This is a genomic window from Marinobacter manganoxydans MnI7-9, from assembly GCF_000235625.1.
GTDB classification, from domain to species: Bacteria; Pseudomonadota; Gammaproteobacteria; order Pseudomonadales; family Oleiphilaceae; genus Marinobacter; species Marinobacter manganoxydans.
The window spans coordinates 1-57671 of sequence record NZ_AGTR01000002.1 but is presented as its reverse complement, the minus strand read 5'-3'; the positions used below and the strand labels follow the sequence as shown (position 1 = coordinate 57671).

Below are 57671 nucleotides of genomic sequence, written 5' to 3'. Positions count from 1 at the left end.
TGGGCCATGCGCAACGGCAATCGGGAGATGTTTGCGGAAGGAGAAAAGCAGGCCATTCGACCTGCTTTTGCAAAGAAGGATTAATCGCGGACTTCTATGCCCTGGGCCTTCATGAAGGCCTTCGCTTCAGGAATGGTGTGCTGTCCGAAGTGAAAGATTGACGCCGCCAATACCGCATCGGCACCGCCCTGAGTCACGCCATCAGCCAGGTGCTGCAGCTCTCCGACACCGCCTGAGGCAATCACCGGCACAATCACAGCATCGCTGATGGCTTTGGTCAGCCCGAGATCAAATCCGATCTTGGTGCCGTCCCGGTCCATGCTGGTCAGCAGTAACTCACCAGCGCCCATTTCCACCATCTTGCGGGCCCATTCCACGGCATCCAGCCCTGTGGGCTTGCGGCCACCGTGGGTAAAGATTTCCCACCGGGGCTCCTCGCCCTGTTCACTCACCCGCTTGGCATCAATGGCCACCACGATGCACTGGCTGCCAAAGCGGTCCGCCGCTTCCCGGACAAACTCCGGGTTGAACACGGCTGCGGTATTGATCGACACCTTGTCTGCGCCGGCATTCAGGAGCTTGCGTATGTCATCCACGGTACGCACACCACCGCCGACAGTCAGCGGAATGAAGACTTCCGCCGCCATTCGTTCAACGGTCTCGTAGGTGGTGTCACGGCTCTCATGGCTGGCCGTGATGTCGAGGAAGGTGATTTCATCGGCACCCTGCTCATTGTAACGACGGGCCACTTCCACCGGGTCGCCGGCATCGCGGATATCAACGAAATTGACGCCCTTCACCACGCGGCCTTTATCGACATCGAGGCAGGGAATGATGCGTTTCGCCAGAGCCATAAGCCGCCCTTACCCCTTCAGACCGTCGCAGAAAGCCTGCGCTTCAGCGACATCCAGGGTGCCTTCATAGATCGCACGACCCGTGATGGCACCAAGGATGCCCTTGTCCGCCACGGTAGCCAGGCGTTTCAGATCATCCATATTGGTCACGCCACCAGAGGCGATAACCGGAATTCCGCCCTCTTCTGCCAGTGCGGCTGTTGCTTCCACATTAACGCCCTGCATCATGCCGTCTCGGCTGATATCGGTGTACACAATCGCGTCCACGCCGTCGTTGGCAAAGCGCTTGGCAAGATCGGTAGCCATCACTTCCGAGACCTCCGCCCAGCCATCGGTGGCCACGCGGCCGTCTTTGGCGTCCAGGCCGACGATGATGTGACCCGGGAATTTTTTGCACATCTCAGTGACAAATTCCGGCTCCTTCACCGCCTTGGTGCCAATGATGACCCACTGCACACCGGCCTTCAGGTAGGCTTCGATGGTTTCTGCCGACCGGATACCGCCACCGATCTGGATGGGAAGATCCGGGTATTTACGGGCAATGGCCTGGACAATCTCGCCGTTGACCGGCTCACCGGCAAACGCGCCGTTCAGGTCAACCAGGTGCAGCCGGCGGGCGCCGGCTTCCACCCAGCGAGTGGCCATATTGACAGGATCGTCACCAAACACCGTGGAGTCGTCCATCCGGCCCTGACGCAGGCGTACACATTTACCGTCTTTCAGATCGATTGCAGGAATTATCAGCATTTTCCAGTCCAGTTTGTAAAATTCTCGAGCAACTGCAGGCCCGCCCGGGCACTTTTCTCCGGGTGGAATTGCACTGCAAAAATATTGTCTCGCGCGACTGCTGCCGCAAGGTCCACCCCATAGCGGGTGCGGCCTGCCATATCGGCGTTGCCCTCGGCTTCTGCGTAGAAGCTGTGCACGAAGTAGAAACGGTCACCCTCGGGAATGTTATGCCAAAGGGGGTGATCAATGGTCTGCTGCACCTGGTTCCAGCCCATGTGGGGCACTTTCAGGCGCTCGCCGTTTTCCGTGAGGTGGTCACCGAAATAGCGTACTTGCGAAGGAAACAGGCCGATGCAGTCAACGCCGCCGTTCTCTTCACTGCGGGACATCAGGGCCTGCATGCCCACGCAGATGCCAAGAAACGGGCGATCCTGAGAGACCTCACGAACCAGATCCACTACCCCGACACGATGCATTTCGGCCATACAGTCGCGAATGGCACCGACGCCAGGGAGGATGACACGATCGGCTTCACGGATTTTTTCGGCGTTGTCGGTGACCAGCACGGTGGTGTCCGGGGCAACGTGCTCTACTGCTTTTTTGGCAGAGTGAAGATTGCCCATGCCGTAGTCGATAATGGCAACGGTTTTCATGGTTGTTGCGGTGTCCTTGATTGACCGGTCAAACATGACCGGTTAAAGCGAGCCTTCTGGCGACGCGGCGTTTACAGCGAACCCTTGGTAGACGGTGTAATACCGGCCATCCGCTCGTCCATTTCAATCGCCATACGCAGGGCACGGCCGAAGGCCTTGAACACGGTTTCAATCTGATGGTGGGTGTTTTTACCCTTCAGATTGTCGATGTGCAGGGTCACCATGGAATGGTTCACAAAGCCGTGGAAAAACTCCTCGAACAGGTCCACGTCAAAGCCACCCACGGCACCGCGAGTGTACGGCACATCCATCATCAGGCCCGGGCGACCGGACAGATCGATAACGACTCGGGAGAGCGCCTCATCCAGCGGGACATAAGCGTGGCCGTAGCGGCGAATGCCCTTTTTGTCGCCAACCGCCTGTTTGAAGGCCTGGCCAAGGGTTATGCCGATGTCTTCCACGGTGTGGTGGTCATCAATGTGCAGGTCGCCCTTCGAAACGATATTCAGATCCACCAGACCGTGGCGGGCGATCTGGTCCATCATGTGCTCCAGAAACGGCACGCCGGTATCGAAACTGGATTTGCCGGTTCCGTCGAGATCAATCTCAACGGTGATCTGGGTTTCAAGGGTATTTCTCTCTACCCGAGCCTTGCGTTCGGCCATGGGGACTCCGTGACAATTGAGCGGCATAAAGCCGGAAAAATTCGATCCGGCGATTATACCTTTTATGTCGGCTGGAGTCCCACAACCGGTTTAATCGCTACGATAGCGAAGTGCAGGTATATGGCAGAAAGGGCTGCGTCAGAACGCCTTCTTCAGATTGTTCATGTAAGTGTCTACGAGGCTGTTGAACTCGTGCTTGATAACCGGGCTGATGGCCAACTTGAGCAGGCTGGGCAGGGGCACAGTCAACTCTGCGCTGGTCTGGAACTTCACGGCGGTGGCATTATCGCCCTTGGACTTGATGGTCCAGGAACCACTCACGACGCCATTGCCCTCGCCCTTCACCGGCTCCCAGGTAATCTTGCCGGCGTCTTTGTCCGAGTGATATTTGCAAGCGTACACCGACTGGATGGCATGTTTGTCGACGCCCACTTTTTCCATTTCCCAACGGTAGGCGTTATCGCCAAGGTCGGTCAGTTTGTGGACTTTCGGGAAGTGACTGGCTGAACGTGGCACATCCGCCAGCAAATCGAACACTTCATCATAGCTGCCCGGAATCTCAAGTTCGCGGTTCAGCTCAATCGAAACGGTAATAGCCACGGCCAACTCCTTCTTGTGTTTATAGGTATCAATGTAGTCGGAAAATCAGGGTCGTGTATTTTGGCCCAACACTACCGCATTGTCATACTCCCGCGCTGTTAATTTGTTAACCCTGCGTTATCCTTTGGGTCATTAGCGTCGGTATTCACAGCGAATACTGCAAGCTCCTAAAAATAGGAAGGAAGCCTGAATCATGAAAGCCGTCCGTTATGTGCTGATTGCCATCGTTGCACTGATCGTTCTTGCCGTGGCTGCCGTTGCCATCGCCATGGCCGTGATCAACCCCAACGATTACAAACCGCAGATTGAACAGGCCGTTGAGGATGCCACGAACCTGGATCTGGTCCTTGAAGGCGACATCGGCTGGTCTTTTATCCCACTTGGCCTTGAGCTGAATTCCGTAGAGGCCACCCTGGAAGGTGACCGCTTTGTTGCCCTTGAGCAACTGGTGGCCCAGATCGATTTCTGGTCACTGATTGCCATGTCCCCGAGGGTGAATACCTTCGTACTGGACGGGCTGGACGCCCGACTCGAAGTGGACGAACAGGGCAACGGCAACTGGACCCGCATTATGCCCGAGAAGGCGGCGGGAACGGCAACCGAGGAAACGGCCGGAACCCAGGATGAACAGGCACAGGAGAGCGAGGGCGCCGGCGGCGAGCCTCTGAACTTCAACGTTGAAAACGTTCAGATCAGCAATGCCCAGGTGCACTACACCGACAAGAGTACCGGCCAGTCGGTCACGCTGGAGAATTTCACCGTCAACGCCAGCAACATTACTCTGGGCTCCGAGTTCCCGCTGGAAATCGGGTTCCGGGTAGCCACCACCCAGCCCACGTTTGAAGTGGATGGCAATATCAGCGCCCGCCTCGCCGCCAACGAGGCTCTCAACGAGTTGGCCGTATCCGGTCTGAATGCCGTGTTCGACATGACCGGAGAGCCGTTCGGTGGCAAAGAGGTCACGGCTGAACTGGCGGGCTCTGCCAGGGCGAACCTGGAAAACGAGACCGCTAACCTGAGCGGCTTTACCGCCAGCCTGGCCAACCTGAACTTGTCGACCGATCTTGACGTTACCGGATTCGGCGACAAGCCAACCCTGAGCGGCGAGATCTCCATCGCCGAGTTCTCGCTAAAGGATCTTCTGAACAACCTCGGCCAGCCCCCGGTGGAAACCAGCGATCCGGACGTACTTGAAGCCATCGCCTTCTCCACCGGTATTGGCGGTCCGGCCGGCAAGGTGGAGCTCACCGACCTGACCATCAAACTGGATGACACCACCTTCACTGGTTCCGGCAGTTACAACCTTGCCGACACAGGCGTTGTCTTCCAGCTCCAGGGCGACCAGTTGAATGCCGACCGATACCTGCCACCGAAAGCGGAAGGAGAGGCGGAGGAAGCACCCGCATCCCAGGAAACCGCTGCAGCCGGACCCGAAGGCGACCTTCTGCCCCTGGAGACCATTCGCAGCCTGCTGCTGGATATTGATCTGGGACTCGGCCAGCTGATCGTCAGCAACCTGACTATCAACGAAATCAAAGCCAGCACCACCGCGAAAAACGGCCTGCTCAAGGTTGATGAGTTCAGCGGCAAACTGTACGAGGGCAGCTTTGGTGCCAACGTGACCATCGACGCCCGCAGCGACAATCCGAAATGGACCGTTGGCTCAGACGTAACCAATGTACAGACCCTGCCTTTGCTCACCGATCTGGCAGAAGTGGATATGCTCGCCGGCGGGGCAAATCTCAAAGTGAACGCCAACACCTCTGGCAACCGGATCTCGGCACTGCGCAGCAATGCTGACGGACAGATCAGCTTCAACCTCGCAGAGGGCGAGTTCCGCCGAATGAACCTCACACGCATGGCCTGCCAGGGCATCGCTCTGGTCAACCAGGATGAGCTGACGACCACCGATTGGGGCACTACCACGCCGTTCAACGACATGCGCGGCACCCTGGAAATCAACGGCAACAGCCTCAACAACACAGATCTCGTGGCGGCGCTGGCCGGCATGCGCCTCGAGGGCAATGGCACGGTGGATCTGGCCCAGAGCGAACTGGATTATGAGGTTGGGCTAAGAGTCGTTGGTGAAATCCACCGGGACAACGCCTGCCGCGTTACCGAATATGTAGAAAACGCGGTTATTCCCGTGGAGTGCCGTGGCAACTTCGCCGAGGACCCGGCAGGACTTTGCTCCTTTGACGGCTCCCGCTTCCGGGACACCCTGAAGACCATCGCCGAAAATGCCGCCAAGGCGAAAGCCCGTGAGGAAGTGGACAAGGCAAAAGCCAAGGCGGAAGAGAAGGTTAAAGAAAAGGTGCAGGAACAGATCGGCGACAAACTCAAAGGACTGTTCAACTGATGCCGGACAGCTTCGCCAACAAACTGCTCCAATGGTACGACTGCCACGGCCGGCATGACCTGCCGTGGCATCACAACCGGAATGCCTACCGTGTGTGGGTTTCCGAAATCATGCTGCAGCAGACACAGGTAACCACGGTTATCCCCTACTTCGAAGCGTTCATGGAACGCTTCCCGGACGTTCATGCCCTGGCCGAAGCCCCGGTGGATGATGTGCTCAGCCACTGGTCCGGCCTTGGTTACTACGCCAGGGCCCGCAACCTGCAGAAAGCCGCCCAGACGGTGGTGCGCGAGTTCGATGGTGAGTTCCCGCAAACCCAGGAGGAGCTTGAATCCCTGACCGGCATTGGCCGCTCCACAGCCGCCGCCATATTGGCCCAGGCCTTCGGCATTCGCGCCGCCATACTGGATGGCAATGTGAAACGGGTGCTGGCACGCTACCATGCCATCCCCGGCTGGCCCGGCCAGACAGCCGTGCTTAACCAGCTGTGGCAACGGGCCGAAGAGCACACTCCGGAACAGCGGGTGCGCGACTACACCCAGGGCATTATGGATCTCGGCGCCATGGTGTGTACCCGCAGCCGCCCGGCCTGCGAGAGCTGCCCGCTGCAAGAGGGCTGCAGAGCCTACGCCCAGGGTGAAACCTCACTCTACCCCGGCTCCAAACCGAAAAAGGCCAAGCCGGAGAAATCCACCTGGATGGTGATTCTTGAGGATGGCGAGGGGCGCATTCTGCTTGAGCGTCGCCCGCCCAGTGGCATCTGGGGCGGCCTCTGGAGCCTGCCGGAACTAGACCCGGCCTACGGAGCCGATGAGCTTCAGGAAGCCTGCGAACAGAGCCTGGGGCTGGATTGCGCAGAACCAGAGCTTATCAACGGCTTTCGACATACCTTTTCCCATTACCACCTGCACATACAGCCCGCCCGACTAAACGTCACCGGCGGCGCCAACACCGTTGCAGACAAGGATCATCTGAAATGGCTACACCGCCATGAAGCCCTGAACCTCGGCCTGCCTGCTCCAATCCGGTCGCTGCTTACCGAACCGGAGCAAGCAGCTCTGCTTTGATCCAGTGCGCTGGCCCCCTCAGCCGCAACGATCTGTTATCATCACCGCCAGCAACATTTGCCAACAGGAGCCATCATGAGCCGTACTGTTTTCTGCCGCAAATACCAGAAAGAACTGGAAGGCCTGGACTTCCCGCCCATGCCCGGCGCCAAGGGCCAGGACATTTTCGAGAACATCTCGAAGCAGGCCTGGGAAGAATGGCAGGCCCAGCAGACCATGCTGATCAACGAAAAACACCTGAGCCTGATGGACCCCAACACCCGCAAGTACCTGCAGGCGCAGATGGAACATTTTTTCAACAACGAACCGTTCGACAAGGCCGAGGGCTACGTTCCACCGGAACAATAACCCCGGATTGATCAAAGCCTGAGCATGCCTGAAAAGATTCAGAAATTTTTCCGGCCTAGCCTTGACTCAAAACATCGAAACCGGTTTAATAGCGCCCCGTTGCACAGCAGTAGCGCAACATGCCCGGATAGCTCAGTTGGTAGAGCAGGGGATTGAAAATCCCCGTGTCGGTGGTTCGATTCCGCCTCCGGGCACCATTAAGAATTCAGACAGAACCCGCCTTGTGCGGGTTTTGTTGTTTCTGACGCCCTAGAAAGCCGACTCATGCTGGGATTCTTTGGGCATTGCTAGTCCTGGGATCAATGCGCTCTTCCATCAACCGTCGCTCACACATGGCCCTTTTCAGTTCCGAGTAATTGGTGGGGCTCGGATCTTCTTTGTAGCGCTCCTGGGCCAGTCTCGCCAGGTCGCACTTATCAAGCCACTTCTCAATCAACTCTGCAGTCTTCATAGCCACCTCGTTTCGTTGAATTTACCCGGTCAGCATAAAGTCTCTGCCACAGAGCTATCTCGGTTGTTTTTCGCATGAATTGTGGCGAAACATGGAGTGCATTGAGGATCAGAAATGAAAAAGCCCGCTTCATGCGGGCTTTGGAGAGTCTACCAAGTTTTGCCGGTTACTCACTAACCACCGTCACCGGACGATGGGAATGCCTGACGACCTTCTCGCTCACACTGCCAAGAGTGAGGCTTCTCAACGTAGAGTCGCCGCGGCGCCCCAGAAACATATGGGAGCCGGGATGTTCATCGAGGTACTCGACGATTTCCTTGGCCGGATCACCCTTTAGCAGGACTTCTTCCGCCGGCTCAACAATCCCGCTTACCGCCTGCTTCGCGGCATCAAATGCCTTGCGTCCGTATTCGCTGGCTTGTTCGTCAATGTCACTCTGCGGTATGCCACTTACGATCAGTCTCTCGAGCTTGGTACCGGGGAAGACGGCAAGCAGTTTGAGTGGCTGGCTCGTCGCTTTGGCAAACTCTGCTGCCATTTTGGCGGCGTGTGATGAATGCTCCGAACCGTCACACGCGACTACGATGCTTTGATTTCCATTTGCCATGTCATCAACTCCTTTCCTGATCAATGTTTAACCAAACTAACATTGCTGCGGCCATACGAGGGTTGATTGAAATCAATTACAGCGGGATCGGTTTTATGGTCGAAGCGCATTTGTACCTATTGCCGGAACCTGTGGCACCATTAATCCTTGCGCTGCCGAGACGGCAATTGATGACAAGGAGTGATTGAAATGCTGATGGCCATTGGGGCGATCATTGCAGGCCTGATTCTGCTGGTGTGGAGTGCGGACAAATTTGTGGAAGGCTCGGCTACCACAGCCAGCCACTTCGGTACGCCACCACTGCTCATCGGTATGGTTGTGGTGGGTTTCGGCACGTCTGCGCCAGAGATGGCCGTGTCTGCACTGGCGGCCTCGCAGGGTAATCCCGGTCTGGCTCTGGGCAACGCCTATGGCTCAAATATCACCAACATTGCGTTGATTCTGGGCATCACAGCCCTGCTGGCGCCGATCGCCGTTCACTCCCAGGTCATGCGAAAGGAGCTACCCATTCTCATTCTGGTCACCGCCTTTGCCGGCTGGCAACTGTGGGACGGAGATCTGAGCCGGATGGATGCCATCGGTCTGATGCTGGCTTTCGTTGTACTGATTGGCTGGAGCATCTACCAGGGCCTTCGGCAACCAGACGATGCTCTCGCTACAGAGATGACCGAAGAAGTGAACGCAATGCCAGTGCGCAAAGCCATTTTATGGCTGGTGGTCGGACTGCTGCTGTTGATTATCAGCTCCCGCATACTGGTGTGGGGTGCGGTTGATCTGGCGACCACCTTTGGCATCAGCGATCTGGTTATCGGCCTGACCATCGTGGCCGTTGGTACATCACTTCCGGAACTTGCCTCATCCATCATTGCCGCCCGCAAAGGAGAGCATGATCTGGCCCTGGGCAACATTCTGGGTTCCAACCTGTTTAACACCCTTGCCGTCGTGGGGATTGCAGGACTGATTGCCCCCATGCCGGTGGCGCCAGAAGTGCTCACCCGTGACTTCCCGGTAATGGCTGCCCTCACCCTGGTTCTGTTTGCCATGTGCTATGGCTTCCGCGGGCCCGGACGTGTCAACCGGTTTGAAGGGAGCGCCCTGCTACTTGCCTTCGTGGCTTATACCGTGTATCTGTTGGCTTTTTCGGGAGCGTAAATCATGTCACTTGCAGCCTGGCTGACCTTCCTTGTTGCAGCCGTTCTGATCAGTGTGTCCCCGGGTGCAGGGGCGATCAATACCATGAGTAATGGTATGCGTTACGGCGTTCGCCGATCGCTGCCGGCAATCATGGGGCTGCAGCTTGGTTTTGGCATCCAGATTCTGCTGGTGGGTGCCGGCCTCGGCGCCATCATCGCGTCCTCCAACATCGCCCTGTCGGTTATCAAATGGCTGGGTGTTGCCTACCTGATCTGGCTGGGCATTTCTAAATGGCGAGAGCCTGTGATGGAATCCATGGACGATGACCGTCAGCCCGTTAGCGGGTACAAGCGGTTCTGGAATGCCGTGTTCGTGAACCTCACCAACCCCAAGGCCACGGTCTTTCTGGTGGCCCTGTTTCCACAGTTTCTGGTAGCAGGCGCACCCCATGGCCCGCAGTTGCTCACCATGGGCATCACACTGATTCTGGTGGATTGCCTGGTAATGCTCGGCTACGCCCTGCTGGCAAGCCAGCTGTTCCGGTTTATGACCACAGCCCGGCGCCAGCGGCAGATGAACCGCGTATTTGGCGGCCTGTTTGTGACCGCCGCTGTCGCCCTGGCCAGCTTCAAGCGCGCCTGATATCAGCCTGAATCAGCGCAGGATGCACTCGCGGCTCAGCTTTTGGCTGAGCGTCCTGCGCTGCTGCCGGAGACTGTTCCCCCGGTCGTTGCTATAGCCCGCCCGCAGTTTAGACTGGATCCGCTCCAGTTTGCTTCTATAGGTTGCGCAGGTCTTCTCCAGCTCGGCATCGGCCTTTTCTTTTGCCGTTGCTCCGGAGCCCGTCGGGCGACCGGAGGCAAGCAGGCCTTCAACCTCTTTGCGGATTCCTGACACGCGTTTGCCTTGCCCGAGATTCTCGGACATCGGCACCGTGACAGGCGCCTGCACGTCAAGCTGCTTATGGGGAATTTCTCCCGGCGGGTAATCGGAAAAATGCGCTACGCCCCGGCTGTCTATCCAGGTGTATACCTCGGCACTGACTGCTGAAGTGAGAAATAAAGACAAAACAAGACCAGCCATCATCCTTGGCATACGGTTCCACTCCCTGTGGTTCGGTAATTTGGTGGGGCAGTATAGCGAAAAAAGCCCCAAGCTTGGGGGCAGATAGGCTAGGGGCCAGATGAACACCTCATCCGACCCCGATTTCGGTTTTACTGGTCGAGAAGCTCGATCCAGTGCTGCACCGGCACCGGCGACTTGGTTTCCAGGTGCATCTGGCAACCGATATTGGCGGTCACGATGCGGTCCGGATTGTCGACGGTCAAAGCCTTCAGTTTGTTACCAAGCAGCTTCTGGCTCATCTCCGGCTGGGTCACCGAATAGGTGCCCGCAGACCCACAGCAAAGGTGCTTGTCCTTGGTCGCAGCCAGGTTAACACCCGCCCGTGTCAGCACCTGCTCCACCACACCGTTCTGCTTCATTGCGTGCTGCAGGGTGCAGGGACAATGGAATGCCACCTTGCCCGGGTCCTGCCGGACCTTGAGCTTTTCCAGATCCTGTTTCAGCAAAAAGGCGCCGAGATCGGTGCACAGTTCGCTCACCTTCTGGGCCTTGGCGGCATAGACCGGATCGTCCTTCAACAGATGACCGTAATCCTGAACCATCGCCCCGCAACCGGAAGCCGTCATGATGATTGCCTCAGCACCCGCCTCGATAGCGGGCCACCAGGCATCAATGTTCTGGCGCATTCTTTCCAGGCCTTTCTCGTGCTCGGAAAGGTGATAATTCACGGCACCACAGCAGCCAGCCTCCGGGGCTTCCACCATGGTAATGCCGAGCCGATCCAGAACCCGGGCGGCGGCTGCATTGGTATTCGGAGTGGCCGAAGGCTGCACGCAACCGGCCAGTGCCAGCACAATACGGCTGTGACTGGCTGCAGGCCAGGGGCTGGCCTGCTTTCTGGGCGGCACCTTGGTGCGCAGTTTTTCCGGTAATACCGGGCGGAAAACCTGCCCCAGACGAAGCAGAACACCGAACAACTGGCGGTTGGGAATCACCCGCGCCAGGGCCCAGCGCAGCCACTTGTCTTTCGGCTCCCTGGGCATCTCCTTTTCCATCAGACCGCGGCTGATGTCCACCAGACGCCCATACTGGACACCGGACGGACAGGTGGTCTCACAGCTGCGGCAAGTCAGGCAGCGGTCCAGGTGCTCGCGGGTTTTCTCGGTAACTTCCGCCCCTTCCAGGAACATCTTCATCAGGTAGATCCGGCCACGAGGACCATCACGCTCATCGTTCAGTTCCTGATAGGTCGGGCAGGTCGCGGTGCAAAAGCCACAATGCACACAGGCCCTCAGGATCGACTCGGCTTCCTGGCCTTCCTTGGTGTTAGCAAATTGTTGAACCAGATTCGTCTGCATAATTACAACCAGCTGTATAAACGTCCGGGATTGAAGATATTGTCCGGATCAAAGGCATTCTTGATGCGGCGCTGAATGCCCTTCAGGGCCTCCGGCTGGTGATGCATCACCTCACCGGTGCGATCGCCACCACGGAACAGGCTGACCTGGCCACCGGCAGCTCGGGCCGCAGGCTCCAGATCTTTCAGCTCACCGGCGCCACGGAACCAGCGCTGGGAACCGGCCCAGTCGATAAACCAGTTACCTTCCAGTTTCGGTGTGGCAGCTGTCGAACCAACGGAGAAGCGCCATAAAGGCACGTCGTTACCGGCAAAAAATTCGTGACGCATATCCTGCACCTGTCGCCAGAAGTGGTCGCCCTCTTCCATCACTTCGCCGGACCACTTTTCAGCGGTGGCTTCCACACCGGATTTCGCACCGGCCAGGCGCAGGTAAACCTTGCCGTCCACCCAGCAGGCGGCGGTGATGGGCTTGGGCTCGGCCGCCCGGCTGTTCATATAGTGAACCACCTCGTCCATGCCCATTTCCTGAACCAGGGTCAGGGAAGCGGCCGGTTTCGGCATCACTTTCATGCTGATTTCAGTGATTACGCCCAGAGTTCCCAGGGCACCGGCCTGAAGACGTGATACGTCATAGCCGGCCACGTTTTTCATGACCTGACCACCAAAGCGAAGATGTTCGCCCTTGCCATTGAGCAGCCGGATACCCAGCACCTGGTCACGCACCGAGCCGGCCCAGGGGCGTCCCGGACCGGAAAGGTTACAGGCCAGGGTGCCGCCGATGGTGGAGGCGGCACCAAAATGGGGTGGCTCAAAATGCAGGCACTGACCTTCTTCAGCCAGAGTCGCCTCGATTTCGCTCAGCGGCGTACCGGCACGGACGGTCAAAACAAGCTCCACCGGGTGATAGTCAACGATACCGGTATGCTCGCCCACGTTGAGGGTTCCGGCATCGGTGTCGGCTTCCCGGCCCATAAAGGCCTTGGTGCCACCGCCGACAATATTGAGTTTGTGCCCGCTCTCCCGGGCCTGGAGCACCTGCTCCTTCAACTGTTGGGAAATATCAGCCATGGGCGGCTTCCGTATGTTCGTGCGTGTGTTGTTTGTGCTCAAGGGAGCGGTATTCCTGGCAGAACCGAAGGGCCGGTACGCCCTTGCCCGGGTTCAGGATACCGGCGGGATCAAACGCGGCCTTTACGTCGTGGAACTGCTGGAGCTCCTCATCGTTGAACTGCACTGCCATCTGGCGAATCTTTTCAACGCCAACGCCGTGTTCACCGGTAATGCAGCCACCTACCTCCACACACATTTCCAGGATGCGTGAACCGAAGGCCTCCGTGCGCTCGAATTCGCCGGGCACATTCGCATCAAACAGGATCAGCGGGTGCAGGTTGCCATCGCCGGCATGGAACACGTTGGCGACGCGCAGACCAAACTCCTCGGACATCTTCTCCATTTCCGTCAGAACATAGGCGATCTCACGACGGGGAATGGTACCGTCCATGCAGTAGTAGTCCGGTGAAATCCGGCCCACGGCCGGGAACGCAGACTTACGGCCTTTCCACAGCAGGGCTCGCTCTTCCTCGCTCTGAGAGGTCCGAACCGAAGTGGCACCCAGCTTTCGGAAGACTTCTTCGGCCTGGGCAATGTGTTCGTGAACTTCCTCCTCGGTGCCGTCCACTTCACAGAGCAACAACGCCTTGGCGTCCCGCGGGTAGCCGGCCTGGGCGAAGTCATCCGCTGCGATGATGGCGTGGCCATCCATCATTTCAAGGCCACCAGGGATAATGCCGTGGGAGATAATCCCGCCCACGGCGTCACCACCTTTCTGCACGTCATCAAACCCGGCCATGACAACCTGGGCTACTTCGGGTTTCGGCAACAGCTTCACTTTGACTTCCGTCACCACACCCAGCAGCCCCTCGGAGCCGGTCATCAGCGCAAGCAGGTCCATCCCACAGCCGTCCAGACCATCACTGCCCACGGTCACGACATCACCCTCGGCGGTGACCATTTCCACGCTCAGGATGTTGTGAACGGTCAGACCGTACTTGAGGCAATGCACGCCGCCCGAGTTCTCGGCCACGTTACCGCCAATGGTGCAGGCGATCTGCGAGGAAGGATCTGGCCCGTAATACAGACCGTACTGGGCCGCTTCTTCGCTGATGGCGAGGTTTCGCACCCCGGGCTGCAGTCTTGCCGTTCGGGCCAGCGGATCAATCTCCACGATGCGATTGAACTTGGCCAGCGACAGTACCACGCCCTCCTTGTTGGGCATGGCACCGGCACTGAGTCCCGTTCCGGCTCCACGGGCCACCACAGGTACCGCGTTCTCGTTACAGATGCGCATCACCCGCTGCACCTGTTCAACGGTTTCCGGCAGCACCACCAGCAACGGCATTTCGCAATACATCGACATGCCGTCGCATTCGTAGGGCTTCATGGTTTCGTCATCGGTGATGACGTAGTCCGGGTCGATAAACGCCCGGAACTGCTCCGCCAGCTCGGCTTTGCTGACTTTCGGCTTGGTAGTCATAGCACTCTCTGGGTTCGAATTACGTCAGTGTGACAGTCATCAACCGCGTTTTGTTTCAAAGTGGTCAAGACCGGCCTGGGCACAGTCCATATCCTGCTGGGGGGTACCGGAACTGATTCCGATACCACCCACCACTTCGCCGTCGACGATCACCGGCAGACCACCGCCAACAGAGCTGATGCGCCCGCCAACTTCGGTGTGGATACCGAAAGCGAGACTGCCGGGCACGTTCACCTTGTTGTAGTCATGGGTGGCTTTCTTGGCCGCAGCCGCCGTGAAGGCCTTGTCCTGGGCAATGGTCACACTGGTGATCTTGCCGCCGTCCATGCGCTCGAAGGCCACCAGATTGCCGGATTCGTCCACCACAGCGATGCACATGGGCACACCGATTTCACGGGCCTTTTCAGCCGCGCCCTCAATGAGGATGCGCGCCTCGGCAAGGTCCAGTCGTTTGATCGTCAACATAAAGCTTTACTCCTTGATTTGATTAACCGTAAACCAGCCCTGGCAGCCAGGTTACGATGCCGGGGATCAGGACACACATGAACAGTCCGAACGCCTGAATCGCCAGGAACACCAGGGAAGACTTGAAGATGGTACCCATGGAGATTTCCGGAGGACAAACGCCGCGGATGTAAAACAGTGCGTAACCAAACGGCGGACTCAGGAAAGACATCTGCATGTTCACCAGGTACAACACACCGAACCAGAGCACCACGTCGTCACCGGCTACCGGCGGGAAGCCGAACAAGCCAGGGAATTCCAGCGCCTTCACAATCGGAATGAAGATGGGCACTGCCAGCAGCAGGATACCAACCCAGTCAAGGAACATACCCAGAACCACCAGCAAGACCATCAGCAGGAGCAGGATCCCGTACGCCGACATGCCGGTTCCAAGTATGGCGTCGGTGACAAACTGCTGACCACCCTGGAGGATGTAGAAACCGACGAATACCGATGCACCGAACATGATCCACAGAACCATGGCAGACGCCTTGGCCGTGGTCACGGAGGCTTCGCGAAGGCCGGCAATCGAGAACTTCTTGTGCATCATCGCAACGATAATGGCACCGAACGAACCGATACCAGCCGCTTCAACCGGCGTGGCAATACCACCGAAAAGCAGGCCCAGAACCAGACCAACCAGTGCAAGGGGTGCAATCAGGTTGCCCAGAAGCTTGAGCTTTTCTTTCAGACTGATCCGGTCTTCCACCGGAATGGGCGGGCCCAGCTTCGGATTCAGCCAGCTGCGCACCAGAACATAAGTCAGGTACAGACCGGAGAGCATCAGACCGGGCAACAGAGAGCCCAGATAAAGCTCGCCCACAGACTGCTGTGCAACAACGGCATACAGAATGGCCAGAATCGAAGGCGGAATGAGGATACCCAGGGTTCCACCCGCCATGATGGAGCCGATGGCAATCTTGTGGTCGTAATGACGTTTCAACATGGCCGGCAGTGCGATAATGCCCATGGTGACAACGGCGGCACCGATAACACCGACCATCGCAGCCAGAATCGTAGAGGCGACAATGGTTGCAGCAGCAAGGCCGCCACTGATGCCGCCCATCCACTTGTAAACCACGCTGAACATTTCTTCGATCAGGCCCGCGCGTTCAAGCATCGACGCCATGAAGATGAACAGAGGGATCGCAGCAATGTCGGGGTTTGCCATCAACGGGAAGATCCGGCCGGGGACAATGTTCAACATCATGGCGTCACCCACCAGGTAGATGAACATGACACCAAGACCACCGGTCACGAAAGCAAGCGGCAGCCCCATCATCAGGGCGACAGCCAGAGATCCAAACATCAGGTAGGTCAACGGCCCGATTTCGACGCCGGACAAGCTACCCGAGAGCTTGAAGAGGAATTTGTCATCACTCCATGGGTCATAAAAGAGAATGTTGATCAGTTCAACACAGATGACAAACGCCAGACCCACGGTGGCGATGATCATTAACCATGTACCCAGTTTTCCGGCCATGCCGCTGCTGGGCGCTGCAGTTGTTGTACTCATGATGTGCGCTCCTGACCGAGACGGATGAACAGTACGATGTCTTTAAGCAGCTTCGAAAAGCCGGCGAGCAGCAACAGGATTGCGCCCACAAACATCACGCCTTTCACGGGGTAATACTGGATACCCCAGGTCTCGACAGTGGTCTCTTGCATCATCAGGGAGTCCTGGAAGAAGGTCCAGGATGTGGTGGCCAGAACGGCTGCAAATATGAAGAAGAACATGGAGGTGAAAATATCCATGCCCACGCGCCCGCGAACCGGCAGGAAGTTGTAGACGACGTCTACCCGAACGTGCGCTCCGTGCAACAGCGCAAAGGCACCGGCAAGGATGTACTGCATACCGAAGATCAGGAAGCTGGCCTCATGCACCCAGATCGTTGGCATGTTAAAGATGTATCGCATCACCACTTCAAAGAAATAGAAAAGCACGGCGTTGATGGTCCAGAACGCAACGAAAAGACCTGACTTCTCGCACATCCAGTCAACGATTTTCGTAAACCAGTTACCCTCGTACTCAAAGTGAGCAAGAGGATCATCTTCTTCAGACTGCAGCTCGGAAACCGTTTTCTCGGGCTCGGCGTCATCTCCGCCGTGCTTACTGCTCCACTTATCCCAAGCCATCATGAGCAATGGCATTACCGCAAGCCAGCCCCAGTAGAACCAGTGCGGCAAAACAAAGCCAAAGGAACTCAGATCAGACATGTTGTTACCACCCAGATCAAAGAGCGAGGAAGGGAGGGCTAATCCTTAGTCGGCTAACCCTGCCTTCCTCGTGTGTCGTTTTTTATTTGAGCTTTGGAACTCAGAAGCCCTTGATGTCTTCTTCGGTTATGTAGCCAACCGTGTCGTTCATCATGTACTTCAGCTGGATATCCAGGATGGCGCGCGCGTCATCATTCTTGTTGGCCCAGTTGAACCAGATGGGGATCGCAGCTTTACGCCAGGTTTCCAGATCTTCCTGGCTCAGGCGGGTAACCGTGTCGCCATCCGCCTTGAACTTCTCCATCGCCTCGATGTTGCGCGCCTGGATGGCCAGGTAGTGCTTCTGGGAGTAGATCCGAACCTCGTCCTCAACCAGCTGCTGAAGCTCAGGCGAGATAGAGTTCCAGGCACGCAGACTGACGGTCAGATCCATCAGGTCCACCGGCTGGTAGATAGACATCACGCCGGGAGGTCCAAAGATGATGTAGTCAGTAACCTGGGAGAAGCCCAGCTCGTAGTTGACCGCAGGACCTACAAAGTCCGCCGCGTCAATGGTGCCTTTTTCGAGAGCCGGGAAAATATCCGAGCCCGGCAGACTGACCGTGGACACGCCAAACTGCTGGAAAACCTCGGCAACCATGCCTCCGGGTACGCGGATCTTCATACCTTTCAGGTCGTCAAGACTGTTTACCGGCTGCTTGGAATGGATGATGTTGGCATCGTGCTGGATCGGGCCAACGTAGAACAGGCCGAACTTCTTGTAGATTTCCCGGGTCTTCTCGAGCATACCCATGGAGTAGAACATGGTGTCCCACTGATGGGGCTGATCCGGACCCGCTGGGTAGGAAGACAGGAACACAGAGGCAGGGATCTTGCCCGCCCAGTACAGGGTGAACGGGTTCATACCCTGCAGCACGCCGTTACGAACAGCGTCAAACAGCGCGTTGTTGTCGGCAGCAACCGCCTTGGCCGGGAAGCACTGGAACTTGAGCTCTCCGCCGGACTTGGCCTCAATACTCTTACACCACTCCTCGAAGAGCGTGTAGCCCACCGTACCCGCGTCCCAGGTCGACTGGATTTTCCACGTGGTAGCAGCTTGGACCTGACCTGCGCCCATGAGCATTGCGCCTGCCAGAGTGGCGCCCATGGCGATTGTCTTGAGGAAACTTCTGCGAGGTGGGGTCTCGCCAGTGTCACAGCTATTTCGGATGTTATTCTTCGAATTCATCGAAACGTCTCCGTTGGCTTTGTTTTTATCAGCGTCTATGGCAACGCCGGCGCAGGCCGACATTAGAATGATATTCGTAGCCAATCCGGGTTTAGTCCAGTTCGGTGAGCACTGGTCTGACCAGTTTTTGAAGTATTAAAAATGGACGAAATACTCTGAATCGGCCATATTTAACGGGCTCGGACGCACATCAGCTGAGAACGGAAACACCTACAATCAGAAGCATTCACTGGTCAGACCAGAGAGCATAAACAGGCCCCCAAATGGCAATCTCCCAGGAAATCTCATATCGGCTGGAACGCCTTATTCTCGACGGCGGGCTGGCTCCGGAGCAGAAGATACCGTCCGAGCGCCAACTGGCGACCCGGCTGGGTGTTTCCCGCGCAGTGATCCGGGAAGCCCTGCATGAGCTTCAGGGCCGCGGCGTTATTGAGACCCGCCACGGCAAGGGGTCGTTTGTGGCCAGCATGGTGCCCGGCGCGAGCGAGCTGGGAGAACAGAGTCCGCTGATGCATCTTTTCGAGGGACATCCCCGCACACTTTTCGACCTTCTGGAAGTACGCGAACAACTGGAAGGCCAGGCCGCCTATCTCGCTGCCCTGCGGGCAACCCGCCTCGACCGGCATCGCATCACGAAGGCGTTCCGGGCGCTTGAGGATACCGACCCGCTTCGTAACGCCCGTCTCGACCATGGTTTCCATCTTGCGATTGTCGAGGCATCCCATAATCCGGTACTGGTGCATGTGCTCAACAGCCTGAAAAACATGATGTTGTTGACCGTTCAGGCCTCGGTTGCCAACCTGAACCCGAGAGAAGAAATGCGGAAGAAAATCGTCCGCCAGCACCGGCAGCTGTATGAGGCCGTCATCGCTGGCAAGCCGGCCAACGCCCAGAAGGTGGCGATGGCCCACGTACGGTTTGTCAGTGAGGCCATGAGAGACATGGAGAAAGACGGAGGCAAACTGATCAGGCTGCCCATTGAACAGGACAAAGCGAATGATCATTTGCGGGCAGAAGCCTAGCATGGCAAAAAGCTTGCATTGAACAATCATTCGACCACAATGTCATGCAGCGAACGGCGGTGAAATTCGGTAAAACGCTCTCTTTAAGGGATTGATTTCCGTATCCACAGTCCGTAAAACATGCGCCTTTGAATTACAGCCCCAGGAGTCACCCATGGCGGACCAGTCGCCTTTGATCTGCAGGGACATTCACAAGACCTTTGACCAGCTTGAAGTGCTCAAAGGTATTTCACTGGAGACCCGCAAAGGCGACGTGGTTTCCCTGATCGGCAGCTCCGGCTCCGGCAAGAGCACCCTCCTGCGTTGTATAAACCTGCTGGAAACCCCCACTTCCGGCGACATTATCGTGCACGGCGACCCAATAAAGTTCACGACCAACCGCAGGGGCGAACGCATTCCCGCGGATAACAAGCAGGTTGAGCTGATCCGCGCCAAACTTTCCATGGTGTTCCAAAGCTTCAATCTCTGGTCTCACATGACGGTGCTGGAGAACATCGTTGAAGCGCCGATCCACGTGCTCAAGGTTCCCAAGAAGGAAGCCATCGAGCGCGCGGAAGCCTATCTGAACAAGGTGGGCATCTACGAGCGCAAGGACTACTACCCGGCCCAGATGTCCGGTGGCCAGCAGCAGCGGGCGGCTATTGCCCGGGCCCTGGCCATGGAACCGGAAGTCATGCTGTTTGACGAACCCACGTCGGCGCTGGACCCTGAGCTGGTGGGGGAAGTACTGAAGGTTATGCAAAGCCTGGCCGAGGAAGGCCGCACCATGATCGTGGTTACCCACGAAATGGCGTTCGCAAGGGATGTGTCGAGTCAGGTCCTGTTTTTGCATCAGGGCGTGATCGAGGAACAGGGTACCCCCGAAAAAGTGTTTGATCACCCGGATTCGGAACGCATGAAGCAGTTCCTGACTCCCAACTTCTGACACTCGGTGCTATCTTGAACCGGTGAAAAATAAAATGCTGGAACCAAAAACTTCCATCAAAAATAAAGCCCAAAAGGCAAACCACTGGAGAAGTGACACATGAAAAAACTGATTGTTGCAGCAAGCTGCGCCCTCGCCCTGATTGCAGGCGGTGCACAGGCCCAGGAACGTAGCCTCCGCATTGCATTCGACGTGCCCTACGAGCCGTTTGAGTACAAAGACGAGAACGGCGAGCTGACCGGTTTCGAAGTGGAACTGGCCGAAGCCATGTGTGAAGAAATGAACGCTGACTGCGAATTCGTTATTCAGTCATGGGACGGCATGATCCCGGGTCTGCTGGCGCGTAAGTTTGATCTGATCATGTCTTCCATGTCCATCACTCCGGAGCGGGCCGAGCGGGTTCTGTTCTCCGAGCCGTACTACAACACCCCGGGTGGCTGGTTCGGCCCTGAGAGCTTCAACACCGACGTCACCGACATGGACGCCATGAAGGGCAAGACCGTGGGCGTTCAGCGTGGCACCACCATGGACACCCACGTAACCGAAAACATGGGCGGCATTGTGACCATCAAGCGTTACACAACCGCCGATGACATGGTTCTGGACCTTGAAGGCCAGCGTCTGGATGTCGTCTTCGTAGACTATCCGGTAGGCGAGCAGACTATACTGCCCAAGGAAGGCTTCAAGGAAGTTGGTGAGCCCGTAAAGCTGGGTGAGGGTGTTGGCGTTGCCATGCGCAAGCGAGACGCGGATATCGCAGAGCAAGTGAATGCAGCCCTTCGCACCCTGAAGGAAGATGGGACCTACGACACCCTCATGCAGAAGTACTTCGCCTACGACATCAAGATGTAAATCTGCCTGGAGCGGCCGTTAAGGCCGCCTCTGCTTACCGGACGTTCCCATGCTTGATCTGAAAGGTTATGGCCCGGCCCTGATAGACGGGGCAATCGTTACCCTTGAGCTGGCCTTCCTCTCTCTGGCCCTCTCGGTTGTCCTGGGACTGATTGGCGCGCCTGCCAAACTGTCGCAAAGCCGGGTTGCCAGAGGCATCGCCACCACTTACACCACCTTGATACGTGGCGTGCCAGACCTGGTCATGATGCTGCTGTTCTACTATGGCGGCCAGGTTGCCGTAAACATGCTCTCGGACTACATCTGGGAAGCTTACGAAATCGATTTTTTCTTTCAGTTCGACCCGTTTATCTCTGGCGTGGTAACGATCGGGCTGATCTTCGGCGCCTACATGACCGAAACTTTCCGAGGTGCCTTTCTGGCGGTTGAAACCGGCCAGATTGAGGCCGCCCGCGCCTACGGCTTTACCCGCCTGCATACTTTCCGCAGGATCATGCTGCCTCAGATGCTTCGTCATGCCCTGCCCGGGCTGGGCAATAACTGGCAGGTTCTGCTGAAAACCACGGCACTGGTGTCGATCATCGGGCTCACGGACATGGTCCGGGTTGCCGAGGAAGCCGCCAAGGCAGAGCGGATGCCTTTCCACTTTTTCATTCCGGTGGCATTTGTCTATCTGGCCCTTACGGCGGGGTCTGAGCTGTTCATCAAGTGGCTCGATAAACGGGCCAATGTCGGCGTGGTTCAGGGGGGTTAACGGATGCCTGATTTCATTGCCGAGTGGCTGAACCAGAACGAAATCTTTACCGCCATGACCATCATGGAATACTGGGATGGCATGGTGACCACCGTGCATCTGGTGTTTCTGTCCCTGGTTATCGGTTTGCTGGTGGCGGTTCCGCTGGCCATCCTCCGGACGGTTCGCAACCCCTTCGTCTCCGGCCCGGTGTGGCTTTACACCTATCTGTTCCGCGGCACACCATTGCTGATCCAGCTTTACATCATCTATTACGGGCTGGCCCAGATTGAGGGCATCCAGGAGACCTTCTGGTGGGAGATTTTCCGGGAGCCTTTCTACCCGGCACTGCTGGCTTTCACACTGAACACGGCGGCCTATACCACGGAGATTATCCGCGGTGCGATCATATCTACACCCAACGGTGAAATTGAAGCAGCCAAAGCCTATGGCATGAACTGGTTTATGCGGATGCGGCGGATTGTGCTGCCAAGTGCAGCGCGGCGGGCGGTGCAGGCCTACTCCAACGAGGTGATCTTCATGCTGCACGCCAGTGCGATTGCGAGTGTAGTAACCATTGTGGATCTGACGGGAGCAGCCCGTAATATTTACTCCCGGTTTTATGCGCCGTTTGATGCGTTTATCTTTGTGGCACTTTGCTATATGGCGCTCACGTTTATACTGGTTTTTGCTTTCCGCAAACTCGAAACTCATCTTCTGAAGCATCAGCGGCCGGTGAACGGCTGAGCCCGCGGAACATCATACTTCAGTGCCCGGGCAGGCAGGGTATTGCCTCCCGGGAAACGCTACGAGCACATCCATGTGCGCTTGACTGAAGCCATCCATGGCTTCAGACATTCCCGGGAGGCAATACCCTGCCCGCCCCCAAACCTGGTTCGGGGCTTCTATGTCGGCAAAACAAGATCTGTTCGGAACGAATTGTGACTGGCTTTCCCACGCCCTGGACAACCCAGCCGCATCACTCCCAGAAATCAAGACCTTTCTCCCCGACGGTACCCGAATCAGCCGCAAGGCCGTGGGTGTTCTGGACATTGTTCCCCCGGCTGGCCGAAGCAACCCGAATGCCGAGGCCATCATCGTTTCCGCAGGTGTTCACGGGAACGAAACAGCGCCCATTGAGGTTCTTAACGGACTGGTTTCCGAACTGATTGAGGGCGAATGGGAGCTGGCTTGCCCGGTCTTGCTGATTCTGGGTAATCCCCCCGCGATGGTCGCAGGGAAGCGCTTTCTGGAAGTGAACCTCAATCGGCTGTTCGATGGCGCGCATAGTCGGAACGAGTATGAGGGGCTGGCCGAGGCTGCGCGGGCGCAGGAGCTTGAGGAGGCTTGCCGGCAGTTTGCCATGGCCAATCCCCAGGCGCTCTATCACTACGACCTGCACACGGCCATTCGGCCGTCACACCGGGAGCGGTTTGCACTGTATCCGTTTGTTGAGGGCCGGACGGTTCCGGTCGACCAGCGTGATTTTCTGCTGGAGGCGGAGGTGGAGACGCTTCTGCTGCAGCACAAGGCGGGCACCACGTTTTCGTCGTTTTCCTCGTCGCTGTTGAAGGCCGAGAGTTTTACCATGGAGTTGGGTAAGGTTCGGCCGTTTGGTCAGAATGATCTGGGGCGCTTTTCCGGCATCCAGGATGCCTTGCGACGGCGGTTCCGGGGGCCACCCTCACCTGCGCCGCAGCCGCCGTTTGATCACCTGACGGTGTTCGAGGTGGTGCATGAGATTCTGAACACCGGGAAGAACTTCCGGTTCCACATTCCGGACGATGTCGCCAATTTCACCGAGTATCAGCCCGGCACAGTCATCTGGGAGGACGACGAGACCAGTTACCGGGTGGGGCATTCACCAGAGGCGATTGTGTTCCCCAATCCGGAGGTTCCGGTGGGCCATCGAGTCGGGCTGATGATCCGGCCAGAAACGGGGTCAGATGAAAGTTTCATCTGACCCTCGTTCCGGCTGATCAGGCCGGGGCGTTTTCGGGTTCCGGCACGCTGGCTTTGATCAACTGGGTGCAGACAGCCGGGATGACCAGCAGCGTGAGCACCGTTGAGGCCAGCAGGCCGGAGATGATGGCCCAGGCCATGGGTGGCCAGAGCGTGGAGCTTGAGAACGCCAATGGCAGCAGGCCGGCCACGGTGGTTGCTGTGGTCAGCAGGATCGGGCGGGTGCGCTGCTCTACCGCGTTGCGCATGGCGTCGCGGATGTCTCTTCCTTTCTCCAGTTCCCGATCCATCACGTCCAGCAGAACGATGGCGTTGTTCACCACGATTCCCACGAGGGCGATCACGCCAAGCAGAGACTGGAAACCGAAGGGTGAGCCGGACAGCACCAATCCGGGGAAAATACCGACGGTAGCCAGCGGCACCGTCAGAAGGATAATGCCGACCCGGCGGAAGGAGTTGAACTGCAGCAGCAGGAAGAACAGCAGCAAAAGCATCCCGATGGGGGCTGCGGTGAGCAATGCGGTATTGGCTTCACCGGAGCCCTCAGCATCGCCGCCCATGGCCATGCGGGTACCCGGCGGTAACGGGTTTCTCTCAAGCCCTGCGTAAAGGCCGTCCAGAGCCTGGCTGAAGCTGTAACCGGTTTCGAGATTAGCCGTGACGGTGTTCATTCTTACGCCATCACGCAGGTATCGAGCCGCCGGTTCCCAGGTGGTATCCACTGTCGCTACTGCTGAGAGCGGTACGGCGTCCCCCCGGTCGTTGTAGATATTCACTGACAGCAACCGTGAAAGCGACAGGGCCGTGCCCTCGCGGGAACGCAGCACCAAGGGGATGGGATCCTCTTCCTGGCGATAGCGCTCAGCCACCACACCAAAGCTCTGGCCATAGAGGCTCTGGGCCACATCGGCCCGGGTCAGGCCGTAGCGGGCCGCCGTGGCATCGTCGACGTTGATGGCAATACTCGGAACGCCAATATCCAGGTCATGGCGGACATCAACCGTGCCCTCAACGCCTCTCAGAATGCTGAAGATCCGCTCCACCGCTTCGATCCGGGCACCATCATTGGCATGGTAGACACGGATTTCCACCGGCGCAGCCCTGGGCGGCCCCTGCCCGAGGATACCCACGGTCACATCCAGTTCCGGCATCTGGTCTTTCACGTGCGCGCGAATCCAGCGGATCATGCCGGTAGTGTCTTCCAGTGTGGGTGTGGTAACCACCAGCCGTGCCCGGTTCGGTGCCTGGGGGGCGCGCTGCAGGTTGTAATAAAATGAAGGTCCGGTGAAGCCTACGAACCGGTGGACCTTCAGGGCGTCCGGCTGTGAACGGATAATTCGCTCCAGACTTTCCGTGGCCTCAGCCGTGCGGGCCTGGTCGGTGCCTTCGGGCATGTAGACTTCGACAATCACCCTCGGGCGATCGGCATTCGGAAAGAACTGCTGGGCCATGAAGGGGGTCATCGCAAGGCTGATGCCCACAAGTATGGCGCCGGCGGTAATCAGCCGTCCGGGGTAACGGGATACCAGGCCACCCAGAAAACGGGCTACTCCGATCAATCGGTCCTGGCCCGCCTTGCGGCGGGGCTTCAGGAATCTGGCCGCCAGCAAGGGAACGGCGGAGATAGCCAACAGATAGCTGACGGACAGTGTCAGCATGATCATAACCGGCACGCCACGGGTGAAATCCGCAGCACCGCCCTTGGCCAGAAGCAGGGGTGCGAAGGCCGCCAGTGTCGTTCCCGTTGAGGCACCCAGCGGGCCGGCCAGCTCGCTGACGGCCTGGCGCAGGGCATCCAGCCGCCGCATGCCCTCATCCAGGTGCCCCTGGATGTTTTCGACGATCACGATGGCGTTGTCGATCAGGATGCCCAATGAGATCACCATGCCAATGACGGCGATCTGATGCAGCACGCCCCCACCGAGGTCATAGAGCCCGACACTGATCAGGGCAACCATGGGCAGAATGGACGCGACCAGCAGCCCCATACGAATGCCCATGCCGGTAAAGACCACCGCCACGATGATCAGCACTGAAAGCACCAGGCTCCAGGCCAGGTTATCGAGCCGTTCCTGCACCTTGTCCGGCTGGAAGAACATCTCCCGGATCTCGTAGGGTTCAAAGTCTCCGCGAATCTGCTCCATGCGTTCGCGCACCCGCTGACCAAAGCGGATCGCATCGGTGGTGCCCTCTTCCATAATGATGGAGACCAGCACCACCCGTTCGCCGTCGTACCAGGTTTCCGGCTGTCTGGGTTCTACTGGTCCACGCCAGACATCCGCTGCCGCGGCCAGGGGCACCTGTGAGCCATCCGGAAGTTCAATGGGCGTGGCGCGGATGGCGTCAATATCGGCAAACTCGCTGTTGGGAAGGACCGACAGGCGGCGGCCATTGACCACCACGAAGCCGCCGGGAATGGTCTGGTTTCGCCGCGCCAGCGTGTCCAGCACCCGCGCCGGTGAGATACCAAGCCGGAAGAGCGCGGCATCGTCCAGTGCCAGGGTAATCTGCTCGTCTGCATCGCCTTCCAGCTCAATCCGGGAAACCCCCGGCAAATCCGAGAGGTTCTGCTTCAACCGTTCAGCAACGTCGGATAGTTCCGTTACCGAGGGCGAGCCACCTACGGCCATGACGATGGCAGGAATATCGATTAGACGGTCATCAAGTACCATCCGGCCCACATCGTCCGGGAAGTCCTGCTTCGCGCGCTCCATGGCCTGGCGCACTCGGTCCCAGGCGGGGTCGGTGTCGTAGATGTCGTCATTCAGGCGCAGGCGCACGATGGCAACGCCGGTACGGGCGGTGGACTGGGTATAATCCACCTCCTCCACCTGCCGAAGTTCATCCACCAGGGGCCTGAGTACGAGCCGTTCAACGGCCTCGGCGCTGGCACCCGGATAGTTGATGCTGATCAGGCCGGCCCGGTAGGGAAACGACGGGTCTTCCTGGCGTGGCATGGTGCTGTAAGCCGCGATACCCAACAGGCAGAGCATGGTCACCACCATGCCCAGCAGACGCTGGCAGTTCAGAAGCCGGCGGGTCATCAGCGCACCTCCACGGCATCACCGTCCGCCAGCCGTGTCATGCCGGCATAAACCACCAGGTCACCCGGGGACAAATCGCCAGAGGTAACCACCACCCGCTCGCCCACGACCCGGTCGACTTCCACCGCAACACGGGAGGCCACATTATCCCGGACCCGGAACACACTGACGCCCTCGGCGTTGCGGATCACCGACAGCAGGGGCACTGTGATGGCAGATTCCCGAACAGGCGTGATGCCCACTTCTACCGGCTGGCCGGGCTCCAGGGTGTTTACCGGCAGGCTCACCAGAACCGGATGCAGCTCGCCGCGAATGGCGCTGGCCTGGGCAATCTCGACCACCGAACCGGATTGTGGCGGGCGGCTGCGGTCCTGGACGGACCAGACAGGCAAGGTTTGCTCCAGCTCGACATGATCCAGCAGATACGCCGGTACCCGCACCTCTACCTCACGGCCCTCGGGCGAGGAAAGCCGCATCACCGGCTGTCCGGCCGCCACGAATTCGTCCCGCTCCACCAGCAGGGCTTCAACCCGTCCGGAAAAGGGCGCCCGAAGTGTACTTTCCTCGAGCAGCTGGGTTGCCTCCGCCAGGGACGCCCGCGCCGTTGCGACGCTCGCCTCCAGGGAGTCCCGCCGAGCTGCGAGCTGCTCCAGCGTCTGTTCGGACACCACACCGCGCTCGTGCAATCGGCTGGAGCGCTCCCACTCCCGCTGAGCCTGCTGATACTGGGTTCTCAACTCTTCCAGGCGGGCCCTGGCAGAATCCCGGGCCGGCTCCAGGCCTGGATTGTAGACCCGGGCGAGCAGATCACCGGCCTGTACCTTCTGACCGAGCTCCACCGCCTGCTCCTTGAGGGTGCCACTGACCTGGAAGGTCAGTGTCGCTCGCTGGGTAGCACGAACAATTCCGGAAAACCGCAGCGGCATATCCTGGCTCTCGCCGCCGGAAACTTCAGACACACGCACTGAAACCTTCTGCTGCCCGGGCTCCGGGGCTACGTCACTGGCTTTACAGCCCGACAGAAACAGTGAAAAAACCGCAAGAGAAACGATGGCAACGGGGATTCGAAGTGGTGTCATGACTCTTCCTTTCATCCTTGCTTGTGTAGTTGGCGGGGTCCTGTCCCTGGAGAAACCCGATGATTGATTTAGACATCATGTCATTCTTTGACATTTTGTCAATAATCGGGTTTGATTCGATTTCAGGTATCCTATGCGTGCTGTTGCCAACTTACCGGATGATTGAATGAGCGAACCGCTGAAAACCCGTCGCGAGCGTGAGAAACAGGCCCGTTACGACACCATCCTGGACGCCGCCGAACTGGTGTTCTCGGAAAAGGGCTACGAACGCACGTCCATGGACGACATCGCCCGTACCGCCAGCCTTAGCCGGGCCTTGCTGTACGTGTACTTCAAGGACAAGGCTGCGATACAGAGGGGCATTATGCTCAGGGCGGGCCATAGCCTGTTCCGTCGATTTGAAGAGGCAAGACAGACCGCGGATAACGGGCTGAGCCAGATCCGGGCGATGGGAGAATCCTATTATCGCTTCTATCTGGAGGAACCGGATTACTTCTCGGCTTTGACCAAGGCGTCCACCGCCATGGCAGAGGCAGACGAAAGTCAGGCAGAGGAAATGTTGTGCTCCAAATCAGACCTGATGGAGCTGATGGTGGGGGCCATCGAACTGGGGCTACGGGACGGCACCATGAACCGCGACCGGATCAACGACCCCGTTCAGACCGCACTGTACCTGCGCGGGGCCCTGCACGGGGTGATCCTGCTCTGCCAGTCGGAAATGGGCGAGGGTAACCCGGCGTTTCCGGCCGAGCAGCTGATCCGGCACACCATGGATATGCTGACGTCGTCGATTTCTGCCTGACAACTCGCAGCCCGGCAGGCTGCTAGAGCTGGAAATCGTAGATGGAGCCCAGGCCCATGATCCCGGTGAGTTCGTCCAGGGCTTTGCGAACCTCCTCCAGCAACATCGGATCGCCAAGCTCGTTCTGGCTGAGTTCATCCCGGTAATGGGCTTCCACCCAGGTGGTCAGGCGCTCATAGAGTTCATCGGTGAGCAACACACCCCGGTTGATGGCTTTCAGCTCATCGTCGTTGAGCACCACCCTCAACCGCAGACAGGCCGGGCCACCGCCATTGCGCATAGACTGCTTGACGTCGAACACTTCCACCGCGGTGATCGGCCCGCCGGACTTCACCAGGCCATCCAGATAACGGCTGACCGAAGCCACTTCTCGGCACTCGCCGGGCACCGCCAGCAGCATGCCGTCGGGTGTGTTCAGCAACTGACTGTTGAACAGGTAGGAGGCCACGGCATCTTCCAGCGGCACATCGGCACTGCTGACCCGGACCGCTTCCAGCTCGGCACCGGTGAGCCGCTCCCTGATGTCCGCCAGCACCTGCGCTTCGTTAAGAAACGCCATTTCATGGTAGAAAAGCGTATTACCGTTGCCCACCGCTATCACGTCGTTGTGGAAAACGCCGCCATCAATGGCGTCCGGATTCTGTTGGGCAAACACCGCATTCTGGTCCCTGAGACCATGCAGCCGTGCCACCGCCTGGGATGCCTCAAGCGTTTGCCGTGCCGGGTATTTCTTCGGAGCCGGAGCCTGCTCGTTGAACGCCATCTGGCCATACACAAACAGTTCCACGCCGGGCTCACCGTAACCGGCACACAACCGGGTGTGGTTGGCCGCGCCCTCATCGCCAAAGTGGCTCACTGATGGCAGCGCCGGATGGTGCGCAAAATAGCTCTCGTCGGCAAAAATGGATTTCAGAGCCCGTCCGGTCACCGCATGCTCAATGGAACGGTGGAACTTGGCGCTCAGGTTGGCCGGAGTGAAATGCACGCGATGGTCAGAGGTATCGGCACTCGGCGATACCGTGGCCGCATTGGCCGTCCACATCGGCGACGCAGAAGAGACTGCCGCCAGGATCGATGGACTGGATTTGGCCGCCTGCTCGAGAACGCGAGCGTCCGGACCTTCGAACCCCAGGGCCCGAAGTGTCGGAATATGCGGCCGCTCATGGGGAGGCAGAACGCCCTGCACATAGCCCCGGTCCGCAAGGCGCTTCATTTTGGCCAGGCCCTGCAGTGCCGCCTCTTTCGGATTCGAGACGGAACTGACATTGGATTTGGAGGCTACATTGCCCCAGGACAGTCCCGCGTAATTGTGGGTGGGACCGACCAGACCATCGAAGTTTGCTTCAACCGCGTGTTTCACCATGGCACTGGGTTCCGTTAATCGAAATTGAGGCCGGGTGCCAGAGACTCTGGCATCTCACTCTTGCCGGCCTCCAGAGAAGCCATGGGCCAGGCACAGTAGTCGGCAGCGTAGTAGGCGCTCGGGCGATGATTGCCACTGGCGCCAACACCACCAAAGGGCGCCGCGCTGCTGGCGCCGGTCAGCGGCCGGTTCCAGTTCACGATACCGGCGCGCACTTCTTCCACCAGCCGTTCATAGAGTTTCCGGTCGTCCGTCAGGATGCCCGCTGACAGCCCGTAGTGAGTATCGTTCGCCAGTGCCAGTGCATCATCAAAGCTCTTGTAGCGATACACCTTCAGCAAGGGGCCAAAGAACTCTTCATCGGTCACGTCCAGACCTGTGGCATCCACGATACCAGGCGACAGCAGGCCGGTTCCGGACTTCAGGGACTTCATCTCCAGCAGGGATTTGCCGCCCTTCTCAAGCAGGCTGGCCTGGGCCGCCAGGAGTTTTTCGGCGGCCTCCGCGGAAATCACGGAGCCCATAAACGGCTGCGGATCGGCATCGAACTCGCCGACCTTGATTCGGGCGGAGACTTCCACCAGCCGGTCGATGAACGCGTCACCTTTCTTGCCCTTGGGTACCAGCAGGCGACGTGCACAGGTACAGCGCTGACCGGCCGACAGGAAGGCCGACTGCAGGGCATGGTGCACTGCACCATCCACATCAGCCACATCCTGAACGATCAGCGGGTTGTTGCCGCCCATCTCCAGGGCCAGGATTTTCTCAGGCTGGCCACCGAACTGTTTGTGCAACAGATGACCCACGGTAGAACTGCCGGTAAAGAACAGGCCGTCAATCAACGGGTGGCCGGCCAGGGATTTGCCCGTGGCAGAAGCGCCCTGGACGAGGTTGATCACTCCATCGGGAATGCCGGCCTTCTCCCAGAGTTTTACCATCAGCTCGGCGACCCCCGGGGTCAGCTCACTCGGTTTGAACACCACCGTGTTACCGGCGAGCAAAGCCGGCACTATGTGGCCATTCGGCAAATGCCCTGGAAAGTTGTAGGGGCCGAAAACCGCAACGACCCCGTGGGGCCGGTGCCTGAGCACGGCGTGACCACCGGCAACATCGGATTCAGATGTCCCGGTACGGTCGTTGTAGGCTTTCACGGAAATGCCGATCTTGCCGATCATCGCCGCCACTTCCGTGCGGGATTCCCACAGCGGCTTGCCGGTCTCCAGGCCAATCTGGTGTGCCAGCTCTTCCTTGTGAGCCTCAAGCAGTTCACCAAAGGCTTCAACAACGGCCTGGCGTTCGGCAAAGCTCTTGCGCTGCCACTTCACAAAGGCATTGCGGGCTTCACGAACGGCCGCATCCACATCCTCCAGATTGGCGCTTTCGCCATCCCAGAGTGTTTCACCGGTCACCGGCTGGACAGATTCGAATACCGGCCCGTGGCCCGGTAGCCAGAGCCCGTCGATAAACAGTTCACCCGTCAGCTTTGCCATTTCGATGCACCTCCCGGTACTGAGCTTCTATAACTATGTTTGGTCAGCAGCCCCGAGTCTTTCAAGGGGGCCAGGCGAACCGGATCGCCAGATTCAATCTGCAAGGCTTCGGCAACTTCAGGTGGCAGGCTGACGGTATCCGGTCCGATACAATCTATCGGCACGGTAGTCACCCGGAAATCCCGGAATGAGCGGTTCGAAACCATGACCCGCTCCTCAGATGGAACGTCCAGGTTGACCGGTTTGCGAGTGACCATGGCGTGCCGGTTCATGCCTTCGCGAACCGTCCGGACATTGTGAACGAAGGCTTCAACCACGGGCCCGCCATCAAATATGTCTACCAGTCCGTTGAAGTTGAACCCCTCGGACTGAAGCATCCGGAGTGCCGGAGCGGTGTTGTCATGGACCCGGCCGATCACGGCACGTGCGGAATCCGGCAACATGGACAGGTATATCGGATACTTGGGCATCAACTCGGCAATAAACGACTTGTTGCCCAGCCCCGAGAGCATGTCCGCTTCGCTGAACTCCATGTCGAAGAATTTGGTTCCCAGCGCGTCCCACAGAGGGCTCCGGCCGTTGGCATCCGACACGCCCCGCATTTCCGCGAAGATTTTTTCCGAGAAGTGTTTGCGGAATTCATCCAGGTACATGAACCGGCAGCGGGAAAGCAGCAGGCCGCTGCCTCCGCCTTTGTACTCATCGGAGAGCAGCAGGGAGCAGATTTCGCTGGTATCGGTCATGTCGTTTGACAGATGCAGCGTTGGAGTCCGCACGTGCACACCCAGCTCTTTCGAGGCATTGACGGTGACGCTCAGACGGTAATTGTAGAAAACTTCATCCAGACCAACGCGAGCCTGGATACCGCTGATACCGACCGTTTTCTTGCGTTCGGTATCCTCCAGAGCGAAGAGATAGAGCCCTGCTTCCGGTGCAATGCGCTGGTTGAAGGTTTCACGGGCGTGATTGATCTTCTTCTGCAGCAGCTCGCGATCCGCCGGCAGGGTGGTCAGCCCTTTACCGGCACCCTGGGCCATGGCGTACAGGTCATCCAGATCGTTTTCCTGTAACGGGCGAATTACCAGCATAAGGTCGCCTCCCCGAGATCGACAGCTACAAACTTTGCCATTTCCAAGCTTGTCATAGCGGCGCAATCCTTACCCGGTCGCCCGCGGTACTGTTCAGCGCCTTCCAGGTCGAAACCGGAACCTTGAGTTTGTCGTCCAGAGTTTCAGCGACCGGTGTGAGGGTGCAGCGAAACTGCTCCCGCTCGCCAGCAGCGATCAGACAGGTTTCACCCACAGCCTCATTACTGCCATGAAGCTCCTTGGGGTGGCTGGTCACCAGGGTTTTCAGGCTATCGGTGCGCCCCTCCAGCACCGGGCCGGCATCAAAAATGTCCAGAAAACTGCCCGGCTGGAATCCCTCCCGCTGAAGTAGCTCAAAATTAGGCACGGTTATCTGATGCGGCTGCCCCATCGCCTTCTGGGCAGCCTCACTCAGCAGCGTGACATAAATGGGATTCGGGGGCATGAGCTCGGCAATGAAAGTCTTGCTCAACTGACCGGAGTACTGGTCTGCCGTCTCGAAATCCATATCAAAGAAATGCCGGCCAAGACTATCCCAGAAGGGCACGCTGCCATCCTCCAACTGCACCCCCTGGATTTCCACCGCCATCCGCGAGGTAAACCATTCCCGATGATCGGCAATAAACAGAATCCGGGCACGGGATAGCAACTCGAACGCGTCGGTATTCTGGAGTTCGGGCCGTATGGAGAACGAACACAATAACGAGACATCGGTCAGCGAGTGAGAGGGGTAGAGCACCTCCACCCGGCGCGACACCCCCAGCTCATGAGAGGCATGGATCAGGGCATCCCGACGGTAACTGTAGAAGGGCTGGCCATTGCCGGCGCGGGCATCAATGCCGGCGGTGCCAGCAATGTCTCCGGTCTTGGTGTTTTCCAGCACGAACAGAAACCTGGGCGGATCGTCTTCGGCGCTGATCCTGCCGGAAAAAGACGCCAGGGATTGCTCGATCTTGTAGGCCAGGGCATCGCCCTGCTTGGGCAGAGTGGAAGAAAGACGGGCACACTGGGTGCCCGCCATGGCCAGAATCTGGTCCAGATCATCCGGCCGAGCCGGACGTACCAGCCACATAAAATCTCCTTAGGCCGCCAGTTTTTTCACCGCCGCTTCGAAACGTTCGAGGGCTTCGTCAATGTCCGATTCGGGGATAATCAGGGACGGCGCCAGACGAATCACATTCGCACCGGCCACAAGTACCATCACGCCCTCTTCCAGGCCGGCATTCAGAAAATCCTTGGCCTTGCCCTGCCATTTTTCGGTCAGCACACAACCGAGCAGCAGACCGGCGCCACGAACCTCACTGAACACACCGTAGCGCTCACCAATATTCATCATACCCTTGCGGAGTTTGTCGGAACGGGCTTTCACGCCCTTGAGAATCTCCGGCTGGCTGACGGTGTCCACCACCCTTTGGGCCACGGCGCAGGCCAGCGCGTTACCACCGTAGGTGCTGCCATGGGTCCCAACACCCAGACTGGCGGCAACCTTGGCCGTCGTCAGCATCGCCGCTACCGGGAAGCCACCACCAAGCCCCTTGGCACTGGAGAGAATGTCCGGCACCACGTCGTACATCTGATAAGCGTAGAAGTGGCCACTTCTGCCCACACCAGACTGCACCTCATCAAACACCAGCAACGCGTCATTTTCATCACAAAGCTCGCGAAGCCCCTGGAGGAACGCCTGGTCGCCGGGCATAACGCCGCCCTCACCCTGAATCGGCTCCACCACCACGGCGCAGGTTTTATCTTTGGAGATCAGCTTCTTCACCGATTCCAGATCGTTGAACTCGGCGTGATGAATACCGCCAGGCGCAGGCTCGAAGCCTTCCAGGTATTTTGGCTGGCCACCTACGCTCACGGTGAACAGGGTTCGCCCGTGGAATGAGTTCTTGAACGAGATGATCTCGTTCTTGTCTTTGCCAAAATGCTCCCAGGCGTAGCGCCGGGCCAGCTTGAAGGCCGCCTCGTTGGCTTCGGCACCGGAATTGGCGAAGAACACTCGCTCGGCAAAGGTGAGGTCACACAAAGTCTTTGCCAGACGCAGGGCCGGCTCATTGGTCATCACGTTGGACAGGTGCCAGATTTTCTCGGCCTGATCATGCAACGCACCCACCAGTCCCGGATGGGAATGGCCCAGGCAGGTCACTGCAATGCCGCCCTGGAGATCAATGAACTCGCGGCCTTCCTGATCCCAGATCCGGGAGCCCTCTCCTCGCACCGGAATAATGGAACCGGGAGCGTAGTTGGGCACCATGACTTCATCGAACAGTTCGCGGCTGACGGGGTCTTTATTCATAAATCTCTCTCGGGAAAGCGGCTAAGCACATAAAAATAGTTGAGTGACCACACCAGACAAGTAAGTAGGTGTGCGGACTCTTGCACCATAATACGCCACTCAAGGCATAAGAACATCCGGTTCCCCGATGGCCGGCAATTCAATCACCCTGTGCGGCATGCTCCCAGCCTTGGTCCTATCCAACAGCGTGCCGATCAGAAGCTTGTAGGAGTCCAGATCAAAGGCGACCGCCTGGCCGCAGAGAGAAAGATCCTGCAGCTCGTTTTCGTCATGCAGGGTGGCCACGTGCATCCAGTTGTAAACCACCAGGATATCCGTGCGGCCGGTTCGGGCATTGCGCTCGACAATCCCAACCGGGCCTTTCCAGGGCCAGGTTTTCAGCCGCAGGCCGTGAAAGGCAATCTGTACCCTGAGATTGTAGCGCTCGACATTCTCGAGCTCTTCGCAGGCGCCCTTGCAGCGCCCCAGCGAACGCTGAAAACAAGGCCCTTCGTTTTCAGGCTCCAGCCCGAGCAGTCGATTGCACAGCTCGTTTTTGGCCGCGATGCCGCTCAAGGCACGCTCGGCATCCCGTTTGCTGCGGAACAACCCGAAATAATCCCCCAACCGGTGCGGCTCGATCTCACGAACCAGCCGAGCCTGCAGATACCCTGCCTCGTTTTTCGAAAGCTCAATGCTCACCAGATTCTTGGCGGCCCGGGACCGACGATTGAACAGGGGCTTCAGCGTCTTGATCTGTTTGAGTTCGAGAAGAAGCGCTCCAAGCTCACCTGCCGTTTCTGTGCACTCGACGCGACGGAGGCTCTCGGACATCCGCACACCCCGGGACGAGTTATGATCGCCGGAAAAGTGCGACGCCACCCGCTGGGCAATGTTCGTGCTCTTGCCCACATATAAAAGCACATCGTTCTCACCGTAGAAGCGATACACCCCCGGCCCCCGAGGCAGACCCTGAAGGATATCCGTTGGTAGATGGGAGGGAATACTCGGCCGTTGCAGCAGCTCCCGCAGGGCACTTTCGAATCTCTCATCCCCCTTCTCTGCACGGGCATGCTCGAAGAACGACAGCATGGCCGAGACATCCCCCATGGCCCGATGCCGCTGAACCTGGGCAAGACCATGACGGGCTATCAGAGCATCCATGTTGTGACGCCGGAATTCCGGGTAGAGCCTTCGGGAAAGCTTCGCCGTACAGAGCACCTTCGCCGAGAAAAGACGCTCCAATCTGCGAAACTCGGATTTTATAAAACCGTAATCAAAGCGGGCATTGTGAGCGACAAACACCTTGTCCTTGAGCTGTTCCTCCAGCTCGTCCGCTACATCCGCAAACAACGGCGCATCCGCCACCATTTCATTGGAGATGCCAGTGAAGTTTTCGATAAACGGGGAAATCCGCGTTTCCGGATTCAGCAGCGTCTGCCACTCGCCCACAACCTCGCCGGCCCGCCAGAACCGGATACCAATCTCGGTAATCCGGTCCCGGGCTGAATTGCCGCCGGTGGTTTCAATATCAAGAAACGCGAACGTCGCTGACTCAAGAACTGTACTTTCGGATGCCATGGAACAACTTTACGCCTCGCTGGCAACTGCAGATGTCTGTATATGAACGAAAAGCTGTTATAGACATTCGTCTAATTTCTGCAGGAGTTTATTTGAATTGTCACGAATTCGACTAACTACCTTGTTTTTGGGTCTAACAAAAATAATGTGTGGAGACAACAACGATGCAAAGCAACAAACTGAGATTGGCAATTCGTGTCGTGCGACTGCAGCAACTGCAGTTTTTGGTGTGGCTGGCGCGATAGCATTGAACACTGATGACTACAAGACAAATCTTTACGATTTCGCTCGCGTGGTTGCGGCTTAGATATCGACGAGGACATCTCTAATGGTGGCCGCGCCTGCGCCACGCTTATGGCGAGTACAACAACGTCAGAATCGGTCGGTACTGGTCCAACTATAACTCTTGGGTCGGTAACACTGCCAACGTGGACTTCGATGGCGTTCCAGGTACTGCTGGTGCACAAGACCGGACCGAACAAATCACCTACATGAACGGCCCCCTCTCCTTCTCTCTGGAGAATCCAATCGACTACGGTGGAGTAGTAGGCGCTCCTGCTAAGGCTGGCACTCCCGCACTGACTGCGAAGTTCGAAGATTCACAGGGTGGATTTTCCTACGCGGCAGCCGTCATGGCCAAGCAAACAAGCTATGACACTGGCACAGCCGATGATTCAGCCATTGGTTATGCGGCATTCCTGGCTGGTAAAATTGCCATTACTGACATGATCTCCATTCAGGGCGCGATCAACTTTGCAGACGGCGCCAATGCCTACGTATATCGTGCGGGCAGTAACTTTGCCGGGGCAGATGCGTATGTAGACGGCAATGGCGATCTGGAAACCATTGAAGCAGTAGGCGGCGCTCTGGGTGCTAGCTTTGGTTTGGGTAATGGACGCTCGGTCAACGTAGGCTACGGCACATCAATGTCAGACTTGGACGACGCCGTTCAAAGTGGAGCAGTCGCAGCAACGACGACCGAACAAAACACTTCTATGTATATCAACTACATGTGGAGTCCGGTTGATAGCGTGAGCATGGGTGTACAGTTCGAGAATCTCGAAACTGAAAGCCAAGGCGGAGCCGATGGCGACGCAAACCGTCTCATGTACATAGCGCAGTACAACTTCTAATCCTTCCGTTAGAAGTTAGTTGACTCAGCAGAAACCCCGGCTACGGCCGGGGTTTTTGTTTGGGCGGAATTAACAGCGGAACGCTACACATATTGCTGGCCGCCAGAACCGGCAACGAGGATTGTCCGGAAAATCACTTGTTACCTTATAGAGATAGGCGTGGGTGGAAAAGCGATCAGGAAGGCCCCAAAACGACAAAGGCCGGAACGGCTTTTCAGAACTGTAGAGGGCCATGGATGGCCCGAAACAAGCGCACAGGGATGTGCTTGTAGCGTGTTCTGAAAAGCCGTTCCGGCCTTTGTCGCGCCACCCAACCCTCAGGCTGGGCGGCACATTGCTCAAAAGTTAAAGCAGCAGGGTACGAATGTCCCCAAGAAGCTGACTGAGCACCGTCGTAAACCGGGCCGCATCAGCCCCATTCACCGCTCGGTGATCGTAAGACAGCGACAACGGCAGCATCAACCGGGGCTGGAACTCCTTGCCATCCCAAACCGGCTTCATCGCGGCCTTGGACACCCCAAGGATCGCCACCTCCGGCGTATTCACGATCGGCGTAAATGCCGTGCCGCCAATACCACCGAGACTCGTGATGGTAAAACAGGCACCCTGCATTTCTGCCGGCTTCAGCTGCTTGTCCCGGGCCTTCTGGGCAAGCTCGGCGCTTTCCGCCGCCAGCTCCCACAAGCCCTTCTTGTCCACATCCCTGATCACCGGCACCATCAGCCCGTGAGGCGTATCCACCGCGATTCCGATGTGAATGTAGCTCTTGCGAACCACCTCCTTGCGCTCCATATCCAGGGACACGTTAAACTGAGGCAGTTCCGCCAGTGCCGTGGCACAGGCCTTCAGCAGGAACGGCAGCGGCGTCATCTTCACGCCCTTCTTCTCGCCGGCCGCTTTCTGAGCCTTGCGGAAATCCTCCATATCGGTGATGTCCGCATCCTCGAACTGGGTTACGTGAGGCACATTCAGCCAGCTGCGCTGCATGTTATTGGCCGTGGCGAACATCATCCGCGACATGGCCTCACGCTTCACCTCACCGAACTGGCTGAAGTCCGGCAGCTTGACACCCGGAATACCAGAACCGGTAGCAACGCCAGTACCCTGCTGAGCCTGCTTGAGCTGGCTCTTCACATAGGCATGGACATCGTCCTTGATAATCCGGCTCTTGGGGCCAGAGCCCTTGATGCGGGCCAGATCGGCACCCAGTTCCCGGGCCAGCTTGCGCACGGCCGGGCCAGCGTGGACCTTGGCGCCTGGCGTGGGAGGCTCATAGGTTGCACCCTGGGGCTCGGGCGCTGACTCTGCCTCCTGTTTCGGCTTCTCTTCGGACCTGGGCTCAGGCTTCTCTTCCTTCGCCGGTTCCTCAGACGCGGGCGCCGAGGCTTCTTCCTCTTCGCCACCACCTTCCTGAACCGTCATCTCCAGCAGTTCATCGCCCTCGGAGAGCTTGTCGCCCTCGGATACCAGGATCTTGCCCACTTTGCCCGCATAGGGCGAAGGAATCTCCATGGTGGCCTTGTCCGATTCCACTGTAACCAATGGATCGTCGGCCTCAATGGTATCGCCTTCAGCAACGTTGATTTCTATCACCGGAACATTGTCGAAACCATCCAGCGCAGGAACCTTGACGGTCTCCTTGCGGGAGCCACCAGAAGCCTTCTTCGGCGCTGGCTTGCTCTCTTCGGACTTCTCTTCCTGCTTTGCTTCTTCCTTTTCCTCGGCCTTTTCCTCGGGCTCGTCGCTGCCGGCATCGTCAGAGCCACCGGCGCTGGCTTCCATCATGCCAACAACATCACCTTCCTTTACCTTGTCACCCACCTTTACGGTGATCTTGGTGATCTTGCCGGCACCGGGTGACGGCAGTTCTACCGAGGCTTTGTCTGACTCAACCGTCAGAATCGGATCTTCTTCCTCAACCGAATCCCCTGCGCTGACAATGATTTCGATAACCTCGACCTCATCCGCACCGCCGAGATCCGGAACCTTGATTTCCTGTTCACTCATGGCGGACTCCTTAGCTCAGCACCGGGTTCGTTTTGTTGCGATCGATTCCGTACTTGCGCATGGCTTCGAGAACCACATCGTTCTTCACCTCGCCATCCTGAGCCAGGGCTGACAGCGCGGTGACAGTTACGTAGTAACGGTCCACCTCAAAGAAGCTGCGCAGCTTTTCCCGGGTGTCGCTACGACCAAAGCCGTCGGTACCCAGGGTCAGGTAGGTTTTGGGGATGAACGCCCGGAGCTGCTCGGAGTGCAGCTTGATGTAATCGGTGGAGGACACCACCGGACCCTGCTGCTTTTCAAGCATCTGGGTGACGTAAGCCTTCTTGGGCTTGTCGTCCGGGTGCAGGCGGTTCCAGCGATCAATATGCTGCCCCTCACGGGCAAGCTCGTTGAAGCTGGTAACACTCCACACGTCGGAGGCAACACCCCAGTCGTCTTTCAGCATCTGGGCCGCTGCACGCACCTCGTTAAGGATCGCGCCGGCACCCAGCAGCTGAACCCGCGGGGTCTTCTTGCGGCCCTTGGTTTCAACAGACTCGAACAGGTACATACCCTTGATGATGCCGTCTTCGCATCCCTTGGGCATTGCAGGCTGTTCGTAGTTCTCGTTCTCGATGGTCAGGTAGTAGAAGACGTTCTGGTTGTCTTCGAACATCTCTTGCATACCCTTGCGCAGCACAACCGCCATTTCGTAGCCGTAGGCCGGATCGTAGGCCTTGCAGTTCGGAATGGTGTTGGCCAGCACATGGCTGTGACCGTCCTGGTGCTGCAGACCCTCGCCGTTCAGAGTGGTCCGGCCGGCGGTGCCGCCAATCAGGAAGCCACGGGCCTGGATATCGCCGGACGCCCACGCCAGGTCACCAACCCGCTGGAAACCGAACATGGAGTAGAAGATGTAGAACGGGATCAACGGGAAGTTGTTGGTGCTGTATGACGTGGCCGCTGCCATCCAGGCGGCCATTGAGCCATCCTCGTTGATACCTTCTTCAAGGATCTGGCCTTTCTTGTCTTCCCGGTAGTACATGATCTGGTCACGGTCTTCAGGAACGTACTTCTGCCCTTCTGCCGTGTAGATACCGAGCTGCCGGAACATGCCTTCCATCCCGAAGGTACGGGCTTCGTCAGGCACGATCGGCACCACGCGCTTACCAATACGCTTGTCCTTGGTCAGTGCCGTCAGGATACGGACGAAGGCCATGGTAGTAGAGATCTTCCGGTCACCGGAACCGTCCAGAACTGCCTTGAAGATGTCCAGGTCGGGAATCTGCAGTGGCTGGCAATCCTTCCGACGCTTGGGATAGAAACCACCCAGCTCCTGCCGGCGCTTCTTCATGTAGACGATTTCCGGACTATCCGGCGCTGGCCGGTAGTAGGGCACATCCTTGAGCTCTTCGTCTTTCAACGGCACCGCAAAACGGTCGCGGAACGATTTCAACTGCTCGATATCGAGCTTTTTCAGGGAGTGAGCTGTGTTCTGCGCTTCACCGGCCTCACCAAAGCCGTAGCCCTTGATAGTGTGGGCGAGGATAACCGTCGGCCGGCCGCCATTCTTGTGAATGGCATGGTGGAAGGCCGCGTAGATCTTGTACGGATCGTGACCGCCCCGGTTGAGCTTGTTGATCTCCTCGTCAGAAAGCCCCTCGACCAGCTTCGCCGTTTCTGGGTACTTGCCGAAGAAGTGCTTCCGGGTATAAGCCGGGCCGTTGCTCTTGAAGTTCTGAAGGTCGCCATCACAGACCTCGTCCATGACCCGCTGCATCTTCCCGTCCTTGTCCTGCTCGAACAGGGGATCCCAGTGGCGACCCCAAACAACTTTCAGGACGTTCCAGCCAGCGCCCCGGAAGACACCTTCAAGCTCCTGAATGATCTTGCCGTTGCCACGTACTGGCCCGTCCAGACGCTGGAGGTTGCAGTTAACCACGAAAATCAGGTTGCTCAGGTTTTCCCGGCCGGCCATGGAGATGGAACCCAGGGTTTCCGGCTCGTCGCACTCGCCGTCACCAACAAAGCACCAGACCTTGCGATCGCCCATCTCGATGAGTTCACGGCTGTCCAGGTACTTCATTACGTGGGCCTGGTAAATCGCCTGAATCGGACCAAGCCCCATGGAAACCGTTGGGAACTGCCAGTAATCCGGCATCAGCCAGGGGTGTGGATAGGAAGAGAGGCCAGTGCCGTCTACTTCCTCACGGTATTTGTCGAGATCTTTCTCGTCGAAACGGCCCTCAAGGAAGGAGCGCGCATAAATGCCCGGGGAAGAGTGGCCCTGGAAGTACACAAGGTCGGACTCGCGCTTTTCGTCGCCGCCGTGGAAGAAATAGTTGAAGCCAACATCGTATAGGGTCGCTGCCGAAGAAAACGAGGAAACATGTCCGCCGAGATCACCGGGACGCTGGTTGGCACGCATAACCATGGCCATGGCATTCCAGCGGATCAGGGAGCGGATTCGGCGCTCCATAAAAAGATCGCCAGGCATCGGCGCCTGCTGGGAAACCGGAATACTGTTCCGGAACGGCGTGGTTATGGAATATGGCAGTTCGGTTCCATCGCGGCTCGCCCGCTCGGAAAGCCTCTCAAGAATATACTTGGCCCGGTCTACGCCTTCGTTCTCGATCAGAGATTCCAGCGCATCCAGCCATTCACTGGTTTCAATGGGATCATCGTCCTGGTACATCAAACCCTCCCCTTGGCATCAAAAAGTGCAGCGCCGCCACGATCAGCAGCCGGGCGCGTTGCGGTGTCGATAAGCTGCGATGGAATGCAGTGTTTTGTTATGGGTATTTTCAGCCTGACAGGTGTACCGGCTACCAGTACACAGAACCTGTACAAAGCATAGAACAGCTTTCACACTTTTCCTGCCTGATCACCTCGGTTTAACGGGCTTTTGGCCCCGGGGGATCACCGGCATGCCGGCGAAGTGCGTGGATTAGAACACCCGATTGCGTAGTATTTTTACTACATTTTGACCATCAAGTTCAATCAAAGCCCCTCAAACATCCTTTTAGAACGGGCTTCTTTCGGTTACTTACGGAAGAATGACCGTTTTTGGACCAACAGACAACCAGATTGCGACCAATGTCGTAGCATTCGTATCAGGCCGAAAATTGATTACCACGCTAAACGATCTTCTCGCCGCTATTCGCCGATCATTCAGAACATTTAGCGCTTTTTGTTGAATTTTCGACTCTTCGCTCCCGTGCATCCCTCAGATTTATCGCAGCTTTTTAATTAGACCTGAAAATATTTCCGGATTTATGTATACTCGCCTGCCTGATTTTTAACCACCCAGGAAAAAGTGGTCGGACCACTTTTTTGTCATTGGCATCAACAGAGGGCGATCTATGAACTCCATCGTCACCTTTCCGAACCGGATTCCCACCACGGAGTTCGAGGAACGGCGTTTCAAGGTCTACACAGACCGCCAGCTCGACAAGATCGAAGTCATTCAGAATCTCCCTGAAGAGACCCTGTTTGAAATGAAAGTGGTAGCCAGCGTGCTGCCGTTCCGGGTCAACGAGTATGTGATCAATGAACTGATCAACTGGGACAAGGTACCCAACGACCCGATCTATCAGCTTGTTTTTCCGCAGAAAGGGATGTTGAAGGACGAGCATTACGAGCGCATGGCGAAACTGCACCGGGAAGGTGCCGACAAGAAAGAGATCCAGGCTGTCGCCAAGGAAATCCGGGACGAACTCAACCCGCACCCGGCTGGCCAGATGGAAATGAACATGCCGGAGCTCGACGGTGAAGTTCTGGACGGCGTTCAGCACAAGTATCGCGAGACAGTGCTGTTCTTCCCGGCCCAGGGCCAGACCTGCCACTCCTACTGCACCTTCTGTTTTCGCTGGGCGCAGTTCGTGGGTGACAAAGACCTGAAAATGGCCAGCACCGAAGCGGAAAAGCTTCATGGCTACCTGCAGGAGCACACCGAGGTCACTGACCTGCTGGTCACCGGTGGCGACCCCATGGTGATGAAAACCAAGAACCTGGTGCAGTATCTGGAACCGCTGCTACAGCCGGAATTCGATCATATCCAGACCATTCGCATCGGCACCAAGGCCCTCACTTTCTGGCCCTACCGCTTCGTGACCGACAAGGATGCCGATGAACTGATCGACCTTTTCGCGAAACTGGTCGACGCCGGCAAGCACGTCGCCATCATGGCCCACTACAACCACTGGCAGGAAATCACCACCGAGATTGCCGAAGAGGCCATCCGCCGTATTCGCGCCACTGGTGCCGAGATCCGTGCCCAGGGCCCGCTGATCAAGCACGTCAACGACGATGCCGACGCCTGGGCCAAGCTGTGGAAGAAGGAAGTACAGCTGGGCATCATCCCCTACTACATGTTTGTAGAGCGTGACACCGGCGCCAAGAACTACTTCGAAGTGCCCCTGGTCGAGGCTTTCCACATCTATAGGGAAGCCATGAAGAAGGTCAGCGGCCTGGCCCGAACCGCCCGCGGCCCCTCCATGAGCGCCGGCCCCGGCAAGGTGGAGATCCAGGGGATTACCGAAATCAACGGCGAGAAGGTGTTTGTACTGCGCTTCCTGCAGGGCCGCAACCCCGATTGGGTTCAGCGCCCGTTCTTCGCAAAGTACAGCGAAACGGCCACCTGGTTGCATGAGCTGGAACCGGCCTTTGGAGAAGAGAAATTCTTCTTTGAAGATGAGTATGAAGAAATGAAGAAAGGTAACGGCTGAAGGCTCATACACCATATGGGTGATGCCTGGCATTTGTGGCTCTTCTAGCTTTGGTTTGTCGGAAACCGATAAAAACCAAGAATGAGGAAACACCAAATGATCAGGCAACACTCGCTTCGTTTATGGCTGTTGCTGTGCACCATGGCAGCAGCACTCATTATCAGTGGTTGCGGAGGCGGCAGCAGCTCCGGCTCCGGAACTACACCTTCCACCGATGATTCTGCAACCATCTCCGGCACCGCAGCGGCCGGGGCACCTGTATCGGGTGTTGTGGGCGCCCGAGACGCCGCAGACAATACGGCAACAGCATCCATCAATGCCGATGGCAGCTTCGAGCTGGACCTCTCCGAACTGACCACACCGGTTCTGCTCTATGCCAGCGGTATTGCAGGCGGTAACGCCTACCAGATGCTTTCCGTGGCGTTTGCCGATGATTTGAATGGCACAGCAAACATTACACCACTAACAGACCTGATTGTTGGTAACGCTGTGGGCCGAAACCCTCAGGAGTTTTTCAACAACCCGGACTTCGACCTGATCCAACAAGCCGCTATCGAGACTCAGGAAGACGCACTGAAGACGCGCTTGAAGCCCCTGCTTGATGCCCTCGGCGTTGAAGACGATTTTGATCTGCGCAACTCACCCTTTACCGCCAACCGTTCGGGGTTCGACGCGGCTCTCGATGTGATCGAGGTACAGGTCGATCCGGAAACGAATACTGCGACCATTACCAACCGGGTAAATCCAACCCAGACCATAACCAACAGTTTTGTTCAGCCGGAAAGCGAAGAAACCACGCTGGAAGTGAACGAAACAGAGATCAATGACGGTGTAACCACATTGCAGGCACTCAACACCCTGGCCAACTCATTTGCTGACGCCCTTGAGAGCCAGGATGAAACAACCCTGGAGAGCCTAACCAGCAACTTCGTCAACAACGGCGAGACCATCAGTGGCCTGACGGCTCGCCTGTCCGGTTCAGCTGCAGCTATTGAAGATGCCGGCGAACTGGCGGCAGACATTCGCAACTGGTCCCTGGCAGACCTGGGCGAAGGTACGGCGAAGCTGAACGTTGGCCAGGCCCAGGGACCATGGCAGGCCATCAATGACAACGGCGACTGGAAACTCCAGGGTAACCAGCTGGAATTCTTCGTCTTTGTTGAACCTACACATCGATATGAAAATGGCGCTGAAAGCGTGGCGATTGAAGAGATCGCAACGCTTATTTATGCCGGTTTCCCCTCAGCAAACCTGGGTGCAGTCGCAGATTCCAGCGTGACCGTTTCCGGTGATCTGGAAAGCTTTAACGGCGGGCTGCCCATAGATTCCGGGAACAACCGTTTCGCCGCCTTCCAGAGCCTTACTGCTGGCTCCATCAACTCTGGCGATCAGGTCACCTTTGCCTGGAACAACCCGGTCGAAGGGGTTGTCGATTCCACAGCGACCTTCACCATCCGTCGGGGCAGCCCCGACTTCAGCAATGGCGCGCCGGAAATCACCGCGGCTTCAGCAGATCTGGCAGCCGATGAATACAGCTTCCAGTGGACTCTGCCTCCGGGCTACGACGCCGTATCTGTACGCAATAATTTTACCGGCCAGACCTCAGGCGGCCAGGGCGGCGGCTTTACTGGCAACCCACTGGCAAACGATGCCACCAGCTTTATCGGCACTTTGCCTGAAAGCTATGTACCTGCCGAAACAGATCAACTCCGGTTAATTGCCCGGGATCCATTCGGTGTCTTCGTCTCTGCAAGGCTTTCAAATCCATTCCCCGGCCAGGTGCCAGCGCCAATGGCAGAAGACGCTCTGATCGGCAGCTGGGTCGCACGCAATGGCAATCGGACGGATAATGCCCCATGGGTCCAGATAACTTTCCTCGAGAACGGTTATTACATGCACCAGGAGCTGGATCTGCCCTACCGCCCGGAGGAGGATACGTCCGGCAGCACGGGCATCGAATTCGGTCAATACCAGTGGGACAACCAAACGGGTGAGCTGACCGTTTCTCAGATCCTTCGAGATGACAACGGCGAATGGGGACTGACATCGGTTGAAAGCGGAGTGGAGCGTCTTGCTTTGCGTGTCGATGGAGACACTCTGTCCGCCTATGATCCGACAGTTGGCCAGTCTGAAACAACTGAGTTTACACGCGTATCACTGAACCAAACAGGCGTCACCGGCAGCTGGATCATTCAGGACACCGTTGACCCCACAAACGTCTCAATATTTACCGCTCTGGCAGACAACTTTTACTTCCTCGGCACTACTCAGCCTGCCGATGAAACCGGTTCGCCAGGGCTGGAGTTCGGCACCTTCACCTATGACGGTGAAACGCTTCTACTTAACGCAAGCCCGGCGATCGACCAGAATGGAGAGTACGGCCTGTCTGATCCGATGCAAGGCTTTGACTATGCGACCGTCATCGACGGTGCCCTGATCATTGATGATGGTGAAGCGTTCCAGCTAAGCGAAATAGCGCCTGGCGTGACACCGAGCGATGGTACTGTCACTGTCAACTACGTTAGCCCGGATGAGGAAATAGCGCCCGGTCCTGCCGTCACAGGAGACTTTCACTACCTACGCTCTGCCGCTGGCATTGAAAGTTCACGATTAAACAATCCGCCAACAGTATTTCAGGCGCATTACGCCCACACCGGCGCCAGCATCGCGGACAATTCCGATGGAAAAGGGACGCTGAGCTGGGCAGATCTCTGTGTCGGCGATCTGTTCATTGAACCGGGAACCAGCGAAGACGGTCGGGACGCACTGTTCGATTCCGTCAGTGAGTGCTTTGGTCAGAGCAACGGCTTTGATTTGACCTTCACCGAAACGGGGCTTTTTGCAGCAGTTCCCGAAAGCACCACGATTGACCCCGAGGATGGTTCCCAGATTGTCACCGGCGCAACAGAGATCGACTTCCGGGCGCTTGACGCTGGTCGCAGCCTGTTTATTGCGACTGAGGCGAATAGCTTCCAGTACGAGGAAAGCGACGGAAGTTTCACCGAAGGCCGGGACATGAATACCCATGTTCTCAGCAAGACAGATCCCTCGCTGACCGTCGATTCGCTTGCCGGAGACTGGGGCTTCGCCACCTTGCGCATCTCCAACATCGTTGATGATTTCGACGCAGTCGTACCGAACGAGATGGAGTACGGAGCAGGGGCCCTCAACATCAGCGTTGATGCGGCTGGCAACGCCACTCTGACCGACGAAGTACAGCTGAATGTCGGCCAGGGCCTGAAACCCCTGGTGAATAGCGATATCTTCATTGATACAAGGAACGAAGAAACCGCACTCAACGTTGATCTTGGCGCTTTCGGGCTCACAACTGATGGCACGCTGGACCTGCTGAATGGCGAGCTCGGCGGATTTGTGTCGCAGGGCAGCGACGTAATGACACTGGGGCTTCCCAATCCATTCACGCCCTATACCGTGCAGACCGAAGAATCGTCGTTCCTCATCGGTGTAAAACTGGACCCGAACTTCCAGGCCACCGACCTCGCCGGAAAGTCCTACGACCTGATGCTGAAAGGCTACTTTGCCGGGCAGAACTACTTTGAAACGGACATCTTCCTGCCAGGAGCAACACTGGAATTCGACGCCAGTGGCACAGCAATCTCACAAAGGGGCCTTACCTTTGCCTATTCCAATTTTGGTCTGAACACCGACGTTTTGGATGTGACCCGGCAATCTGCCGGCCTCCCCGCCAACACCTGGACGTATCAGGTCGACGGCCCGACCGGGCTGATCAGAATGGAATCCCCTCAATACACGTATTCTGGCGGGGACGTTGGCTATGGTGAACAGTTCGGTTATTCCTCTGCAGACAACCGGTTGCTGGTACTGGTCTCGCGCTTCTACGACAACTCTGGAGGTGTACCAATGGGACCCGCTGGCGTTTACATAGCCTACGCCATCTGCAACAACTGCAACTGACACCTCAACTGATTTTTCTCTTCAGCCCCGCCAAGTGCGGGGCTTTTTTATGGATGTTTGGCACAGACTGCAAGCCTGTGCTTTACTTGCAGGACGCAACCAATATGTACAAAAAAGCAACAGGGAGCGATTGGTTTGAAGGATCCGGGGTCTGAAGTCCCTCACTTGCTGGATGATCTGTATGAGCGAGCGACCGCCCCGGACCAGTGGCCGGAGTTCCTTGCCAAGCTTATGGTTCTGTTCCGTGGAGAAACCGCCACCATACGTCTGAGCGACCTGGACAATCCGGTAATACACCAATCCTATACCACCGGTTTCCGACAGGAAATCAATCGAATATACGAAGCCGAGGGCGTTGAGTGTGATCCCTTCAGGGATGCATTGGCGGCGTTACCCGTCGGCAAGGCGCTAGAGAGTACCGCGGTTATCGAAGACCGGGCGTTTGAACGTTCCGTCCACTACCAATCCGTGTTTCGGCCCAACGGCAACTTTTATGCGTTGGGCACTCAATTCGAACGCCAGAACGGTCAGGCAATGCATATAGGCATTCACCGACCGAAACAAAAGGGCCCCTTCAGTAACGACGAACTCAAACTGCTGGAGCTCTTCAGCCCCCATCTTCGGCGAGTCGTGAAGCTATCGCGCATGATGGCCGACCTGAACGATGCGCTCTCTGTCGCCAGGCATGCCCTGGACCGATTACCGTTCGGAGTCTGGTACATGGACAGCGAATTACGGGTGCAATGGCTGAACGCCAGCGCGGAAGAGGCCTTCGCCACCAACAGCTTTGGTCTGAAAGTCCAATACAACCGTCTTCGAATGCTGGCCGCAGGCGCATCCGCAACCCTGCGAGCCATGGTGCGACGTTTGACTGAGCATCGCTCGCTCACGGAAACCGTAAAACTTGGGCAAACCGGTGCCTGCCTGCTCATGGTGCCAACCTGCACCGCCGGAACCAGTCTTCACATAACCCGCTCACCGGCACCCAAAATTCTATGTTTTCTGTTGGACACCACTCGGCCAGCGGAATTGGACGAGAATCGGCTGACCACGATGTATCACCTCACACCTGCGGAGTACCGGCTTGCAAATCTTCTGGTAACCGGCATCGATGTCAACGAGGCCAGCGCAGTGCTTGAGATTTCTCCTCACACCGGCCGGACACAGCTCAAATCCATCATGCGCAAGACCGGCGTTCGCCGTCAGGCCAGCCTGCAGCGAATACTGTTACTTTGCGCCGACACGCTAAGATCCCCTAATGACTGATGCTGCAAGAAACCTGAATCTTCGACTGCCAGACGGCCGTAATCTGAGTTTTTCAGACATCGGCACCGGCGAAAATGGCACCTGGATTCACTGCCATGGAATTCCCGGATCCCGTAACGAACTGCTTCACCTGGAGAGTGCTCTGTTCCACGCCGGGGTGCGGGTCATTGTTCCGGATCGCCCGGGTTATGGGCAGTCCAGCCCCTGCCCCGGTTATGGATTTTCAAACCATTCGGATGATCTGAGGCAACTGGCCGACCATCTGGAACTGGATGACGTCATGCTATCCGGGTTCTCGGGTGGCGGCGTATTCGCCATGGCCGCCGCCCATGATCTGGGTAAACGAATCGAGGAGCTGGTGATCGCAGCAACGCCGGCGGTTCCCCTGATGGACAATCCCTTCGATTATGCCTCAGAACTTACCGCCAGCACCTGGCGAGCGGCACTGGACGATCGCGATGCGCTTGCAAAAGAGCTGGAGGTCATTACCGGTTCTGTGGATTTGCTATTGGAGGCGCTCATAGGAGCAGTAGGCGATCAGGAGGAGCACTACCTGTTATCAAACTCTGTTCGTCCGGGCTTTACGCAGAACCTTTGCGCCGCCCTGGAGCAGGGATCCAAAACGGCAGCCAATGCGCTTGCCAGAGATTCGTTTCTAACAGCCCAATCATGGCCTTTTTCACCCCAGGACATACACCTGCCAGTAAGGGTCATTCATGGCTCGGGGGACAGGCTTGTGCACATAGAACACCAGAGCACGTTGTCCGGGAACTTTCCGGACGGTTCCCCTGAGGTCATCAGCGGCGCTCACTACGGCGCGCTTTCAGCTATCTGGAACTGATCTGCGCCTGCGCCCATCTGGAGTACTGAAGCTCAATAATTGTAAGACAGCCCCAGACTTATGGCGCGAACGCTGGACCACGTTACCTCATCTGCAGAAACCATAGCCTGCCATTTCCCCCTGGTCAGTTCCAACCGTAACGATTCCAGCTCCGGCCAGTAGCTGGCCAGTATCCGTGCTTCACCGGCCAGCGTTCGCCCGAAGCCGGCGCCGTAGAGCCCATAGCCGAATTGATATTGGCCATGCACGACTGCGAGCCAAGCACCCTCTTGCCACTGGGCCGTACCATAAAACCTGGGATCCAGATCCTGATAAAAAGTATCCCGATACCCTTCCGTGCCAGATATCGTTGGGGCAAAGACAGCGTAGCCTTCGTCATCGAAGGACTTGTTGTCGGTATTTGCCTGAGCTTGAGTGAAAGGTGCGTCCTTCCAACGAATCCGTGAGAAAAGATCCTCGGCTCGAAAATTCAGATTGAGTTTTTTCATTGGCTGCCAACTGGCGGCGATGTCAAAAGCCCAGCCGATGCCACTGGCTTTCTCTACATCCGGCCGATCAAAGATCACGTCCCGGTAGTAGACATAGTCAACGTCTGCGCTGAAGTCATAGTCATTTTCGGCGGCCGCCACAAACTCCCCATCAAGGGTGCCGCTCATCAAATGGCGGGTTTTGAACACGGAAATGCCGCCGGAAATGGTCCAGGATTCCTGGCTATGTCGATAGCCAGACCGGATCCCGGACCCCGAAAAACCGTTAACGCGCAGAGCCACTGGAATCCGTTCGCCCTCGTTCAGCGGCTCCTTACGGGCAATCTGTCCGTAAAAGCTCACGGCCTCCGAATTCATCCTCAGATCCGCCAGCGCACGGGTGAAAACCGAAATCTCGATTCCCCGCTCACGGAACCCAACCTCCGCCTGACTGACCGCCCATTGGCGGCGACCTGAATCGAATTCACTGCCCCAATCGCTCAGTGTAGTTTTGATTGGCTCCGGCTCGCTAACCAGTTGGGCCTCGAACCTGCCGAACATCTCCACGGCCGGCGCTGTATTGGCATAAACACTTGCTATAACGAAAAAAAAGGCGGGGCCGAAGCCCCACCTTTCTTTCCGGTTACCCGGTGCTTTCATCAGAACAAAGTCTCGAACACGGTTTCTTCGCCGTTCGGATAGGTGATGACCGGAACGCCGTTTCGTAGCTCTACGTCACCAATGTCTTCGCCGTTAACGAAGACATTACCTGTCAGGCTCTGAACACCGCTGGCCGTTTCTGAGCCAACCGCCTCGAGACGGAATCCTTGCGGGTTCCAGAATGCCAGGCTGACTTCCGGATTTTCAGCATTCAGCTCATCGGTGCTGACCTTCAGACTGTAGCTGCCACCATCCCAGCTAACGTTTGCGAGCACGCTGCCACCGTTCAGAGTTGAACGTGTCAGTGTAACCACGGCCGTAGCTTTCGGCATATCAGCCAGAGAAACGCCTGCAGCGATGTTGAACGACAGGTTGACGAAGTTTTCGGCGGTTTCCAGATCAGGGAAAGTAATGTCCGCATTAACTTCAGCAAGATCAGATGCACTGCTTCCGGAAACCCAAACATTTTGGATACTGGATTGACCGGCAACGGTGGCGCCAACGGCGGTTTCGAGTTTCCCGAGGATTAGCTGGTCAACGGCGTCATTTTCGGCACTATCGAGCACATTGCAGTTGTAATCGTAGAAGCCAAGCTCGCTGTCATACCAACCAGAGTTAGCCACTCTCTCACCGAAAACTTCTGTTCCCGAGTCGAAGTCATAACAGGAGCCGTATGAATAAATATCAAACCAGAAATCCTGAGCAGTTTCATCATACTCAACAAACTGCGACACCTCGGCACGATCCACCTCAAAATCAAACGCCGCAGTTGTGTCGTTGTAATCAAGGTAAGTGAAAAGGTTGAAGCGCTGAGCGCTGCTGCTGTTCAAGGATGTTGAAAGATTGAAAGTGCGTCCGGACGTCGCGGTGAAGTCCCCAGCCAGGGCGAAAGACTCCGGAGAGAATGGCTCATCCAAAGCGCTGAAGCTCGAGCCAGTCATATTTACGGCTTTCACAGAGATCTCGCCATCGAAACTTGCTGCTTCGGGGTTGGCAAGAGCAACGGAACCGTTAAGAGTAATGGCACTGAATTTTTCCAGAACCGCATCGGCCGTCACCTCGCCTGCAATCGATTCGGAAAGCTCCAGGTTGGCAACCAGATCCAGAGCTGCACGATCAAAACCGGTGCCATCACCGACCGTACCGCTGACACTGACATTGTTTTGTGCAAGCAGTGACAGAACCTTCTCGGCATCGTAGGTTAGATCCAGATCGCTCTGAGAAAGGCTGGTACCAATAACCAGGTCAAACTCGCGGGTCTCTCCACCGATCTGGGAAACACTGCCAGTGGCCGTAGCCTTGAGGCCGGACTCTGTGTCTTCGAATACCAGCTCGGCATCCATAGTACCAGTCACTGTTGGATCTTCTTCATCCGTCCAGTTCAACGGGGCTGTGAAAGGCGTGCCGTTTTCCAGAGCGTCCAGCAGAGCCGCCCGTCCTTCGGTACCGGCCAACTGTTGAGAAAAGGCATCGAGTACCTTGCTTACCAGATCGCCGGTAACGCCAGCCTGGGCGAATACGTCACTGACGGTTTCTGCGTCCGCATCCAGCGCAACAGAAACGGCGGACGTTTCGTCCTGAAGGGCAGCAGCGGTTTCATCGATAGAGCCGGCCCAGCTGCGGAACTGGGAAACAAACGACTGGAAGGCCGCAACCTTGTCCGCTTGCGTGGCACCCTCATCAAGATCCAGTTCCTCGTCATAGCTGGGAGCAAGGTTGTCCCCTGCAGCGTCAAACTGAGCAGTCTGGTTGTTCAGGGACTCCTGAGTCTCGTCATCCAGGCCGTCCGTTGTCTCGACAACAGTTTTCACAGCTGAAGACAGGCTTGCCGCTGTAAATGTATCTTCGCTGTTGATTGAGCCATCATTGAGAGCATCAGAGAAGCTGTCCAATGTAGCCGCTACATTCTCGCCTCCGGAAAACACCAGTTCGGCAACAGCTGCGTTCATAACTGCAGCCTGTGCTTCAGCAGCGCTTGCACCGGTCAGGTCATTCACGTCGCGAGCCACGGTATTTTCAATATCGAAGCCTGCCACCTGACTCACTTCCGCTTTCGCCTGCCTCGCAGCATCGGCAACACTCTTTCCTCCGGCAACAAGAGTTTTTGCACGTTTTGCTGCCATGGTTGACCATGCGGTCACCGGAACACTCACGGCGCTACCAGGTGCACTGGCTTTGCCAATGGCATTGAGTTTGAAATCACCAGGCAACGTCACATCGGAGCCTTTCGTTCCACAGGCTGAAGCATCGCAAACCATACGGGTTTCAGAGTTCACGGTGATCTCGATCTCTACAAGTCCACCCTCGTAGTTATCGTTTAGCTCAATACGGTATTGGCCTTCGTTATCTGTTGTAGTTGTTCCAACGGGCGTATCCAACCGCTCACCGGAATCATCCAGTTCGTAAGCAGTCACAACCGCATTTTTCATCACACCTTTAACTGCAGAACCAGATACAACAGAGGCATCACCTCCAGGAGGGGTGCCAGCTGACGGTGACGATGAACCGCCTCCGCCGCAACCAGTTACAACCAGGCCTGAGGAAACTGCAACAGCAAGCGCTAACCTTTTGAACTTATCCAAAGCGTCTCTCCTTGAGATCTTTATTTTCTGACGGTTGGCTACGACAAAATTAACATCCAGCAATGTCGCAAACCGTCAAAGAGGCTAATCCAAGGAAAGACCATTCGATAGGCAGGGTTTCGTTCACAAAACACTCAAAACGAGAAGAAACTCCACACTGCACTGTTTTTATTGGCTTTTTATGCTGACCTTCAAATGTGAAACATTATAAAAGATCATCTTAAATATGAGTTTGTGAATTAAATAGACTAGAACATCTCCAATCTACTCATTTCTTCGGCACAAACCCTTCCGGCTTGTCGCTCAACCATTCCACGAACGTTCGCAACTCCTCCAGTTCCAGAAGCTTTTCCCGGGTATTGAAGTGCAGCCCTAGCTCGTATTCCGAGCGAGCCTTATGAATGGCGTTATGGCAGGGACGGCATACCCACAGCGTTCGGGTGATCAAATCGTCCTTGGTGAACAGTTTCTGGAACCGCTTCTTGCGGTGCAGGTGTTTGGGAATCAGGTGGTGCCTGGTAAGTTTCGCAACCGGGCGTTCACAGAGTTCGCAGTTGTCGGGTTGGGGAGGGAGTTTGAGCATTGCGGAAATACCAGTCGGGTTTCGCCCATGGCTCCACCCGACCTATGTTGTATTTGGCCAGCGCCAAACAATCAGTGCATCAGGGTATAGAGCTTCCGGCGATAGGTCCTTACGTCCGGGTTGTTGTTACCCAGCTTGTCGAACAGTTCGATCAGCGTTGTCTTGGCCACTTCGTCTTTGTACTTGCTGTCCACCTGCATCAGGCGGATCAGCAGGTCCATGGCCTCGGCGTTGTTTTCCTGTAATACGTGATGAAGTGCCAACTGGTGCAGTGCGTTCGGATCCTTCGGGTCCTGCTCCAGCGCCATTTCCAGATCCTTGATCGGAGGCAGTTCGGCCGACTGCTTCAGAAACTTGATTCGTGCTGCCAGCTGTTTGGCCTGGTGCTGCATTTTTTCTTCTGGAGGCAGACTTTCAAGGACCTGCTCGGCCGTTTCCAGATCACCCATTTCCGCCTTCAACTGGGCCAGGTCGATCAGGACTTTGAGATTTTCCGGGTCCTCCTGGTTCATCTGGGACAGGATAGCCAATGCTCCCTCCACATCGCCTTCTTCCCAGATCCGATGCGCCTTTTCATAGGGATCTTCCTTGGGGGCTTCCACGTGTTTGTCCAGAACCTTGCGGATTTCGCTTTCCGGCAGGGCACCGTTGAAGCCATCCACGGCCTGGCCATTCTTGACCAGGATTACGGTCGGTAGGCTACGCACACCAAGGCTGGAGGTGAGCTGTTCCTGCTCGTCGGCGTTCACCTTGGCCAGCATAAACGCACCCTGGTAGTCCTCCGCCAGTTTTTCCAGCAGGGGCATCAACTGTTTACAGGGGGCACACCACTCGGCCCACACATCCACCAGGATGGGCGTGCTTGCAGAGGCTTCCATCACCTTCTGCTGAAAGTTTTCCATGGTGGCGTCAAAGATGTAGGGAGAGTTGCTCATGCAAGGCACCTGAAAAGTCGAATGATTCGTTCGGAGTTGCCAGAAACATGGGGCCAACTCCCCGAAATTCAAGCGCCAAACGCGCTAACCCAAGTCCTTGAAATCACCGTATCTGCCGTTACATAGCTAATAAGCAACGCCCCGGGGCAACGACGCAGCAGCCCGTCCCGGGCAGATTCACAACCTTTCCGGATGGATACTCGCGGCATGAATGATGAGACGCAAAACGATTCACTAGAGGAATTCGAAGAGGACGTGACCGAATATATCGGCAAGGACGAGCACAGCAAGAGCCTTGCCCTGCCCCAGCAGATGATGCCCCGGCGCATGTACGTGCTGCCGGTTTCGAACCGTCCGTTTTTCCCGGCCCAGGTGCAGCCTGTGGTGGTCAACCAGAATCCGTGGCAGGAAACCCTGAAGCGGGTCGGCGAAACCGACCACAAGGTCATGGGTATCTGTTTTGTGGAAGAAGAGGATGCGGAGGCAGGCGTTCCTGCCAGCGAACAGCTGGAGACCGTCGGCTGCGCCGTGCGCGTACATCATGCCCAGAATGAAAGCGGCAAGGTTCAATTCATCGCCCAGGGGCTTCAACGCTTTCGGATTGTCCAGTGGTTGCGCCGCAAACCGCCTTACCTGGTTGAAGTGGAATATCCGGCAGAACCGGAAGAAGAGGCAGACGAACTCAAGGCCTACACCCTGGCCATTATCAGCGCGATCAAGGAGCTGCTGCGCACCAATCCGCTGTACGGCGAGGAGGTAAAACAGTACCTGTCCCGGTTCGGGCCGGATGACAGTTCTCCGCTTGCCGACTTTGGCGCCTCGATGACCAGCGCTCCGGGTAACGAATTGCAGGATGTGCTGGACACCGTTCCCCTGCTCCGCCGCATGGAAAAGGTCCTGCTCCTGATGCGCAAGGAACATGAAGTCGCTCGGCTGCAGTCGGAAATCAGCGAGGAGGTTAACGCCAAGGTGCAGAAGCACCAGCGCGAGTTCTTCCTGAAGGAACAACTCAAGGTCATCCAGCGTGAGCTGGGCATGGCCAAGGACGACAAGACCGCAGACGTGGAGCGTTTCGAGCAGCGCATGGCAGAGCTGCAACCGCCCGAGGCTGTGCAGGAGCGTTTCCGGGATGAACTCGAAAAACTGCAGGTGCTGGAACAGGGCTCCCCGGAATATGGCGTTACCCGTAACTATCTGGACTGGCTGACCCAGGTTCCCTGGGGCGTTCACTCGGAAGATCACTTCGATCTGGCCGAAGCAAGGCGAATACTCGACCGCGATCACGACGGCCTCGACGATGTGAAAGACCGAATCATCGAATTTCTGGCGGAAGGAACGATCAAGGGCGAGGTCAGCGGTTCGATCCTCTTGCTGGTAGGCCCACCGGGCGTTGGCAAGACATCGATCGGCCATTCCGTGGCGGATGCACTGGGGCGGAAGTTCTATCGCTTCAGCGTTGGCGGCATGCGGGACGAAGCTGAAATCAAAGGCCATCGCCGCACTTATATCGGCGCCATGCCAGGCAAGTTTGTCCAGGCACTGAAAGATTCAAAAGTGGCGAACCCGGTCATCATGTTGGATGAAATCGACAAGATCGGTGCGTCCTTCCAGGGCGACCCGGCCTCTGCCCTGCTGGAGACACTGGACCCTGAACAGAACCGCGACTTCCTGGACCACTATCTGGATGTCCGCATGGACCTCTCAAAGGTTCTGTTCATCTGCACCGCGAACCAGCTGGACACGATTCCGCGGCCGCTGCTGGACCGCATGGATGTCATTCGTCTGTCCGGCTATATCGCGGAAGAGAAACTGGCCATCGCCAAGCACTTCCTGCTTCCCAGACTGCTGAAGCGGGCTGGGCTGCTGAAAAAGCAGCTCAACATCACGGACGCAGCGATCAAGCAGGTTATTGAGGGCTATGCGCGAGAGGCCGGCGTGCGGAGCCTGGAAAAACTCCTGCACAAG

Annotated in this window: 48 protein-coding genes and 1 tRNA gene (1 of these 49 running past the window's edge); 20 read left to right on the top strand and 29 right to left on the bottom strand. The window is 57.2% G+C overall.

From position 1 onward, the window contains the following. On the top strand, nucleotides 1–84 hold the final stretch of the coding sequence (locus KYE_RS00585) for a divergent polysaccharide deacetylase family protein (protein WP_008169319.1). 732 nt of this gene lie to the left of the window's left edge; 84 of the gene's 816 nt are visible here — the last part of the coding sequence; the start codon falls outside the window, past its left edge; its stop codon occupies nucleotides 82–84. Here the strand turns inward: KYE_RS00585 and hisF are convergent. From hisF to KYE_RS00560, 5 genes are all read right to left on the bottom strand, one after another. Continuing rightward, entirely contained in the window at nucleotides 81–854 is a 774-nt protein-coding gene (gene hisF, locus KYE_RS00580) for an imidazole glycerol phosphate synthase subunit HisF (protein WP_008169318.1), read from the bottom strand. The genes KYE_RS00585 and hisF overlap by 4 nt on opposite strands. Before the next feature lie 9 nt (nucleotides 855–863). After that, a complete protein-coding gene (gene hisA / locus KYE_RS00575; RefSeq protein ID WP_008169315.1) occupies nucleotides 864–1601 on the bottom strand; it encodes a 1-(5-phosphoribosyl)-5-[(5-phosphoribosylamino)methylideneamino]imidazole-4-carboxamide isomerase in 738 nt (245 codons plus the stop codon). Next, a complete protein-coding gene (gene hisH, locus KYE_RS00570) occupies nucleotides 1595–2236 on the bottom strand; it encodes an imidazole glycerol phosphate synthase subunit HisH (protein ID WP_008169314.1) in 642 nt (213 codons plus the stop codon). Before hisH ends, hisA begins: the two co-directional genes overlap by 7 nt. Before the next feature lie 71 nt (nucleotides 2237–2307). Continuing rightward, a complete protein-coding gene (gene hisB, locus KYE_RS00565) occupies nucleotides 2308–2901 on the bottom strand; it encodes an imidazoleglycerol-phosphate dehydratase HisB (RefSeq protein WP_007153401.1) in 594 nt (197 codons plus the stop codon). A 138-nt stretch (nucleotides 2902–3039) separates the two neighbouring features. Further along, entirely contained in the window at nucleotides 3040–3501 is a 462-nt protein-coding gene (locus KYE_RS00560) for an SRPBCC family protein (protein WP_008169307.1), read from the bottom strand. Nucleotides 3502–3694: 193 nt separating this feature from the next. Between KYE_RS00560 and KYE_RS00555 the strand changes: the two genes are divergently transcribed. The 4 genes from KYE_RS00555 (at nucleotide 3695) to KYE_RS00540 (ending at nucleotide 7472) form a co-directional block, all read left to right on the top strand. Beyond that, complete coding sequence (locus tag KYE_RS00555) at nucleotides 3695–5860, top strand: AsmA family protein (RefSeq protein WP_008169305.1); 2166 nt, start codon at nucleotides 3695–3697, stop codon at nucleotides 5858–5860. Beyond that, nucleotides 5860–6927 (top strand): A/G-specific adenine glycosylase, encoded by a 1068-nt coding sequence (mutY, locus tag KYE_RS00550; RefSeq protein WP_008169303.1) that lies wholly within the window; start codon nucleotides 5860–5862, stop codon nucleotides 6925–6927. Before KYE_RS00555 ends, mutY begins: the two co-directional genes overlap by 1 nt. A 75-nt stretch (nucleotides 6928–7002) precedes the next feature. After that, the gene (locus tag KYE_RS00545; RefSeq protein WP_008169302.1) at nucleotides 7003–7275 is read left to right on the top strand and encodes an oxidative damage protection protein; all 273 of its coding nucleotides are present in this window, start codon (nucleotides 7003–7005) and stop codon (nucleotides 7273–7275) included. A 121-nt stretch (nucleotides 7276–7396) separates the two neighbouring features. Continuing rightward, nucleotides 7397–7472: transfer RNA gene (locus KYE_RS00540), tRNA-Phe, on the top strand. Nucleotides 7473–7537: 65 nt separating this feature from the next. Here the strand turns inward: KYE_RS00540 and KYE_RS00535 are convergent. Both KYE_RS00535 and KYE_RS00530 read right to left on the bottom strand, forming a co-directional pair. Beyond that, nucleotides 7538–7726, bottom strand: coding sequence for a hypothetical protein (locus tag KYE_RS00535; protein ID WP_008169300.1), 189 nt, complete (start codon nucleotides 7724–7726; stop codon nucleotides 7538–7540). Nucleotides 7727–7892: 166 nt separating this feature from the next. Then, on the bottom strand, nucleotides 7893–8333 hold the full coding sequence (locus tag KYE_RS00530; RefSeq protein WP_008169297.1) for a universal stress protein: 441 nt from the start codon (nucleotides 8331–8333) through the stop codon (nucleotides 7893–7895). 189 nt (nucleotides 8334–8522) lie between these two features. Between KYE_RS00530 and KYE_RS00525 the strand changes: the two genes are divergently transcribed. Next, complete coding sequence (locus KYE_RS00525) at nucleotides 8523–9485, top strand: calcium/sodium antiporter (RefSeq protein WP_008169295.1); 963 nt, start codon at nucleotides 8523–8525, stop codon at nucleotides 9483–9485. Between the two features lie 3 nt (nucleotides 9486–9488). Then, on the top strand, nucleotides 9489–10109 hold the full coding sequence (gene rhtB, locus KYE_RS00520) for a homoserine/homoserine lactone efflux protein (RefSeq protein WP_008169293.1): 621 nt from the start codon (nucleotides 9489–9491) through the stop codon (nucleotides 10107–10109). A 12-nt stretch (nucleotides 10110–10121) separates the two neighbouring features. On the opposite strand, the gene KYE_RS00515 is transcribed toward rhtB, so the two are convergent. The 8 genes from KYE_RS00515 to dctP all read right to left on the bottom strand — a co-directional run bounded on the left by KYE_RS00515 (nucleotide 10122) and on the right by dctP (nucleotide 18293). Continuing rightward, nucleotides 10122–10562: a DUF4124 domain-containing protein gene (locus tag KYE_RS00515; protein WP_008169290.1), complete on the bottom strand. Its 441-nt coding sequence runs from the start codon at nucleotides 10560–10562 to the stop codon at nucleotides 10122–10124. Between the two features lie 119 nt (nucleotides 10563–10681). After that, nucleotides 10682–11890, bottom strand: a complete 1209-nt coding sequence (glcF, locus tag KYE_RS00510; protein ID WP_008169287.1) for a glycolate oxidase subunit GlcF — start codon at nucleotides 11888–11890, stop codon at nucleotides 10682–10684. Between the two features lie 2 nt (nucleotides 11891–11892). After that, nucleotides 11893–12960, bottom strand: a complete 1068-nt coding sequence (gene glcE / locus KYE_RS00505; protein ID WP_008169285.1) for a glycolate oxidase subunit GlcE — start codon at nucleotides 12958–12960, stop codon at nucleotides 11893–11895. Continuing rightward, nucleotides 12953–14425: an FAD-linked oxidase C-terminal domain-containing protein gene (locus KYE_RS00500; protein ID WP_008169283.1), complete on the bottom strand. Its 1473-nt coding sequence runs from the start codon at nucleotides 14423–14425 to the stop codon at nucleotides 12953–12955. The genes glcE and KYE_RS00500 overlap by 8 nt, the downstream gene beginning before the upstream one ends. A 39-nt stretch (nucleotides 14426–14464) precedes the next feature. After that, on the bottom strand, nucleotides 14465–14890 hold the full coding sequence (locus KYE_RS00495) for a GlcG/HbpS family heme-binding protein (protein ID WP_008169282.1): 426 nt from the start codon (nucleotides 14888–14890) through the stop codon (nucleotides 14465–14467). 22 nt (nucleotides 14891–14912) lie between these two features. Beyond that, on the bottom strand, nucleotides 14913–16445 hold the full coding sequence (locus KYE_RS00490; RefSeq protein ID WP_008169280.1) for a TRAP transporter large permease: 1533 nt from the start codon (nucleotides 16443–16445) through the stop codon (nucleotides 14913–14915). Beyond that, nucleotides 16442–17146 carry a TRAP transporter small permease subunit gene (locus KYE_RS00485; RefSeq protein ID WP_008169278.1) on the bottom strand — a complete coding sequence of 235 codons (705 nt, stop codon included), beginning with the start codon at nucleotides 17144–17146 and terminating at the stop codon, nucleotides 16442–16444. The genes KYE_RS00490 and KYE_RS00485 overlap by 4 nt, the downstream gene beginning before the upstream one ends. 100 nt (nucleotides 17147–17246) lie before the next feature. Continuing rightward, nucleotides 17247–18293: a TRAP transporter substrate-binding protein DctP gene (gene dctP, locus KYE_RS00480; RefSeq protein WP_008169277.1), complete on the bottom strand. Its 1047-nt coding sequence runs from the start codon at nucleotides 18291–18293 to the stop codon at nucleotides 17247–17249. 344 nt (nucleotides 18294–18637) lie between these two features. On the opposite strand from dctP, the gene KYE_RS00470 reads away from it, so the two are divergent. The 6 genes from KYE_RS00470 to astE all read left to right on the top strand — a co-directional run bounded on the left by KYE_RS00470 (nucleotide 18638) and on the right by astE (nucleotide 23869). Further along, the gene (locus KYE_RS00470; RefSeq protein ID WP_008169272.1) at nucleotides 18638–19396 is read left to right on the top strand and encodes an FCD domain-containing protein; all 759 of its coding nucleotides are present in this window, start codon (nucleotides 18638–18640) and stop codon (nucleotides 19394–19396) included. Nucleotides 19397–19550: 154 nt separating this feature from the next. Next, the gene (locus KYE_RS00465; protein WP_008169270.1) at nucleotides 19551–20321 is read left to right on the top strand and encodes an ABC transporter ATP-binding protein; all 771 of its coding nucleotides are present in this window, start codon (nucleotides 19551–19553) and stop codon (nucleotides 20319–20321) included. 99 nt (nucleotides 20322–20420) lie between these two features. Beyond that, nucleotides 20421–21173 carry a transporter substrate-binding domain-containing protein gene (locus KYE_RS00460; RefSeq protein WP_008169268.1) on the top strand — a complete coding sequence of 251 codons (753 nt, stop codon included), beginning with the start codon at nucleotides 20421–20423 and terminating at the stop codon, nucleotides 21171–21173. Nucleotides 21174–21222: 49 nt separating this feature from the next. After that, the gene (locus KYE_RS00455) at nucleotides 21223–21927 is read left to right on the top strand and encodes an ABC transporter permease (RefSeq protein WP_008169266.1); all 705 of its coding nucleotides are present in this window, start codon (nucleotides 21223–21225) and stop codon (nucleotides 21925–21927) included. 3 nt (nucleotides 21928–21930) lie between these two features. After that, nucleotides 21931–22653: an ABC transporter permease gene (locus KYE_RS00450; RefSeq protein ID WP_008169264.1), complete on the top strand. Its 723-nt coding sequence runs from the start codon at nucleotides 21931–21933 to the stop codon at nucleotides 22651–22653. Nucleotides 22654–22813: 160 nt separating this feature from the next. Further along, complete coding sequence (astE, locus tag KYE_RS00445) at nucleotides 22814–23869, top strand: succinylglutamate desuccinylase (protein WP_008169261.1); 1056 nt, start codon at nucleotides 22814–22816, stop codon at nucleotides 23867–23869. 16 nt (nucleotides 23870–23885) lie between these two features. Here the strand turns inward: astE and KYE_RS00440 are convergent, their stop codons facing one another. Together KYE_RS00440 and KYE_RS00435 are read right to left on the bottom strand one after the other, a co-directional pair. Then, nucleotides 23886–26912 (bottom strand): efflux RND transporter permease subunit, encoded by a 3027-nt coding sequence (locus tag KYE_RS00440; protein WP_008169259.1) that lies wholly within the window; start codon nucleotides 26910–26912, stop codon nucleotides 23886–23888. Further along, the gene (locus KYE_RS00435; RefSeq protein WP_008169257.1) at nucleotides 26912–27991 is read right to left on the bottom strand and encodes an efflux RND transporter periplasmic adaptor subunit; all 1080 of its coding nucleotides are present in this window, start codon (nucleotides 27989–27991) and stop codon (nucleotides 26912–26914) included. The genes KYE_RS00440 and KYE_RS00435 overlap by 1 nt, the downstream gene beginning before the upstream one ends. A gap of 166 nt (nucleotides 27992–28157) precedes the next feature. On the opposite strand from KYE_RS00435, the gene KYE_RS00430 reads away from it, so the two are divergent. After that, the gene (locus KYE_RS00430) at nucleotides 28158–28793 is read left to right on the top strand and encodes a TetR/AcrR family transcriptional regulator (protein WP_008169253.1); all 636 of its coding nucleotides are present in this window, start codon (nucleotides 28158–28160) and stop codon (nucleotides 28791–28793) included. Between the two features lie 22 nt (nucleotides 28794–28815). Here the strand turns inward: KYE_RS00430 and astB are convergent, their stop codons facing one another. The 6 genes from astB to KYE_RS00400 all read right to left on the bottom strand — a co-directional run bounded on the left by astB (nucleotide 28816) and on the right by KYE_RS00400 (nucleotide 36590). After that, nucleotides 28816–30156 carry an N-succinylarginine dihydrolase gene (gene astB / locus KYE_RS00425; RefSeq protein ID WP_008169251.1) on the bottom strand — a complete coding sequence of 447 codons (1341 nt, stop codon included), beginning with the start codon at nucleotides 30154–30156 and terminating at the stop codon, nucleotides 28816–28818. Between the two features lie 14 nt (nucleotides 30157–30170). Beyond that, on the bottom strand, nucleotides 30171–31646 hold the full coding sequence (gene astD / locus KYE_RS00420) for a succinylglutamate-semialdehyde dehydrogenase (protein ID WP_008169246.1): 1476 nt from the start codon (nucleotides 31644–31646) through the stop codon (nucleotides 30171–30173). Next, nucleotides 31634–32734, bottom strand: coding sequence for an arginine N-succinyltransferase (gene astA / locus KYE_RS00415; protein WP_008169245.1), 1101 nt, complete (start codon nucleotides 32732–32734; stop codon nucleotides 31634–31636). The genes astD and astA overlap by 13 nt, the downstream gene beginning before the upstream one ends. A 52-nt stretch (nucleotides 32735–32786) precedes the next feature. Beyond that, complete coding sequence (locus tag KYE_RS00410; protein ID WP_008169242.1) at nucleotides 32787–33806, bottom strand: arginine N-succinyltransferase; 1020 nt, start codon at nucleotides 33804–33806, stop codon at nucleotides 32787–32789. A gap of 9 nt (nucleotides 33807–33815) precedes the next feature. Further along, on the bottom strand, nucleotides 33816–35030 hold the full coding sequence (locus KYE_RS00405; RefSeq protein WP_008169240.1) for an aspartate aminotransferase family protein: 1215 nt from the start codon (nucleotides 35028–35030) through the stop codon (nucleotides 33816–33818). Between the two features lie 99 nt (nucleotides 35031–35129). Then, complete coding sequence (locus tag KYE_RS00400; protein WP_008169238.1) at nucleotides 35130–36590, bottom strand: exonuclease domain-containing protein; 1461 nt, start codon at nucleotides 36588–36590, stop codon at nucleotides 35130–35132. A 428-nt stretch (nucleotides 36591–37018) separates the two neighbouring features. Between KYE_RS00400 and KYE_RS00395 the strand changes: the two genes are divergently transcribed. Then, nucleotides 37019–37723, top strand: coding sequence for a hypothetical protein (locus KYE_RS00395; RefSeq protein WP_008169237.1), 705 nt, complete (start codon nucleotides 37019–37021; stop codon nucleotides 37721–37723). Between the two features lie 345 nt (nucleotides 37724–38068). On the opposite strand, the gene aceF is transcribed toward KYE_RS00395, so the two are convergent. Then, nucleotides 38069–39730, bottom strand: coding sequence for a dihydrolipoyllysine-residue acetyltransferase (aceF, locus tag KYE_RS00390; protein WP_008169236.1), 1662 nt, complete (start codon nucleotides 39728–39730; stop codon nucleotides 38069–38071). A 10-nt stretch (nucleotides 39731–39740) separates the two neighbouring features. Next, nucleotides 39741–42404, bottom strand: coding sequence for a pyruvate dehydrogenase (acetyl-transferring), homodimeric type (gene aceE, locus KYE_RS00385; protein WP_008169235.1), 2664 nt, complete (start codon nucleotides 42402–42404; stop codon nucleotides 39741–39743). A 667-nt stretch (nucleotides 42405–43071) separates the two neighbouring features. Here aceE and KYE_RS00380 point away from each other — a divergent pair. From KYE_RS00380 to KYE_RS20820, 4 genes are all read left to right on the top strand, one after another. Then, nucleotides 43072–44436: a KamA family radical SAM protein gene (locus tag KYE_RS00380; protein WP_008169234.1), complete on the top strand. Its 1365-nt coding sequence runs from the start codon at nucleotides 43072–43074 to the stop codon at nucleotides 44434–44436. 96 nt (nucleotides 44437–44532) lie between these two features. Beyond that, on the top strand, nucleotides 44533–48372 hold the full coding sequence (locus KYE_RS00375) for a hypothetical protein (RefSeq protein ID WP_008169233.1): 3840 nt from the start codon (nucleotides 44533–44535) through the stop codon (nucleotides 48370–48372). 135 nt (nucleotides 48373–48507) lie between these two features. Continuing rightward, on the top strand, nucleotides 48508–49638 hold the full coding sequence (locus tag KYE_RS00370) for a helix-turn-helix transcriptional regulator (RefSeq protein WP_139043632.1): 1131 nt from the start codon (nucleotides 48508–48510) through the stop codon (nucleotides 49636–49638). Further along, nucleotides 49631–50479 carry an alpha/beta fold hydrolase gene (locus KYE_RS20820; RefSeq protein ID WP_008169230.1) on the top strand — a complete coding sequence of 283 codons (849 nt, stop codon included), beginning with the start codon at nucleotides 49631–49633 and terminating at the stop codon, nucleotides 50477–50479. Before KYE_RS00370 ends, KYE_RS20820 begins: the two co-directional genes overlap by 8 nt. 32 nt (nucleotides 50480–50511) lie before the next feature. Here KYE_RS20820 and KYE_RS00360 read toward each other — a convergent pair whose 3' ends face one another. The 4 genes from KYE_RS00360 to trxA form a co-directional block, all read right to left on the bottom strand. Beyond that, nucleotides 50512–51507 (bottom strand): hypothetical protein, encoded by a 996-nt coding sequence (locus KYE_RS00360; RefSeq protein WP_139043628.1) that lies wholly within the window; start codon nucleotides 51505–51507, stop codon nucleotides 50512–50514. 98 nt (nucleotides 51508–51605) lie between these two features. Then, on the bottom strand, nucleotides 51606–54020 hold the full coding sequence (locus KYE_RS00355; RefSeq protein ID WP_139043627.1) for a hypothetical protein: 2415 nt from the start codon (nucleotides 54018–54020) through the stop codon (nucleotides 51606–51608). 436 nt (nucleotides 54021–54456) lie between these two features. Beyond that, a complete protein-coding gene (locus KYE_RS00350; RefSeq protein ID WP_008169223.1) occupies nucleotides 54457–54771 on the bottom strand; it encodes a hypothetical protein in 315 nt (104 codons plus the stop codon). 71 nt (nucleotides 54772–54842) lie between these two features. Then, nucleotides 54843–55706 carry a thioredoxin gene (gene trxA / locus KYE_RS00345; protein ID WP_008169221.1) on the bottom strand — a complete coding sequence of 288 codons (864 nt, stop codon included), beginning with the start codon at nucleotides 55704–55706 and terminating at the stop codon, nucleotides 54843–54845. 207 nt (nucleotides 55707–55913) lie between these two features. On the opposite strand from trxA, the gene lon reads away from it, so the two are divergent. Further along, nucleotides 55914–57671 (top strand): endopeptidase La (gene lon, locus KYE_RS00340; protein WP_008169220.1); only part of this gene is annotated, 1758 nt, incomplete at its 3' end.

Bases quoted from the DNA above. Each gene is read 5' to 3' on its own strand.
- KYE_RS00405 (WP_008169240.1), bottom strand. From the start codon at position 35,030: ATGAATAAAGACCCCGTCAGCCGCGAACTGTTCGATGAAGTCATGGTG.
- KYE_RS00555 (WP_008169305.1), top strand. From the start codon at position 3,695: ATGAAAGCCGTCCGTTATGTGCTGATTGCCATCGTTGCACTGATCGTT.
- KYE_RS00490 (WP_008169280.1), bottom strand. From the start codon at position 16,445: ATGAGTACAACAACTGCAGCGCCCAGCAGCGGCATGGCCGGAAAACTG.
- trxA (WP_008169221.1), bottom strand. From the start codon at position 55,706: ATGAGCAACTCTCCCTACATCTTTGACGCCACCATGGAAAACTTTCAG.
- KYE_RS00430 (WP_008169253.1), top strand. From the start codon at position 28,158: ATGAGCGAACCGCTGAAAACCCGTCGCGAGCGTGAGAAACAGGCCCGT.
- glcF (WP_008169287.1), bottom strand. From the start codon at position 11,890: ATGCAGACGAATCTGGTTCAACAATTTGCTAACACCAAGGAAGGCCAG.
- KYE_RS00495 (WP_008169282.1), bottom strand. From the start codon at position 14,890: ATGTTGACGATCAAACGACTGGACCTTGCCGAGGCGCGCATCCTCATT.
- dctP (WP_008169277.1), bottom strand. From the start codon at position 18,293: ATGGGCGCCACTCTGGCAGGCGCAATGCTCATGGGCGCAGGTCAGGTC.
- hisB (WP_007153401.1), bottom strand. From the start codon at position 2,901: ATGGCCGAACGCAAGGCTCGGGTAGAGAGAAATACCCTTGAAACCCAG.
- mutY (WP_008169303.1), top strand. From the start codon at position 5,860: ATGCCGGACAGCTTCGCCAACAAACTGCTCCAATGGTACGACTGCCAC.
- KYE_RS00525 (WP_008169295.1), top strand. From the start codon at position 8,523: ATGCTGATGGCCATTGGGGCGATCATTGCAGGCCTGATTCTGCTGGTG.
- astB (WP_008169251.1), bottom strand. From the start codon at position 30,156: ATGGTGAAACACGCGGTTGAAGCAAACTTCGATGGTCTGGTCGGTCCC.
- astD (WP_008169246.1), bottom strand. From the start codon at position 31,646: ATGGCAAAGCTGACGGGTGAACTGTTTATCGACGGGCTCTGGCTACCG.
- KYE_RS00375 (WP_008169233.1), top strand. From the start codon at position 44,533: ATGATCAGGCAACACTCGCTTCGTTTATGGCTGTTGCTGTGCACCATG.
- KYE_RS00435 (WP_008169257.1), bottom strand. From the start codon at position 27,991: ATGACACCACTTCGAATCCCCGTTGCCATCGTTTCTCTTGCGGTTTTT.
- KYE_RS00485 (WP_008169278.1), bottom strand. From the start codon at position 17,146: ATGTCTGATCTGAGTTCCTTTGGCTTTGTTTTGCCGCACTGGTTCTAC.
- glcE (WP_008169285.1), bottom strand. From the start codon at position 12,960: ATGGCTGATATTTCCCAACAGTTGAAGGAGCAGGTGCTCCAGGCCCGG.
- KYE_RS00400 (WP_008169238.1), bottom strand. From the start codon at position 36,590: ATGGCATCCGAAAGTACAGTTCTTGAGTCAGCGACGTTCGCGTTTCTT.
- aceF (WP_008169236.1), bottom strand. From the start codon at position 39,730: ATGAGTGAACAGGAAATCAAGGTTCCGGATCTCGGCGGTGCGGATGAG.
- KYE_RS00470 (WP_008169272.1), top strand. From the start codon at position 18,638: ATGGCAATCTCCCAGGAAATCTCATATCGGCTGGAACGCCTTATTCTC.
- astA (WP_008169245.1), bottom strand. From the start codon at position 32,734: ATGCTGGTAATTCGCCCGTTACAGGAAAACGATCTGGATGACCTGTAC.
- KYE_RS00450 (WP_008169264.1), top strand. From the start codon at position 21,931: ATGCCTGATTTCATTGCCGAGTGGCTGAACCAGAACGAAATCTTTACC.
- KYE_RS00545 (WP_008169302.1), top strand. From the start codon at position 7,003: ATGAGCCGTACTGTTTTCTGCCGCAAATACCAGAAAGAACTGGAAGGC.
- KYE_RS00460 (WP_008169268.1), top strand. From the start codon at position 20,421: ATGAAAAAACTGATTGTTGCAGCAAGCTGCGCCCTCGCCCTGATTGCA.
- aceE (WP_008169235.1), bottom strand. From the start codon at position 42,404: ATGTACCAGGACGATGATCCCATTGAAACCAGTGAATGGCTGGATGCG.
- KYE_RS00455 (WP_008169266.1), top strand. From the start codon at position 21,223: ATGCTTGATCTGAAAGGTTATGGCCCGGCCCTGATAGACGGGGCAATC.
- hisA (WP_008169315.1), bottom strand. From the start codon at position 1,601: ATGCTGATAATTCCTGCAATCGATCTGAAAGACGGTAAATGTGTACGC.
- KYE_RS00500 (WP_008169283.1), bottom strand. From the start codon at position 14,425: ATGACTACCAAGCCGAAAGTCAGCAAAGCCGAGCTGGCGGAGCAGTTC.
- KYE_RS00515 (WP_008169290.1), bottom strand. From the start codon at position 10,562: ATGCCAAGGATGATGGCTGGTCTTGTTTTGTCTTTATTTCTCACTTCA.
- KYE_RS00350 (WP_008169223.1), bottom strand. From the start codon at position 54,771: ATGCTCAAACTCCCTCCCCAACCCGACAACTGCGAACTCTGTGAACGC.
- hisH (WP_008169314.1), bottom strand. From the start codon at position 2,236: ATGAAAACCGTTGCCATTATCGACTACGGCATGGGCAATCTTCACTCT.
- KYE_RS00465 (WP_008169270.1), top strand. From the start codon at position 19,551: ATGGCGGACCAGTCGCCTTTGATCTGCAGGGACATTCACAAGACCTTT.
- KYE_RS00535 (WP_008169300.1), bottom strand. From the start codon at position 7,726: ATGAAGACTGCAGAGTTGATTGAGAAGTGGCTTGATAAGTGCGACCTG.
- hisF (WP_008169318.1), bottom strand. From the start codon at position 854: ATGGCTCTGGCGAAACGCATCATTCCCTGCCTCGATGTCGATAAAGGC.
- KYE_RS00530 (WP_008169297.1), bottom strand. From the start codon at position 8,333: ATGGCAAATGGAAATCAAAGCATCGTAGTCGCGTGTGACGGTTCGGAG.
- KYE_RS00410 (WP_008169242.1), bottom strand. From the start codon at position 33,806: ATGTGGCTGGTACGTCCGGCTCGGCCGGATGATCTGGACCAGATTCTG.
- KYE_RS00360 (WP_139043628.1), bottom strand. From the start codon at position 51,507: ATGTTCGGCAGGTTCGAGGCCCAACTGGTTAGCGAGCCGGAGCCAATC.
- KYE_RS00380 (WP_008169234.1), top strand. From the start codon at position 43,072: ATGAACTCCATCGTCACCTTTCCGAACCGGATTCCCACCACGGAGTTC.
- KYE_RS20820 (WP_008169230.1), top strand. From the start codon at position 49,631: ATGACTGATGCTGCAAGAAACCTGAATCTTCGACTGCCAGACGGCCGT.
- KYE_RS00440 (WP_008169259.1), bottom strand. From the start codon at position 26,912: ATGACCCGCCGGCTTCTGAACTGCCAGCGTCTGCTGGGCATGGTGGTG.
- rhtB (WP_008169293.1), top strand. From the start codon at position 9,489: ATGTCACTTGCAGCCTGGCTGACCTTCCTTGTTGCAGCCGTTCTGATC.
- astE (WP_008169261.1), top strand. From the start codon at position 22,814: ATGTCGGCAAAACAAGATCTGTTCGGAACGAATTGTGACTGGCTTTCC.